62 protein-coding genes, 4 tRNA genes and 2 pseudogenes (1 of these 68 cut by a window edge) are annotated in these 55174 nt (G+C 64.9%); 34 read left to right on the top strand and 34 right to left on the bottom strand.

From position 1 onward, the window contains the following. Positions 1-213: 213 nt before the first annotated feature. From OXG30_04920 to OXG30_04950, 7 genes are all read right to left on the bottom strand, one after another. Entirely contained in the window at positions 214-927 is a 714-nt protein-coding gene (locus tag OXG30_04920; GenBank protein MCY4134242.1) for an ABC transporter ATP-binding protein, read from the bottom strand. Positions 928-1003: 76 nt separating this feature from the next. Then, entirely contained in the window at positions 1004-1795 is a 792-nt protein-coding gene (locus OXG30_04925) for an ABC transporter ATP-binding protein (protein MCY4134243.1), read from the bottom strand. Next, the gene (locus OXG30_04930) at positions 1792-3690 is read right to left on the bottom strand and encodes a branched-chain amino acid ABC transporter permease (protein MCY4134244.1); all 1899 of its coding nucleotides are present in this window, start codon (positions 3688-3690) and stop codon (positions 1792-1794) included. The genes OXG30_04925 and OXG30_04930 overlap by 4 nt, the downstream gene beginning before the upstream one ends. After that, positions 3687-4790 (bottom strand): branched-chain amino acid ABC transporter permease, encoded by a 1104-nt coding sequence (locus OXG30_04935; protein ID MCY4134245.1) that lies wholly within the window; start codon positions 4788-4790, stop codon positions 3687-3689. Before OXG30_04935 ends, OXG30_04930 begins: the two co-directional genes overlap by 4 nt. Before the next feature lie 31 nt (positions 4791-4821). Further along, complete coding sequence (locus tag OXG30_04940) at positions 4822-6093, bottom strand: branched-chain amino acid ABC transporter substrate-binding protein (protein MCY4134246.1); 1272 nt, start codon at positions 6091-6093, stop codon at positions 4822-4824. Positions 6094-6238: 145 nt separating this feature from the next. Beyond that, positions 6239-7423: an alpha-hydroxy acid oxidase gene (locus OXG30_04945; protein ID MCY4134247.1), complete on the bottom strand. Its 1185-nt coding sequence runs from the start codon at positions 7421-7423 to the stop codon at positions 6239-6241. Then, positions 7420-8379: a 2-dehydropantoate 2-reductase gene (locus tag OXG30_04950; protein MCY4134248.1), complete on the bottom strand. Its 960-nt coding sequence runs from the start codon at positions 8377-8379 to the stop codon at positions 7420-7422. The genes OXG30_04945 and OXG30_04950 overlap by 4 nt, the downstream gene beginning before the upstream one ends. Positions 8380-8458: 79 nt before the next feature. Between OXG30_04950 and OXG30_04955 the strand changes: the two genes are divergently transcribed. Further along, positions 8459-9145 carry a class II aldolase/adducin family protein gene (locus OXG30_04955; protein ID MCY4134249.1) on the top strand — a complete coding sequence of 229 codons (687 nt, stop codon included), beginning with the start codon at positions 8459-8461 and terminating at the stop codon, positions 9143-9145. 47 nt (positions 9146-9192) lie between these two features. Here OXG30_04955 and OXG30_04960 read toward each other — a convergent pair whose 3' ends face one another. Next, positions 9193-9534, bottom strand: a complete 342-nt coding sequence (locus OXG30_04960; protein ID MCY4134250.1) for a hypothetical protein — start codon at positions 9532-9534, stop codon at positions 9193-9195. 32 nt (positions 9535-9566) lie between these two features. Here OXG30_04960 and OXG30_04965 point away from each other — a divergent pair, with 32 nt between their 5' ends. The 5 genes from OXG30_04965 to OXG30_04985 are packed head-to-tail and all read left to right on the top strand — an operon-like array spanning position 9567 to position 12825. Beyond that, a complete protein-coding gene (locus OXG30_04965) occupies positions 9567-10457 on the top strand; it encodes a phytanoyl-CoA dioxygenase family protein (protein ID MCY4134251.1) in 891 nt (296 codons plus the stop codon). Between the two features lie 24 nt (positions 10458-10481). Beyond that, positions 10482-10949, top strand: coding sequence for a VOC family protein (locus OXG30_04970; GenBank protein MCY4134252.1), 468 nt, complete (start codon positions 10482-10484; stop codon positions 10947-10949). Between the two features lie 19 nt (positions 10950-10968). Then, the gene (locus OXG30_04975; protein ID MCY4134253.1) at positions 10969-12084 is read left to right on the top strand and encodes an isopenicillin N synthase family oxygenase; all 1116 of its coding nucleotides are present in this window, start codon (positions 10969-10971) and stop codon (positions 12082-12084) included. 40 nt (positions 12085-12124) lie between these two features. Beyond that, on the top strand, positions 12125-12412 hold the full coding sequence (locus OXG30_04980; GenBank protein MCY4134254.1) for a type II toxin-antitoxin system Phd/YefM family antitoxin: 288 nt from the start codon (positions 12125-12127) through the stop codon (positions 12410-12412). After that, a complete protein-coding gene (locus OXG30_04985; GenBank protein ID MCY4134255.1) occupies positions 12409-12825 on the top strand; it encodes a type II toxin-antitoxin system VapC family toxin in 417 nt (138 codons plus the stop codon). The genes OXG30_04980 and OXG30_04985 overlap by 4 nt, the downstream gene beginning before the upstream one ends. Positions 12826-12907: 82 nt before the next feature. Here the strand turns inward: OXG30_04985 and OXG30_04990 are convergent. The 3 genes from OXG30_04990 to OXG30_05000 form a co-directional block, all read right to left on the bottom strand. Further along, a tRNA-Phe gene (locus OXG30_04990) sits at positions 12908-12983 on the bottom strand. A gap of 13 nt (positions 12984-12996) precedes the next feature. Continuing rightward, positions 12997-13071, bottom strand: a tRNA-Asp gene (locus tag OXG30_04995). A gap of 65 nt (positions 13072-13136) precedes the next feature. Further along, positions 13137-13209: transfer RNA gene (locus OXG30_05000), tRNA-Glu, on the bottom strand. A gap of 98 nt (positions 13210-13307) precedes the next feature. Here OXG30_05000 and OXG30_05005 point away from each other — a divergent pair. Both OXG30_05005 and OXG30_05010 read left to right on the top strand, forming a co-directional pair. Next, positions 13308-13772 (top strand): NfeD family protein, encoded by a 465-nt coding sequence (locus tag OXG30_05005; GenBank protein MCY4134256.1) that lies wholly within the window; start codon positions 13308-13310, stop codon positions 13770-13772. Between the two features lie 9 nt (positions 13773-13781). Then, the gene (locus OXG30_05010; protein ID MCY4134257.1) at positions 13782-14720 is read left to right on the top strand and encodes an SPFH/Band 7/PHB domain protein; all 939 of its coding nucleotides are present in this window, start codon (positions 13782-13784) and stop codon (positions 14718-14720) included. Positions 14721-14724: 4 nt separating this feature from the next. Here OXG30_05010 and OXG30_05015 read toward each other — a convergent pair whose 3' ends face one another. The 3 genes from OXG30_05015 to OXG30_05025 form a co-directional block, all read right to left on the bottom strand. Continuing rightward, complete coding sequence (locus tag OXG30_05015; protein MCY4134258.1) at positions 14725-15201, bottom strand: DUF2017 family protein; 477 nt, start codon at positions 15199-15201, stop codon at positions 14725-14727. Between the two features lie 61 nt (positions 15202-15262). Further along, positions 15263-15571 carry an ATP-dependent Clp protease adapter ClpS gene (gene clpS, locus OXG30_05020; protein MCY4134259.1) on the bottom strand — a complete coding sequence of 103 codons (309 nt, stop codon included), beginning with the start codon at positions 15569-15571 and terminating at the stop codon, positions 15263-15265. Further along, entirely contained in the window at positions 15568-16479 is a 912-nt protein-coding gene (locus OXG30_05025; GenBank protein ID MCY4134260.1) for a COX15/CtaA family protein, read from the bottom strand. Before OXG30_05025 ends, clpS begins: the two co-directional genes overlap by 4 nt. 132 nt (positions 16480-16611) lie before the next feature. On the opposite strand from OXG30_05025, the gene OXG30_05030 reads away from it, so the two are divergent. The 10 genes from OXG30_05030 to serS all read left to right on the top strand — a co-directional run bounded on the left by OXG30_05030 (position 16612) and on the right by serS (position 27437). Next, positions 16612-17580 carry a heme o synthase gene (locus OXG30_05030; protein ID MCY4134261.1) on the top strand — a complete coding sequence of 323 codons (969 nt, stop codon included), beginning with the start codon at positions 16612-16614 and terminating at the stop codon, positions 17578-17580. A gap of 108 nt (positions 17581-17688) precedes the next feature. Beyond that, positions 17689-19332: a cbb3-type cytochrome c oxidase subunit I gene (locus tag OXG30_05035; GenBank protein ID MCY4134262.1), complete on the top strand. Its 1644-nt coding sequence runs from the start codon at positions 17689-17691 to the stop codon at positions 19330-19332. Beyond that, positions 19332-19928, top strand: a complete 597-nt coding sequence (locus OXG30_05040; GenBank protein ID MCY4134263.1) for a cytochrome c oxidase subunit 3 — start codon at positions 19332-19334, stop codon at positions 19926-19928. The genes OXG30_05035 and OXG30_05040 overlap by 1 nt, the downstream gene beginning before the upstream one ends. A 57-nt stretch (positions 19929-19985) precedes the next feature. After that, the gene (locus tag OXG30_05045) at positions 19986-20819 is read left to right on the top strand and encodes a hypothetical protein (GenBank protein ID MCY4134264.1); all 834 of its coding nucleotides are present in this window, start codon (positions 19986-19988) and stop codon (positions 20817-20819) included. Between the two features lie 34 nt (positions 20820-20853). Next, positions 20854-22116: a cytochrome c oxidase subunit II gene (coxB, locus tag OXG30_05050; GenBank protein MCY4134265.1), complete on the top strand. Its 1263-nt coding sequence runs from the start codon at positions 20854-20856 to the stop codon at positions 22114-22116. A gap of 58 nt (positions 22117-22174) precedes the next feature. After that, positions 22175-24259 (top strand): cytochrome c oxidase subunit I, encoded by a 2085-nt coding sequence (ctaD, locus tag OXG30_05055; protein ID MCY4134266.1) that lies wholly within the window; start codon positions 22175-22177, stop codon positions 24257-24259. Between the two features lie 4 nt (positions 24260-24263). Then, entirely contained in the window at positions 24264-24881 is a 618-nt protein-coding gene (locus OXG30_05060; GenBank protein ID MCY4134267.1) for a heme-copper oxidase subunit III, read from the top strand. 8 nt (positions 24882-24889) lie between these two features. Then, on the top strand, positions 24890-25240 hold the full coding sequence (locus tag OXG30_05065) for a cytochrome C oxidase subunit IV family protein (protein MCY4134268.1): 351 nt from the start codon (positions 24890-24892) through the stop codon (positions 25238-25240). Positions 25241-25254: 14 nt separating this feature from the next. Beyond that, complete coding sequence (locus OXG30_05070) at positions 25255-26166, top strand: cytochrome c oxidase assembly protein (GenBank protein MCY4134269.1); 912 nt, start codon at positions 25255-25257, stop codon at positions 26164-26166. Beyond that, positions 26163-27437, top strand: a complete 1275-nt coding sequence (gene serS / locus OXG30_05075) for a serine--tRNA ligase (GenBank protein MCY4134270.1) — start codon at positions 26163-26165, stop codon at positions 27435-27437. Before OXG30_05070 ends, serS begins: the two co-directional genes overlap by 4 nt. Positions 27438-27447: 10 nt before the next feature. Here the strand turns inward: serS and OXG30_05080 are convergent, their stop codons facing one another. The 8 genes from OXG30_05080 to orn form a co-directional block, all read right to left on the bottom strand. Continuing rightward, positions 27448-28599, bottom strand: coding sequence for a DUF4143 domain-containing protein (locus tag OXG30_05080; GenBank protein ID MCY4134271.1), 1152 nt, complete (start codon positions 28597-28599; stop codon positions 27448-27450). 75 nt (positions 28600-28674) lie between these two features. Then, positions 28675-28998, bottom strand: a complete 324-nt coding sequence (locus OXG30_05085; protein MCY4134272.1) for a CrcB family protein — start codon at positions 28996-28998, stop codon at positions 28675-28677. Further along, a complete protein-coding gene (locus OXG30_05090) occupies positions 28995-29387 on the bottom strand; it encodes a CrcB family protein (GenBank protein ID MCY4134273.1) in 393 nt (130 codons plus the stop codon). The genes OXG30_05085 and OXG30_05090 overlap by 4 nt, the downstream gene beginning before the upstream one ends. A gap of 1 nt (position 29388) precedes the next feature. Further along, positions 29389-30516 (bottom strand): cytochrome c biogenesis CcdA family protein, encoded by a 1128-nt coding sequence (locus OXG30_05095; GenBank protein MCY4134274.1) that lies wholly within the window; start codon positions 30514-30516, stop codon positions 29389-29391. A gap of 10 nt (positions 30517-30526) precedes the next feature. Further along, positions 30527-31033 (bottom strand): TlpA disulfide reductase family protein, encoded by a 507-nt coding sequence (locus OXG30_05100; GenBank protein MCY4134275.1) that lies wholly within the window; start codon positions 31031-31033, stop codon positions 30527-30529. A gap of 16 nt (positions 31034-31049) precedes the next feature. Beyond that, positions 31050-31388 (bottom strand): WhiB family transcriptional regulator, encoded by a 339-nt coding sequence (locus OXG30_05105; GenBank protein MCY4134276.1) that lies wholly within the window; start codon positions 31386-31388, stop codon positions 31050-31052. Positions 31389-31737: 349 nt separating this feature from the next. Continuing rightward, positions 31738-32814 (bottom strand): MBL fold metallo-hydrolase, encoded by a 1077-nt coding sequence (locus tag OXG30_05110; GenBank protein MCY4134277.1) that lies wholly within the window; start codon positions 32812-32814, stop codon positions 31738-31740. Beyond that, complete coding sequence (gene orn / locus OXG30_05115; protein ID MCY4134278.1) at positions 32811-33386, bottom strand: oligoribonuclease; 576 nt, start codon at positions 33384-33386, stop codon at positions 32811-32813. The genes OXG30_05110 and orn overlap by 4 nt, the downstream gene beginning before the upstream one ends. Before the next feature lie 101 nt (positions 33387-33487). On the opposite strand from orn, the gene dut reads away from it, so the two are divergent. Continuing rightward, complete coding sequence (dut, locus tag OXG30_05120) at positions 33488-33925, top strand: dUTP diphosphatase (protein MCY4134279.1); 438 nt, start codon at positions 33488-33490, stop codon at positions 33923-33925. On the opposite strand, the gene OXG30_05125 is transcribed toward dut, so the two are convergent. Beyond that, positions 33922-34245, bottom strand: a complete 324-nt coding sequence (locus OXG30_05125; GenBank protein ID MCY4134280.1) for a hypothetical protein — start codon at positions 34243-34245, stop codon at positions 33922-33924. The genes dut and OXG30_05125 overlap by 4 nt on opposite strands. A 148-nt stretch (positions 34246-34393) precedes the next feature. On the opposite strand from OXG30_05125, the gene OXG30_05130 reads away from it, so the two are divergent. Continuing rightward, positions 34394-35173 (top strand): aspartate dehydrogenase, encoded by a 780-nt coding sequence (locus tag OXG30_05130; protein MCY4134281.1) that lies wholly within the window; start codon positions 34394-34396, stop codon positions 35171-35173. 134 nt (positions 35174-35307) lie between these two features. Here OXG30_05130 and OXG30_05135 read toward each other — a convergent pair whose 3' ends face one another. Beyond that, entirely contained in the window at positions 35308-36057 is a 750-nt protein-coding gene (locus tag OXG30_05135) for a hypothetical protein (protein ID MCY4134282.1), read from the bottom strand. Between the two features lie 37 nt (positions 36058-36094). Next, a tRNA-Lys gene (locus OXG30_05140) sits at positions 36095-36167 on the bottom strand. A 52-nt stretch (positions 36168-36219) separates the two neighbouring features. Here OXG30_05140 and OXG30_05145 point away from each other — a divergent pair. Continuing rightward, on the top strand, positions 36220-36408 hold the full coding sequence (locus tag OXG30_05145; protein ID MCY4134283.1) for a hypothetical protein: 189 nt from the start codon (positions 36220-36222) through the stop codon (positions 36406-36408). Here OXG30_05145 and OXG30_05150 read toward each other — a convergent pair. Next, positions 36405-37001, bottom strand: a complete 597-nt coding sequence (locus tag OXG30_05150; protein MCY4134284.1) for a histidine phosphatase family protein — start codon at positions 36999-37001, stop codon at positions 36405-36407. The two genes, OXG30_05145 and OXG30_05150, sit on opposite strands and share 4 nt — an antisense overlap. A gap of 70 nt (positions 37002-37071) precedes the next feature. Here OXG30_05150 and OXG30_05155 point away from each other — a divergent pair, with 70 nt between their 5' ends. The 10 genes from OXG30_05155 to cobA all read left to right on the top strand — a co-directional run bounded on the left by OXG30_05155 (position 37072) and on the right by cobA (position 45633). After that, a complete protein-coding gene (locus OXG30_05155) occupies positions 37072-37308 on the top strand; it encodes a MoaD/ThiS family protein (protein MCY4134285.1) in 237 nt (78 codons plus the stop codon). A gap of 64 nt (positions 37309-37372) precedes the next feature. Continuing rightward, positions 37373-38587 (top strand): glycosyltransferase, encoded by a 1215-nt coding sequence (locus tag OXG30_05160; GenBank protein ID MCY4134286.1) that lies wholly within the window; start codon positions 37373-37375, stop codon positions 38585-38587. Between the two features lie 34 nt (positions 38588-38621). Next, positions 38622-39077, top strand: coding sequence for a YbjN domain-containing protein (locus tag OXG30_05165; GenBank protein MCY4134287.1), 456 nt, complete (start codon positions 38622-38624; stop codon positions 39075-39077). Between the two features lie 152 nt (positions 39078-39229). Continuing rightward, positions 39230-40024, top strand: coding sequence for a pyrroline-5-carboxylate reductase (proC, locus tag OXG30_05170; GenBank protein ID MCY4134288.1), 795 nt, complete (start codon positions 39230-39232; stop codon positions 40022-40024). Positions 40025-40162: 138 nt separating this feature from the next. Next, a complete protein-coding gene (locus OXG30_05175; protein ID MCY4134289.1) occupies positions 40163-40357 on the top strand; it encodes a helix-turn-helix domain-containing protein in 195 nt (64 codons plus the stop codon). Positions 40358-40394: 37 nt separating this feature from the next. Beyond that, positions 40395-41258, top strand: a complete 864-nt coding sequence (locus tag OXG30_05180) for an SAM-dependent chlorinase/fluorinase (protein MCY4134290.1) — start codon at positions 40395-40397, stop codon at positions 41256-41258. 98 nt (positions 41259-41356) lie between these two features. Then, entirely contained in the window at positions 41357-41992 is a 636-nt protein-coding gene (locus OXG30_05185) for a bifunctional precorrin-2 dehydrogenase/sirohydrochlorin ferrochelatase (GenBank protein ID MCY4134291.1), read from the top strand. Between the two features lie 18 nt (positions 41993-42010). Continuing rightward, positions 42011-43261: a glutamyl-tRNA reductase gene (gene hemA, locus OXG30_05190; GenBank protein ID MCY4134292.1), complete on the top strand. Its 1251-nt coding sequence runs from the start codon at positions 42011-42013 to the stop codon at positions 43259-43261. A 10-nt stretch (positions 43262-43271) separates the two neighbouring features. After that, positions 43272-44132 carry a hydroxymethylbilane synthase gene (hemC, locus tag OXG30_05195; protein MCY4134293.1) on the top strand — a complete coding sequence of 287 codons (861 nt, stop codon included), beginning with the start codon at positions 43272-43274 and terminating at the stop codon, positions 44130-44132. A gap of 31 nt (positions 44133-44163) precedes the next feature. Continuing rightward, entirely contained in the window at positions 44164-45633 is a 1470-nt protein-coding gene (gene cobA, locus OXG30_05200) for a uroporphyrinogen-III C-methyltransferase (protein ID MCY4134294.1), read from the top strand. A 213-nt stretch (positions 45634-45846) separates the two neighbouring features. On the opposite strand, the gene OXG30_05205 is transcribed toward cobA, so the two are convergent. From OXG30_05205 to OXG30_05225, 5 genes and pseudogenes are all read right to left on the bottom strand, one after another. Beyond that, positions 45847-47196, bottom strand: a complete 1350-nt coding sequence (locus OXG30_05205; protein ID MCY4134295.1) for a DUF4143 domain-containing protein — start codon at positions 47194-47196, stop codon at positions 45847-45849. A gap of 160 nt (positions 47197-47356) precedes the next feature. Then, entirely contained in the window at positions 47357-47851 is a 495-nt protein-coding gene (locus tag OXG30_05210) for a DUF4143 domain-containing protein (protein MCY4134296.1), read from the bottom strand. Between the two features lie 70 nt (positions 47852-47921). After that, a pseudogene (locus OXG30_05215) lies at positions 47922-48200 on the bottom strand (AAA family ATPase). Positions 48201-48664: 464 nt separating this feature from the next. Further along, on the bottom strand, positions 48665-49789 hold the full coding sequence (dcm, locus tag OXG30_05220; GenBank protein ID MCY4134297.1) for a DNA (cytosine-5-)-methyltransferase: 1125 nt from the start codon (positions 49787-49789) through the stop codon (positions 48665-48667). A 9-nt stretch (positions 49790-49798) separates the two neighbouring features. Then, the gene (locus OXG30_05225; GenBank protein MCY4134298.1) at positions 49799-50569 is read right to left on the bottom strand and encodes a hypothetical protein; all 771 of its coding nucleotides are present in this window, start codon (positions 50567-50569) and stop codon (positions 49799-49801) included. 707 nt (positions 50570-51276) lie between these two features. On the opposite strand from OXG30_05225, the pseudogene OXG30_05230 reads away from it, so the two are divergent. Together OXG30_05230 and OXG30_05235 are read left to right on the top strand one after the other, a co-directional pair. Next, positions 51277-51744, top strand: a pseudogene (locus OXG30_05230) (hypothetical protein). 365 nt (positions 51745-52109) lie between these two features. Then, the gene (locus tag OXG30_05235; GenBank protein MCY4134299.1) at positions 52110-52316 is read left to right on the top strand and encodes a hypothetical protein; all 207 of its coding nucleotides are present in this window, start codon (positions 52110-52112) and stop codon (positions 52314-52316) included. Positions 52317-52469: 153 nt separating this feature from the next. Here OXG30_05235 and OXG30_05240 read toward each other — a convergent pair whose 3' ends face one another. The 3 genes from OXG30_05240 to OXG30_05250 all read right to left on the bottom strand — a co-directional run bounded on the left by OXG30_05240 (position 52470) and on the right by OXG30_05250 (position 54852). Further along, complete coding sequence (locus tag OXG30_05240; GenBank protein MCY4134300.1) at positions 52470-53357, bottom strand: nucleotidyl transferase AbiEii/AbiGii toxin family protein; 888 nt, start codon at positions 53355-53357, stop codon at positions 52470-52472. Then, positions 53350-54339, bottom strand: coding sequence for a transposase (locus tag OXG30_05245; GenBank protein MCY4134301.1), 990 nt, complete (start codon positions 54337-54339; stop codon positions 53350-53352). The genes OXG30_05240 and OXG30_05245 overlap by 8 nt, the downstream gene beginning before the upstream one ends. 345 nt (positions 54340-54684) lie before the next feature. Continuing rightward, positions 54685-54852, bottom strand: coding sequence for a hypothetical protein (locus tag OXG30_05250; protein MCY4134302.1), 168 nt, complete (start codon positions 54850-54852; stop codon positions 54685-54687). Between OXG30_05250 and OXG30_05255 the strand changes: the two genes are divergently transcribed. Continuing rightward, positions 54827-55174, top strand: the 5' end (the start) of a protein-coding gene (locus OXG30_05255) for a protein kinase (protein ID MCY4134303.1). It continues 786 nt past the right edge of the window; the window shows 348 of its 1134 coding nt (coding positions 1-348); it begins with the start codon at positions 54827-54829; its stop codon lies off the right edge, out of view. The genes OXG30_05250 and OXG30_05255 overlap by 26 nt on opposite strands.

Below are 55174 nucleotides of genomic sequence, written 5' to 3' on the forward strand. Positions count from 1 at the left end.
GACCACATCAAATGAAAACCATCACGACCGGTTACACAAAAAAACTGACAGACCCTAATCAGCACAATGCGGAACAGCGTCTTGACTCGACTGAGTCCCGCTTCTGGATAATCCACATCCAGCCGTGCCGGGTAGCTGTCGCCGATACCGCTTGTAATTGCTTGGCTGTCAGACATGTCTTCCTCCTACTGCCTTCGCCGATTAGGAACAATCCTACTGCTCAGCAGTGCCTAGGTAGGAGGCTTGTAGGTCGGGGTGGGCTAGGAGGTTCTCTGCGGTGTCGTCGAGCACGACCCGTCCGGTTTGCAGCACCCACCCTCGGTCGGCGATGGACAGGGCCATGTTGGCGTTCTGCTCCACCATAAACACGGTCAGCCCGGCTTGGTGGATCTGCTGGATTAGCTCGAAGTTCTGCTGCACCAGGGCGGGGGCCAAGCCCATCGAGGGCTCGTCCATCAACAGCACCCTCGGATTGGCCATCAGGGCCCGTCCGATGGCCACCATCTGCTGCTCGCCCCCCGACAGCGTTCCCGACTTCTGGTTGAGCCGCTCCTTGACCCGGGGAAACAGCTCGAACACCCGTTCCAGGTCGGCCGCAATCTGATCGGAATCGGTGCGCAGGTAGGCGCCGAGATCGAGGTTCTCGCGCACGGTCAGGCGCTTGAACAGCCGGCGGTTCTCCGGGACCATCGTTACTCCCATCGCCACCCGCTCCCGAGTGGGCTGATGGGTCACCACCTGTCCGTTGACCTTCACGTCGCCGGTAGTGGGCTTCACCATGCCGAGGATGGTCCGCAATGTGGTCGACTTGCCGCTGGCGTTGCCGCCCAGCAGGCACACCAGCTCGCCGGAGTAGATGGCCAGATCCACATCCTTGAGGATGTGGACGGCCCCGTAATGGGTGTTCACTCTTCGGAGCTCAAGCACAGGCTCGGATTGGACGGATACAGGCTGACCCGGAGTCGGGGAGTTGGTGTCGGGCGTGTCGGAGCTCATCGACTGCTCAACTCCCATCGGCCGATTGGCCCAGATAGGCCTCGATCACCTGCGGGTTGGCCGACACCTCGGCGTAGGTGCCCCGGGCGATGGCCTCGCCGTGGTCCAGCACCACCACCCGGTCGGAGATGTCCCGCACCACCGACATGTCGTGCTCGATGAGCACGATTGTGTAGCCCATCTCGTCGCGGAGCTTGCCGATGAGCTGGGTCAGCTCGGCCGATTCCACCGGGTTCATGCCCGCCACTGGCTCGTCCAACAAGATCAGCTTGGGGCTGGTGGCCATGGCCCGGGCGATCTCCAGGCGGCGGCGGTTGGCATACGACAGAACCGAAGCCGGCTGGTCGAATCGGTAGCCGGTGAGCCGGGTGCCGAAGAAGCCCAGCACCTCTTTGCCCCGGGCCCTCACCTGCTCTTCCTCGGTGCGGAAACGGCGTGTTTGGAGTAGGGCGTCAAGCATCCGCTGGCGGGTGCGGCAATGCTGGGACACCATTACGTTCTCCAGCACCGTCATGTTGGCAAACAACCGCACGTTCTGGAAAGTGCGGGCGATGCCCCGGGAGGTGATCTTGTTGGGGTCGAGCCCCAGCAGCGACCGGCCTTCGAAAGCGATCTGCCCTTCGGTGGGCTTCACCATCCCGCTGATGGCGTTGAAGAAGGTGGTCTTGCCTGCCCCGTTGGGGCCAATCACCGCCACGATCTCGCCCTCATCCACGGTGAAGTCCAAATCGTTGATGGCGTGCAGGCCACCGAACACCACGTGCAGCCCGGTGATCTTCAGCATCGGCTGAGAGCTCATGGCTTCTCGCCTTCTGAGCGGTCTCCGCCACCGCCGCCGGTGGCATCGTCGGCTTCGGCTTGGGCCCGCAGCCAGGCATCCTGATTCATCTCGTCGATGTGCAGCCCCCGGGTCCTTCGAACGCTGGGTATCAGGCCCTCGGACCGTTGAAGCATCATCCACACCAGCAACGCGCCGTAGATCAAGATCTTGTACTCGGCGAACTCCTGAAGGAGCCCCGGTTGGTTGGGTCCGCCCAAGACGCCGATGAGCACAACAGCGCCAGCGATGACGCCGGGGATGTTGCCCATGCCCCCGAAGATCACCACCACCAGAATCACGATCGACACGATGATGGCGAAGCTGTGGGGGAAGACCGACCCCACTTTGGCCGACAAGATGGCACCGCTGAACGACCCCAGCACGGCGCCGGTGACGAACGCCATGAGCTTGGCGCTCACCGTGTCCACCCCCATGACCTCGGCCACGGTCTCGTCCTCCCGGACAGCCATCCAGGCTCGGCCGATGCGGGAGTTCTCCAGCCGCCACGAAACGTAAATGGCGATGGCGCAGAAGAACAGCACTAGATACAGCACCGACCGAGGTTCGAACCCCCGCACTGTGGTCAGTCCTAACACCTCCACACCGGGAATATTGGTGATCCCCTGGGCACCGTTGAATGTTCCCGATAGCCAGTCGGACAGGAGCAGAATTCGGATGATTTCGCCGAATCCCAGTGTGACCACGGCCAGATAGTCGCCCCGCATTCGGATCACCGGCGCGCCGATGAACAGCCCCACCAGCCCGGCCAACAGCATGGCGATGAACAGGGCGCCGAACCACGGCATCTCGGGGCTGAACCGGGGTGATCCGGGTGAGGTGAGCACGGCCACGCTGTAGCCGCCCACTGCGAAGAAGGCCACGTAGCCCAAATCGAGGATCCCGGCCAGCCCCACGATGATGTTGAGCCCCAGCGCCAACAGGATGAACAGTCCCACGTTGGCCAGCAGTTCATTGGTGAGCCGCCCCAAGAACAGCGGGAGCACCACGACAGCGGCGATGACGAGGGCATAGCCCAGCAGCCGTCTAGAAATCAACCGCCGCCATAGCGCTTGACTCCTGTCGGATTCACCGGATGCGGCTGGGCTCTGTCGCCTGCCAACCAACTCAGCCCGCATGAGGGAAGCCCGATAAGCCGAGATCCCGCTCACTACCGCGACGGCGGCCACGGCCACGACGATGGCTGCGGGGTAGGTGAGGCCGCGTTTGGGTCCATAAAGCCAGTCGGACACCGCCTCGATATGGAAGCCCTGGGACAAATCCGTGATCACGCTCTCCAGCACCGCCGCCCCGAACACCGTCAATCCCACGGTCACTGCCGTTCGGGCGATTCTGGTGCTGGCCCAGTGCATTCCCCCGCCCAGCGCCCCGGTGGCCGCCCCGATGAGGGGCCAGATGACCGCGCCCAGCCACACCGACTCCTCGAACAGCAAGATCGCCAGAAGCTGGGGACTCCAGTTCACCAGCGGGTCGCGGATGTCCAAGTGGGTGATCCCCACCACCAAGAGGGTGAGTCCGGCGTTGCCCAATAGCCCGGTGATCGCCCCGGCCAAAACGTCACGTCCACCCCTGGCGTACGCCGTCATCCCCTCCAGCACCTGCTCGCGGCCAACCCAGTAGCTCACCACCAGCGGCAGCCATATCAGCGACAGATAGCCGAGGCTCAGGATCGGGTCGATCAGCAGACGCCGGTCGAAGTTCACCGGCATGCCGCTGAGGGCGATGAACACCTGCCCCAGCGCCAATATGGCCCCCGCCCGCACCAGCTTCTGCCAGTCTTGGTCCAGCAGTCGCCGACGGCTGGCGGCATCCGTCGTTGCACCCTGGGTGGCGGGGAATTCCCCGGTCACGGTCATGTCCGCTCCTCAGAGGGGAGCCGCTCGCCGAAGATGCCGCTGGGCCGCACCAACAACACGATGATGAGCACGGCGAAGGCTACGGCGTCGCGCAGCTGTGAAGGCCCGCTCACCCCCAGAGGCTCCAGGATCATCAGCGGACCCAGTGATTCGGCCACCCCGATGGTGAGGCCCCCGGCCATCGACCCTCCGATGTTGCCGATCCCGCCTACCACTGCGGCGCTGAATGCCTTGATACCGGGCAAGAATCCCGCGGTATGGAGCACGCTGTTGAACAACAGCCCCCACAAAATGCCTGCCACCCCGGCCATGGCCCCGCCGACGGCAAACGTCTTCACGATGATGCGGTTCACGTCGATGCCCATGAGTGAGGCAATCTCAGCGTCTTCAGCCACCGCTCGCATGGCCTTGCCGGTTTTGGTCCGCTCCACCAAATACCACAGCCCGACCATGGTCACAGCAGCCACCGCCAGCACCAGGATCCGGGTGCCTTGGATCTCCAGAAACGTCCGCTTCTCGGTGAGCCACTCGGGCATCCTTGGATACGACTTCGTACCCGGCCCCAGCAAGACCAGGATGAAGTTCTGGAGGAAGAACGACACCCCGATCGACGTAATGAGCGGAATGAGCCGGGGTTTGCCCCGCAAGGGGCGGTAGGCCACCCGCTCCATGATCATCGCGGTGACCATGCAAACCACCATGGAGAGAAACACCACCAACAGCAGGCAGAGAACGAAGTTGCTCTCCCAGGCGCCTGCTTCAGCCAGTTTGCTGGAGGTGACCGCCCCGGTTACCGCACCGATCATGAAGACTTCGCCATGGGCGAAGTTGATGAACCCCAGCACCCCGTACACCATCGAATAGCCCAGCGCGATCAGCCCGTACATGGCCCCTTGGGCCAGTCCGGCCACCACCAGATCCCGAAACTGCCTACCGGTCAGGTTGAGGGCATCGGGGTTGACCCATCGGGCAAACGGGTTGTTGGCGTCGATGGCCTGGGCAATGAACGCCAGCAGGCCCGCGCCGATGAGTGCCAGAGCGGCAATTCGAAGGAAGGTGAGGAACCAGTCGACCCGAGTGCGTTGTTTGGCGGTGCTCATCGCGCAGAGCGTCGACTACGACGCCGTTTCGCTAGGGATACGCGTAGACGACGTTGTTTTTGCTGGCCTCGATGTTGGCTGCGCTCTGGTGGAAGATCACGGTGATCTTCTGAGAGGCGCAGTCTCCGAACTCGTCGCAGTTCAGGGTTCCGGTGACTCCGTTGTAGCCGCTCACCGCATTGAGGTACTGGCGGACACCGGCCCGGTCGATATGCAAGTCGCCGTCCTCCACCCAGGATGCGGCCGCGATGGCGTCCAACAGCAGCGTGGTGGCGTCGTAGGAATGGCCCCAGAATGCGGCTGACGGCAACTCACCGTAAGCCGACTCATAGGCGTCCAAGATCTGATCGGCGTTGCGCCCGGTGCCCTGGTTCACATTGGTGCCGAAGCGCAGGTCGGGACCGGAGAAGTACATGCCCTCGGAGTCGGCCAGTTCCAGGAAACCGTCCACCAACATGCCGTCGGCGGCGAGCAACTGGGTACCTTCCAGGCCCGAGACAGTGGGGGCTTGGGCGGCCACGTGGTCGCCTTCAGGCGGGAAGATGGGAAAGAACAGCGCACCGGGCGATCCGGTGGCCAACTCGGTCAGGGCGGGCACCATATCGGTGTCGCCCTTGTTGATGCCGACGATACCGGTGGTCGTTCCTCCGATTTCCTCATAGGCGTTGCTGAAGGCCTGGGCTAGTCCCTGGGTATAGGGGTCGCCATCGTGCATGGCCGCCGCGGCGGAAATGCCGAGCTCTGAATACACGAAGTTGGCCATGGCCGCGCCCTGCACCAAGTCATTGTGAGCGGTGCGGTAGTAGCCCGCGTTGTAGCTCTCACCGGCGTTGCCCTCGAAGTCGGAGGTGAGGGCGGGAGAGGTGTTGGACGGCGAGATCATGACCATGCCCGCCTGGGTGACCAGGGGGGAGGCGGCAACCGCAGCGCCGCTGCAAGAGGTGCCGATCACGCCGATCACCTGCTCGTCGGCCACAATCGTCTGGGCCGCAGCCTGACCGCCCTCGGCAGAGCAGAGGTCGTCGAGGGGGGTGCCAAGGTCGACGGAGAAGCCTTGGATGTCGCCGTAGTCGGCGATGGCCAGCTCGACGCCTCGCTGGTTGGGCAGGCCGAGGAAGGCAACGGGGCCGCTGATGGCGTTGAGCGAGCGAATCTGGATGGACTCGCCCTCGGGGACGGTGACGACGCCGAGAGAGCCGTCGCCGACTTCGGGGGCAGCATCGTCGTTGCCGCAGCTTGCTGCCAGCAGCGAGAACACGGCCAGCAGGGCGACCACCACGGTGAAGGCCCTGCGAGAACCCATAGTTTTTCCGAGAATTTTGAGCCGATCCATGACAGCCCCTCCTTGCCCTATGCCTTTTGACCTATAGCTACCACCAGCGTAAGCCCACCGCATACCTGAGGCAACAAAGGCATACAGAGCTGTATCCGACCGGCATCGCGCCCGGTCAGGTCACTAGATCGGGGCCGATGCCGTCGAAGCGGGGACGACCCACCAGCGCCAATGTGCGGTCGATGTCGGTGCGGTAGATGTCGAGCATGCGGGCCACTCCGGCCTCGCCGTCCACCGCCAGTCCCCAGAACCAGCTCCTTCCTCCCATCGCGGCCCGCGCGCCCAGGGCCCGGGCCTTCACCACATCGGCACCCCGCTGGCAGCCGCCGTCCACCAGCACCTCGGCCCGGTCGCCCACTGCTTCGGCGATCTGGGGAAGCACGGCGAAGGCCCCCGGTACCGAGTCCAATTGGCGACCGCCGTGGTTCGACACGATCACCCCGTCGGCCCCCCACCGCACGGCAGCCTCGGCGTCGGTCACAGTGGTCACCCCTTTGATGAGCAGCGGGCCGTCCCATTCCCGCCGCAACCAGGCCACGTCGTCCCAGGTGCGGGACGGGTCGGCCAGCTCCCGGTCCACGTAGGCCCCGATGGCGCTGGCGTCGTCACCGATGCCCAACTCCACCAGGCTGCCGAAGGTGATGTCGGGGCCGGTCACCAACTGGCGCAACCACCGCAGGCGGCGGGCGGTGTCCAGCGCGCTGTTCCAGCGGATGCGAGGGGGCAGCGACATGCCATTGCGCAGGTCGCGCTCCCGCTTGCCCACCACCGGCACGTCCACGGTCAGCACCAGTGCCTCGTAACCGGCGTCTCGGGCTCGGTTCACCAGCGATCGCACCACCTCGGGGCTCTTCCATAGGTAGAGCTGGAACCACCGCCGGCCGTTGGGGGCGGCAGCGGCGATGTCCTCCAGGGGGTAGCCCGATCCGGTACTCACCGCGTACACGGTGCCCGCGGCCGCCGCCGCACGGGCCGCGGCCAGCTCGCCCTCGCGGTGTACCAGCGTGGCCAAACCGGCGGGGGCCAGCAGAAACGGCAGCGACACCGGCTGGCCCAACACGGTGGTGGACAAATCCCGCTCGGCCACGTCCACCAGATAGCGCGGAGCCAGCTCCACCTTGTCAATGGCCGCCCGGTTGGCGGCGATGGTCAGCTCGCCCTCCGCGCCGCCCTCCACGAAGTCGAACACCATCTTGGGGAGCCGCCGACGGGACTCCTCTCGGAAGTCGTCGTAGGTGTGCCACCGACTGGCCCCCTTGGGGGTTCGGGCCAGCATCCCGGGCAGGGAGCGCAGCTTCACGAGTTTGCTGACTCCCCGGGCATGGCCGCGGCCAGCAGCCGGGTTACGGCCAGCAGCGTGGGAACCTCAAGTCCGTGGCCGTCGGCGGTCTCCACCAGGTCGCCGAACACCGCCTGCACCTCGAAGGGCCGTCCCCGGTCGATGCTCTGCAAGATGGACACCCGCACCTCGGTCTCCCCGGCCGCCTCCATGTCCTCGCCCACGGCTTGGAGCCTCTGATGGGCTTTCGCCCGGCTCTCCTGGGTGAGCGCCCGAATCTGAAACGGGCCGTGGCCATCGATCAGCTCTACTCCCTCCGCCGCGGCGATGGACGCCCCTTCGCAGGCCAGGTCATAGAACACGTCCCGGGTCTCGGGCATAAGGAAAATCCGGTGATACACCAGCCGGGTCAGCCCCACCACCCCCATGGCGGCAGCGGCCAGCACCCCCTTGGACCACAGCGCCGGGGCGATGTCGTCGTGTACCTCCAGCTTGCGCCCGGGCAGGGCTTGGGCGATGGTCGCCGCCGTGCCCGGTTCTGTGGTGGGCAGGTCGCCCAGCAGGGTGGGGCCGTCAAAGGAGTGGAAGGCGTGGCCGGGCTCGCCCAGTGTGCCGCCCACCAGCGACACGCATCCCACCGCGGCAGAACCGAAGCGGGCCACCATCGGCTCCGCTTGGCGCACCCCGTTCTGTACCGAGAAGGCGGCTTGCGCGCTGCCCCGGTAGCCGCCCAGGAGATCTGCGTTGTTAAACGCCTTGCTGGCCAACAGCAGGATGTCGCAGTCGCCGGCATCGGTGGGATCGGAGACGGCCTTGACCGCCACCGGCGGCCGGCTGTCGATGCGCAGGCCGCTCCGGTTCACGGCATCGGCATGGGCCGGGCGGGCCACCAGGGTCACCTCGGCCCCGGCCTCGGCGAACCACGCCCCGTACACCGATCCCAGCGCTCCGGCGCCCAGCACGACGACATTCGTCATGGGCACACTTGTCATGGGCACATTCGACGTTGGCAGACTCGTCGTTGGCTAGCTCTCATCTGTGCCATACCCTAGAGCCATGACTGCTCCGGAGATTGTTCACGACATTGTGTTGGCCTGTCGAGCTCTCACCGTTCGAGGGTGCGACACCGGCATCGGCGGCCATGTCAGCGTGCGGGCCGACGGGGAGGACGCCTTTTGGATCAACGCCTTCGACCGGACCCTGGGCGAGATCACCGCCGACGACGTGATGAAGCTCGACTACGACGGCAATCTGCTGGAGGGCAACCGGGAGGTGAGCCTGGGATTCGAGTTCCACGCCGGTGTGTACCAGAACCGCCGCGACGTCAATGCCATCGTCCACAGTCACGGCCGGTGGATCACCGCGTTGGCTTCGCTGGCCCGGCCGCTCAAGATGCGTCACAACCTGTGCTGCATCTTCCACGACGACCAGGTGTTGAGCCCCGACGACCGCTTCGAGTCCATCGGGCCGGCTATCGAGACCAACCACACCGTGATCATTCCCTGGCACGGGGCCATCACCGTCGGGGCCACCCTGGCCCGGGCCGCGGCACTGCACGCTACCCTGGAAGACCAGGCCCAGCTCGACGTGACCCTCGAGCCCACCGACGCCCCCGAGATCCCCGAGCACCTGCGGCTCGGTCTGAAAAAGCTGGTGGACGACCAGGCCGGCTACCTGGAGCAGACCTGGACCCTCATGCGCCGCCAAGGCCGGCGCCACCTGGCTGCGCATCCCCAGGGTTGAAGAAGGGTGCTGGCCAAAGTCCCCACCGGCTAGGGGACTAGGCGCAGCTAGGCCAGATCAGCCATGGAGGCCAGTTCGTAGGGTTGGCTCACCAACCATTCCTTCCAACCGGCAGTGCCGAACAACTCGTATTCGTCGGTGCGGACGTGGAAGGAGTCGGGCTCGATCACCTCGATCTCGGCCCCTCCCGGCGAGTTGGGATGAAAGGCGCAGAAGACAAGGCTGTCGTCGAGATCGCCGAGCATCCTCTGGTAGTCGGGCGGCTCCTGCGGTGGTCGGGAGAAGTCGGTTTCCAGCACCAAATCGAACACTGGCATTCCCGCCGCCCGAGCGGAGGCCGCCGCGGCCTTGATGCCCTCGTCGTCGGCGTGTATCACCAGTCGAGTCACAGTTTGGAAATTAGCCCGCTTACCATCTTGTCGTGGCCCTGAGTCATTTCCCGCCCACTGCCGACCCGGCCGAGGTAAGCGATCACTTGAGCCGCTTCGGCTATGCCATTGTCGACGACGTGGCCGACGCGGCCACCATGGACCGGCTCCAAGCCGAGGCCATGCCCTACATCGAGACCTCCGACGCTGGCCGCGATGAGTACGACGGCCGGTTCACCCGTCGCACCGGCGCCCTAGTAGCCCGCTGTCCCACGGCCCGCGAATTGATCATGCACCCCGTGATGGTCGGCACCATCAGCCACTTCCTCAGCCACGTGAGCGCGGTGCAGCTGCACCTCACCCAGATCATCTCGGTGGAGCCGGGGGAGACCCGCCAGAAGCTGCACCGTGATGAGATGGCCTTCGACTTCTTCCCCTTTGGCGCCGACTACCACGTGCAGTGCAACACCATGTGGGCGCTCACCGACTTCACCGCGGCCAACGGCGCCACTCACATCCTGGCCGGCTCCTCGGGACTCTCTGATGCCGAGTCCTTCGAGCTAACCGATGCCCAGGCTGAAATGGGCCGGGGCAGCGTGCTGTTCTACGACGGCAAGGTGCTGCACGGCGCCGGGGCCAACACCAGCGGCAGCGTGCGCCGGGGGGTGAATATCACCTACGCCGTGGGCTGGGTGCGCCAAGAGGAGAACCAGTACCTGGCCTGCCCACCGGAGATCGCCCGCACCCTCGACGACGACCTGCTGCGAATGATGGGCTACACCCAAGGAGCGTTCGCCCTCGGCTACGTCGGCGACCAGACCGACCCCTTGTCAGCCCTTCGCGGCGGCACCGCCAAGGCCAAGACCATCGGGGCAGTGGCCCAGTTCAACGAAAACGCCCGCGAATTCGTCACCGACATCGACGACCTCGAGGAGTCGGGCTAGTCCTTACCGGGCTACCGTGCTGGCATGGCTTTGATCACTGATCCCTTTCATAGCGGCATTGTTGTGGCCGATGTCGAGGAGGCCATGGCCGAGATTGCGGCCTCTACCGGGATGACCTGGCACTCGTTGCAGTCCCTCGATCTGAGTTTGCTGGTGGACGGTGAAGTGGTGTCCACCAGCGTGCGCTTCACCTACTCGGTGGAGGGCCCGGTGCAGCTTGAGCTGGCCGACGGCCCCAAGGGTTCGTTCTGGGATGTCGAGCTCTACGGCGGGCTCAACCATCTTGGCTATTGGACCGAGGACCTTCACGGCGACATCGCCGCCTTGCAGTCCGGGGGGTGCGAGCTGATCTACGGCGGCGCCGCCGAGGGCGGCGGCCTAGAGGGGTTTGCCTTTCTGGTGCCGCCCGCCGCGGGGATGAGGATCGAGCTGATCGACGTGGCCATGCGCCCTGCCTTCGACCGCTGGTTCGCAGGCGGGGAGTTCGGCTGAGCTCTGAGGGTTTGCTGCGATGACCGCTACCTTGGGCCAGGTGAGCGCACCGGCGGCGTTCGATCAGATCCCGGTGGTGGATCTCGGCCCTTTGTCGGGGTCGCGGGTCGAGCGGGAGGCCATCGCAGAGGAGCTGTGCCGGATCTGCCACGAGGTCGGCTTCCTGCTGGTGGTGAACCACGGGGTGTCCAGCGGGTTGAGCGCCGGAATCTTCGACATGATGCACCGGTTCTTTGCCCTTACCGAAGAGCAGAAGAAGCTGATCGACAAGCGCTGCTCCCGGCATTTCCGGGGCTGGGAGCCGGTGGGGGCGGAGTACACCAACTACCGCCCCGACATACGAGAGCAGATCGACTGGTGGACCGAGTGGCCCGCCTACCCCGTTGACATCGAGCCCTACTATCTGCGCCTGCTGGGTCCCAATCAGTGGCTGCCCGAAGACGTTCTGCCCGGCCACCGGGAGCTCACCAATCAGTGGTTCGACGAATTGGGCACCCTGGCCAATCGCCTCATGGGGGCGCTCTCGCTGGGGCTGGGGCTGGGAGAGCACTACCTGGAGCAGTATTTCGGTAGCCAGACCATGTCGCTGGCCAAGCTCATCCACTATCCCCCCACCCCTGAGGGCGAGGCCGGGGTCAACGCCCACCACGACACCGGATTCTTGACCGTGCTCGACCCCGGCCCTACCGCCGGTTTGCAAGTGCAGAACCAGGATGCCCAGTGGATCGACGTGCCCTCGATTGAGGGGTCGTACGTGATCAATTTGGGCGAGACGCTCCAGGCCATGACCGGCAACTACCTGGTGGCCACCGCCCACCGGGTGATCACCACCGAAGAGCGCTACTCGGCGGGCTACTTCCACGGCCCCTCGCTAGACGTCGCCCTGGCCCCGCTGCCCCTCGACGAGAAGTTCGCCGCCGCGGTGGCCGCCAGCCCGCACCACACCACAGCCGGATTCATGGCCAGTATCGCCGAGACCGAGGCCGGCGTGGCCGATATGTCCAGCTCCTATCGCCCCTCTACCTACGGCGAGCAGCTCTGGAACTACTTCTCCCGCAGCTACCCCGAAAACGTCGCCGCCCACTACGGCGGAGAGCCGTCGGATCCGGTAAATAAATATGGCTATAGCTACTAGCTATGGCTATATTTGAACATAGCTACTTGGAGGTTGTGGCATGGCAGCGAAGCAGCGCACGATTGCAGCCGGAGAGTTCAAGAATCGGTGCCTGGCACTGATGGACGAGGTGAACGAGACCGGCGAGGAGCTCGTGATCACCAAGCACGGCAAGCCGGTGTCGCGACTGGTTCCGGCGGAAAACCCGAAACCGCAAATGTGGGGTCGGTACAAGGATCAGATTCGCATTGTGGGGGACATCATGTCACCTGCCGTCCCTCTCGAAGACTGGGAGGTCATCAGCAATCCCGACCGGGTGCTAAACCCTGATCTTCCACTTAAAGAGTGATTCTTCTCGATACCCACATCCTCCTGTGGCTTGTCACAGCGACGACCCGCCTTGGGACGGTGGCTCGGAATGAGATCCAGGGGGCCTGGGATCGGGGTGAGGCAGCGGTATCTTCGTTCACGTTTTGGGAACTTGCGCTGCACTACAGCAAAGGTCGCCTCGAATTGGACACTCCTCCCCGTATTCTCTATCGAAACTGGATAGCCGACGGGCTGAGGACCGTTCCCGTGGATGACGAAATTGCTATGCGGTCGGTGGAACTCGGCGCGGATGGATTCCATCCCGACCCCGCCGATCGCGTCATCACCGCCACCGCAATCCTGGGCGGTTACAGATTGGCCACCGCCGACCGCGCCATCACCGAATGGGCCGAGCGAACCAGGCTCGTCTCGATCCTCGAGCCCGAGACTTGAGAGGACACAGAATTGGACTCCCACAAAGAAGACGGCCCGGAGCGGGGTTGGGCTTCGCTCCGGGCCGTGGTGGGGGGGTGGGTGGTGGTCGGGACCGGCGTCGATCCGGTGACCTTCCGCTTTTCAGGCGGACGCTCTGCCAACTGAGCTACCCGACCATGTTCTGTTGTGCGGTCCCGACGGGATTTGAACCCGCGACCTCCGGCTTGACAGGCCGGCGTGCACTCCAAACTGCACCACGGGACCCTGATGTCGCTGCCCCGGAGGGCAGTGTTGTCGCCGCCCGCTATAAAACGATGCGCCGAACCTTGCACCCCCAACGGGATTCGAACCCGTGTTACCGCCTTGAAAGGGCGGCGTCCTAGGCCGCTGGACGATGGGGGCTCTCGACCTGCGAAGGCCGATTTACGTTAGCAGCCCTCTCTGGCGGAACCGCATCGAAAAACAGATACCATGATCCCGAACCGCGAAAGGAGCACAAGGTGGAGAACGAGGTCTGGCGCTGGCTCTGGACGTGCTCCGCGGTGGTTTTCTCGCTGGCCGAGGTGTTCACCGCCGGATTCTTCCTGCTCCCCTTCGCCATCGGCGCGGCGGCGGCGGCGGTGCTGGCTTGGGTGGACGCCCACATCCTCTGGCAGTGGCTGGTCTTTTTTGTGGGCAGCGCAGTCAGCTTCGTGTACTTGCGCCGGTTCGTCCGCCGCCTCGACGACGATGAGCAGCCCCGAGTGGGCGCCAACCGGCTTATTGACGCCCACGGCAAGGTGATCGAACGGGTCGACGACGACGAGCAGACGGGCATGGTCAGAATTGGGGGCGAAGAGTGGCGGGCGGTTGCCGCCGAACCCATTGAAGTCGAAACTCGGGTCATGGTTACCGAGATTGACGGCACCCGCCTGGTGGTCGTCCCCGTCCCTCAAGAACAAGCAACTGAGAGCACAGAAAGCTAGGTATCAGCCATGGAAGCTGTAGTCGCCCTATTCATCGTCATCGCGTTGGCGCTCATCCTCATAGCCGCGCTGGGAATTCGCATCATCCGCCCGTATGAGCGGGGCCTCATCGAGATGCTGGGCCGCTACCAGCGCACGGTGGACTCCGGCTTGCGCTGGATCCTCCCGTTCGTGCAGCGCATCAGCAAGGTGGACATGCGAGAGCGGGTCATCGACGTGCCGCCCCAGGAGGTGATCACCAAAGACAACGTGGTGGTCACCGTCGACGCGGTGATCTTCTTCGAGGCCACCGACCCGGTGAAGCTCAAGTACAACGTGGGCAACTTCCAGCTGGCAGTTACCAAGCTGGCCCAGACCAACTTGAGAAACGTGATCGGCGATCTGGACCTCGATGCCGCCCTCACCTCCCGGGAGCTGATCAACGGCAAACTGCGCCAGATCCTCGACGACGCCACCGACAAGTGGGGCACCCGAGTGGTGCGGGTAGAGATCCAGCGCATCGAGCCGCCGCCCGATGTCACCGAGGCCATGCACCGCCAGATGAAGGCCGAGCGCGACCGCCGGGCCATCGTCACCGAGGCCGAGGGAGAGAAACGCTCAGCCATCTTGCGGGCTGAGGGCCAAAAGGAAAGCCAGATTCTGGAGGCCGAAGGCGAGGCCGAGGCCATCAAGCGGGTGGCCGACGCCGAGCGCTATCAGTTCGAGACGGTGGCCCAGGGCGAGTCCAGCGCCATCGAGCAGGTATTCGGCGCCATCCACACTGGCGACCCAACCCCCGATCTGATCGCCATCCGCTACCTGGAGGCACTGAAGAGCGTGGCCGACGGCAACGCCACCAAGATCTTCCTGCCCCTCGACACCAGCGGCCTCACCAACGCCATGGCCTCCCTCTCGGAGATCGCCCGTGCCGGCCAGGGAGAACCGGCGGCTCTGGCTGTGGAGGAGTAAGCGCCTACAGCTCGGAGATCGATGCCTCCACCAAGTGCTCCAGTAGCCAGCCCAGGTACCAGTAGGCCGACCGAGCCACCGACTCCGGATCATCCTCGTCGGCTTCGTCAAACTCGTCGTCCTCGGTGACCCCCAGGCGGGTGCCCAGCACCAGCCGGATGTCGTTGACGGCTCCCATCCAGGCGGCGAGCTGTTCCTGATCCAAGACGGTGGCTTCGGCGAGTTCGGCCACGATGTCCAATCGGGACAGCCTCTTCATCACCAGTTCGTCTCGCACCATTCCCTGAAACTCGGCCTCGGCGTCGGGATCGTCGGGCCGAGCAGTGGGGAACAACCGGGCCAGCATCTCGTCGGCGGGATCGTCGGCCAACAGCCCCCGCAGATCGGGGACGATGGCGGCGATGAGTGCCCTCTCCTCGTCCCGCAGGTCCAGGCGGTAGGTCCCGTCCTCGTTGGGCTCTATCGGCCGCCGCGGGGCCATCAGATTCTCGTCCTCGAATCGTGCCCAGATGTTGAGGCGGGCCAGATTAGTCGGGCAAACATCAGCCGTCGTGCTCCATGGTGGCCCACAAGCCGTGCTCGTGCAGGCGAAAGACATCCATCTCCGCCTTCTCCTTGGGGCCGTCCGACACCACGGCCCGGCCCTTGTAGTGAACGTCCAGCATCAACTGGGTGGCCTTCTCCTTGCTGTAGCCGAACAGCTTCTGGAACACGAAGGTCACATACGACATCAAGTTGATGGGGTCGTTCCACACGATCACCTTCCAGGGCCGGTTGGGCCGCACGTCGGTGTCATCGGTGGTCTCTCTCACCTCCGAGGGCGCAATCTCGACGGGCGCGGCGGGGGTCATGCCGGCACGGCCTGGGCGAGGTCGGCCTCTGCCCGCACGAGCGGGCCTCTCACGTTGAGCCAGAAGAACACGGTGACTATCCACAGTAGGGCAGCACCGGCGATGTGGGCGCCCACCAGCAGCACCGGCACACCGGTGAAGTACTGCACGTACCCGATAAGCCCCTGGGCCAGAGCCACCCCCAGCACGGTCCGACCCCAGAGCTGAGCCCGCTCGGGTGCGCCCCGGTGACGCAGCCACCACACCAGCCCGGCCAACACCACCAGCAGCACCACCACTGTGGTCCCGTGTATCTGGGCCACATCTCTCACGGCCACGTCGATGCGCTCGGCGTCCTCATCGCCGCTGTGCGGCCCGGCCCCGGTGACGATGGTGCCGGTAACGATCACCACCGAGGTGATGGCCACGACCGCATTTCCCATCCAATGGGGCCGGGGTCGGGGCTCGCTTTGACGCTCGTAGTCCTCCGATGACCGCCAGAGCAGGACCACCGCATTCCACAACAGCACCATCGACAACAGGAAGTGGCCTATAACCAGCGCCGGAGGCAGCTCGTAGAGCACGACCAATCCACCCAGTACAATCTGGGCCAGCACCCCAGCCACCAAGCCCCACGACAGCCACACCAGATCAGCCCGCCGCGGCGCCCGCCAGTGGGAGCCCAGCACCGCAGCAATCACGATGGCCGAGACCAGCCCGGTGATGAGCCGGTTGATGAACTCGATCATGGCGTGGGTTTCCAACGGAGCCACCAGCTGGTCGTTGTCGCACGCTGGCCAATCAGGGCAGCCCAGCCCTGATCCGGTGAGCCGGACCGCGCCCCCGCTCACGATGATCAAGGCCAAAAGGGCCAGCGCCCAAATGGTGATCTTGCGATAGGTAGCGGGAGAAACCCGGGGTTGGATCACGCTCCGAATTGTACGGGTCGCCTGTGACAGTCGGTCATCCCAAGCTGGGGGTTTTCAGGTCGATTGTCGCGGGCAAAGGGCATCCCCGATACCTTGGCCTGCCCTGCGCCGAAACCGTACTCTTGGCTGGTCATGGGTGTTGCCCGCTTGTCTCCCCGCAGCCGCACGCGCGTTGCCGAACCGAACACAAGCCCCGGTATCAGCCCTGCCCGCCCTTCCTCCCGCAATCCCCTGCGCTCGGTGCGGGCCTATGTATCACTCACCAAGCCCCGCATAATCGAGCTGCTGCTGGTCACCACGGTTCCCACCATGGTGGTAGCCGATCGGGGAATTCCTTCGGTGTGGCTGATGGTGGCCACCGTTGTCGGCGGGACACTAGCCGCCGGCGGGGCCAACGCCATCAACATGTACGCAGATCGCGACATCGACCGCCTCATGGAGCGCACCAAGAACCGACCCCTGGTAACCGGCGAGATCGCCCCCGTTCGAGCACTGGTTTTCGCCATTGTGCTCGAAGCGCTGGCCTTCGCCTGGCTGTGGGGATTTGTGAACCTGCTCAGCGCGGTTCTGGCAGTGTCAGCCACCGCGTTCTATGTGTTCGTTTACACGCTGTGGCTGAAGCGCACCTCCTCTCGCAACATCATCATCGGCGGGGCCGCCGGGGCCGTGCCCGTGCTGGTGGGCTGGGCGGCGGTCACCAACAGCCTCGACTGGGCGCCGCTGGTGCTGTTCGGCGTCATCTTCTATTGGACTCCACCCCATTTCTGGGCCCTGGCTATCCGCTACCGAGACGACTACCGGGCGGCCAACGTTCCCATGCTGCCCGCCGTGGCCAGCACTCGCACCACCGCAGTGCGGATGATTGGCTACACCGTGGTTCTGTGGGGGCTGTCGGTGCTGTTCAGCACGGTGGGCAAGATGGGCCTGGTGTACTTGGTGAGCGCCGTGGTGCTGGGAGCCGTCTTTTTGTACTACGCCGTCCAAGTGCTGCGGACCCAGGAAACCGCGTCGGCGATGCGGTTGTTCTCCTACTCCATTACCTACATCACGCTGCTGTTCGCAGCGATGGTTGTCGACCAGGTGGTTCGCACCGGTGTTTAAGGCAGATTTCCGCCAACCCCTGTCACCCATTGGGCAGAGTTGTCTGATGCGAGATACAGCCAGGTCGCTGTATAAAGTTCCGACCCAAATCCGCCTTCGTGGAACACGATGACCCTCACCGAGACTAGGCCAGAAGCAGAAGCGGTCGCGGCAGGCGACGACTCAAGGCCGGCGACCCAGTCGTCGGCCCCCCAGTGGACCCCTCCGACCGGCTTGGCTCGAATCCTGAGCACCGGCGACCACCTGACCATCGGCCAGATGTATGTGGTCTTCTCGCTGATCCTGTCGGGGCTGGCCCTCACCCTGGGCATGCTGATGGGCATCGAGCAGGCTGACATCGACGGTGGCTTCGGTGTTTTCAGCAACGCCAACGAGGTCTTCCAGGTATTCGGCCTCTACCGGACCACGCTGATTCTGTGCGGTCTGGTGCCGCTGTTCTTGGGCCTGGCCACCGCGATTGTGCCCCGCCAACTCGGCGCCTCTTCGGTGGCATTCCCCCGCGCCGCGGCGGCAGCGTTCTGGACCTGGCTGGTGGGCGCTGTTGCCCACATCGTGGCCACCTTCTCCTACGGCGGGTTGGGCTCGGTGCAAGCCGGTGCGGCCCGCGAGCAATCAGTGGAGCTCACCGTCCTCTCGCTGGGCTTGATCGGCGTAGGCCTTCTGGTGGGGTCAGGGGTGGTGTTCACCTCCCTGGTCACCCAGCGCCCGGCGGGGATGGACCTGCTCCAGATGCCCGCTTTCTCGTGGTCGATGCTGGTGGCCACCGGGGTGTGGCTGTTCTCGCTGCCGGTTCTGTTGGCCAATTTGATGGTCTCATGGGTGGACATGCGAGGGGCCGACGCCCTGCCCTTCGGCGGGGGAGAAGCACCGTTCGATTTGGTGGCCTGGGCGTTTGACGCTCCCCAGATATTCGCCTGGACGATCCCGCTGCTCGGCATCACCGCCGAGGTGTTCACCTCCGCCCACCGCAGCAGCCCCAAGATGTTCGAGCCCATGGCCTTCATCGTGGGGGCCTTCGGCTTCTTCTCATTCGGCGCCTGGGCCCAGAGCTTCTTCGACAGCTCCGACCCCACCGCCACCGATGCCCACGTCGTGACCAACGAGGTGCTGTTCACCGCGTTCGCCCTGGCTATCGCCCTGATGGTGGTGGCCTACGGCGGTTGGCTGGCGTTCAACGCCTATTCGGCCGGACAGCGCCCGCAGATCACTCCGCAGTTCGCCCTGGTCACCGTGTCCGGCGCACTGCTGACCGCCGCGGCTGTGACCGGTGTGCTGCGGGTGGCCGAACCCGCTCTGGGCGTGCTGCGAGAGGCCGACGGCGACATCTGGCGGGGTTTCTTCGACGCCATGGACGACCTCGAAACCTCCAGCCTGGTCAACGGGTTGATGAATTTCGCGGTTCTGGCCGGGCTGCTGGCCGCAGTGGCCGGGCTCTTCCACTGGGCCCCCAAGATGCTGGGCCGCTCTCTCAACGCACCACTGGGGTTCTTGGCCGTGCTGCCGCTGGCCGGGGGCGCGATCCTCGTCGGGGCCACCGATGTGCTGAGCGGATTCTTCGACCAGCCAAACCGGCCCTTCGAAACCGGCAGCATTGGCGACATCGACGCGCTCGGCTTCGTGGAAGCCCTCAATGTGATCGGGTTGATCGGCTACATCGCCGTGCTGGGCGGTTTGGCGCTGGTGGCGCTGAACGTGGTCCGCAGCCTCGGCGCAGCCCCGACGGCCGAGGTCGAAAGTGAGGGGGCGGCCTGATGGCTGACATCCCCGTTGGAACTCCCCTGGCCGCTCCGCTGCCCCGCCAGCGCACCCTGCTGGTGGGCACCGTGTTCGGCACCGCCGCCACGCTCATGTACTTTGCCGGCCTGCTGGGTGTGTACTTGCGGAAGCGGTCCGATGTCCTCTCCGGGGGCGAGGAGTGGATCCCCTCTGGCGCAAACATCCAGTTGGCCCCGCCCACCGTTGCGGCGTGGACCATGCTCATGTCGGTGGTCACCATGCAGTGGGCGGTGTATTCCATTGCCCGCGACGACCGCGCCCACGCCATCATGGCCACTGCGCTGACCACCCTGTTCGGCCTCTCCGTGGTGGTCACAACCTCGTTCCAGTACACCGAGATGGGCTTGGTGGCCGACGAGTCGATCGCGGCTGTATTGATCTACACCATTTCGGGGTCGCACCTGGCCATGATCGCTGTCGGCTTGGTGTTCCTGCTCCTGATGGCCTTTCGGGCCCTGGGCGGCCAATACAGCAGCCGCCAAACCGACGGCTTCGTGGCCGCGTCCATCTACTGGTACGCCGTCGTATTCGTCTATGTCGTCATCTGGACGGCGATCTTCGTGCTGAAGTAGGCGCTCCGTGTTCACTGTTGAGTTGACTCCCCGCTATCGAAGCCAAGCAGGTTTCTAGTGTTCACCCCCGGCTTCCGTCTGTTCTTCGGCTTCACCCTCGCCGCGGTGGCCGCCGCCGCCGTGTACGGCGTGGCCAGCGGCAGCGCGGGAGAAACCGAGTACTTCGCGGTGCTCAACGTGGAGACCTGGGTGGGCGTGCTCAGCCTGGGCTACAAGGGCGGCATCGGCGACCATGTGGGCTATGTGGTGCTGATGGGCTTCGCCGTGCTGTCGGCGCTGGTGGCCCTGTTCTTGGTGGCCTTCCGCGACGCCGACGCCGAGTCGGTGGGCGAGCTGATGGAAGACGGCCGGACCCCCGAGCCGCAAGTCGATCTGGAGGCCAACTACTGGCCAGCCGTGGCCGCCTTCGGAGCGGGGGCGATGATCGTGGGGCTGGCCACCCACGCCACCATCTTCGTGATCGGACTGGTGATCGTGGGAGCGGCCCTGTTCGAGTGGATGCTCACGGCGTGGGCCGACCGGGCCACCGCCGACCCCGAGGTCAACCGCAATCTCCGAAACCGCATCATGCGGCCGGTGGAGTACCCGGTCACCGCGGCGCTGGGCGTGGCGGTGCTGGTGCTGGCCCTGTCGCGGGTGTTCTTGACCGTGTCGCAGTTCAGCGCAGTAATTGTGGCCGGGGTCGTGGCCACCGTGATCTTCTTGATCGCGGTGGTGTTCGCGGTCGGCCCCAAGATCAGCCGGTCGGTGATCGCCGGCACGGTGGCACTGGTATGCGTCGGTGTTCTGATCGCCGGCGTGGTAACCGCGGCGATTGGCTCGCGCGACTTCCACCACAAGGTGCCGGCGGGCGAACACGGCGAACCCGCGGCCGAAAACGGAGGCCACTAGTTATGGCGCCGAGGTCGATGAGGGGCGGTGCTCGATGAGCAAGCGAGCCAGGGGCCTGGTCTGGCTGTCGAGCCTGTTGGTGATCTTCGGCGCCATTGCCTTGATCGTGGTCGCCATCGTGGTCGACAAAGACCATCCGCTGTCCACGCTGTCGCCCGTGGGCCGCCAAGGCCGCGACATCGCCGAGCTCATCAACCCCATCTTCATCGTGGCCGGGGTGGTGTTCTTCTTGGTCCAAGGGGCGGTGCTGGCCCTGTGGTGGCGCTATCGGGTATCGGGCTCTGAAACCGGCGACGGCGAGTACGGCTACTACGAAGACGAGGAGTTCCCCGAGCAGGTCCACGGCAACAACCGCCTCGAAATCGCCTGGACCATCGTGCCGACGGTGCTGTTGGCTGTTATATCGGTGTTCACCCTGGTGGCGCTGTTCGCCCTCGACGACGTGAAGGCCTCCGACGACGACCTGGTTGTCACCGTGATCGGCCAGCAGTGGTGGTGGGAGTACCAGTACCACCTCGATGGCGACACCGACTCGGCGCCTGATTTCGTGACCGCCAACGAACTGGTGATCCCCGTCGGGCAGGACGTGGCCCTCGACATCAAGTCGCGTGACGTGATCCACTCCTTCTGGATTCCCAAGCTGAACGGCAAGCGCGACGCCGTGCCCGGCCGCTCCCACGATTGGGTGATCCAAGCCGACGAGCCCGGCCGCTTCCGGGGCCAATGCACCGAGTTCTGCGGCCTGTCCCACGGCTACATGAAGATGGTTGCCGTGGCCCTCCCCACCGCAGAATTCGCCCAATGGAGAGACAATCAGATCACCCCGGCCGAAATGCCCGAGGAAGGCACCCCGGCGGGAGAGGGTTGGGACACCTTCAGACAACAGTGCGCCAATTGCCACGTGATCAACGGGGTCACCGAAGCAGCCAACCGCGGCGGCGACCCTGAATCGGCCCCCGACAGCTGGGACATCTACGGCGAATTCAATGGCCCCCACGCTGGCACTTACACCGACGAATTGGTGGCCGGCGCGGCCCCCAACCTCACCCACCTGATGACCCGGGGCACATTTGCCGGGTCGGCGTTCGATCTCTATCTGAACGCCGGAGACCACATTCCCTATTTGGAGTTGGCCAACAATGGGACGCTCAACCGGGGTGAACTTGAGGCCTGGATCTACAACGCTCCCGAGCGCAAGCCGGCCGACGCCGAAGATCTCCGGGGCATGCCGGCCCGCACCGGATTGAGCCCTGCCGACATCGACAATGTCGTTGCCTTCCTGGAAACTCTCGACTGATTGTGATTGCGTTGATGACTGCCTCCAGCCCACCGCGGACCGTTGATCGGGAGAGCCGATGACCGTCACCGAACGCACGATCACCGCCCCCGAGGAGACTCTGGCGCTACCGGCGGGCCCGGCCATCGCCCATCGCCCCCTGGGTGTCTTCACCCGACCCCAAGGCAGCGAGGGCTGGAAGAGCTGGCTGTTCACCGTCGACCACAAGCGCATCGGCATCATGTACGGTGCCGCTGCCCTGTTCTTCTTCCTAGTGGGTGGGGCCGAGGCCCTGTTCATCCGCCTCCAGTTGGCCACCCCCAACGGCTCGGTGATCGGGGCTGGCACTTACAACGGCGTGTTCACCATGCACGGCGTGACCATGGTGTTCCTGGTGATCATGCCCATGGCCGCCGCCTTCGCCAACTACCTATTGCCCTTGCAAGTGGGCGCCCGAGACGTGGCCTTTCCGCGCCTCAACGCCTTCAGCTTCTGGTGCTTCCTAGCCGGCGGCATGCTGCTCACCTCCTCGATCCTCGTCGGCGGCTGGTTCCAAAACGCCCCCGACGGCGGCTGGTTCGCCTACGCCCCCAACACCGGTCTGCTGTTCTCACCGTCCAAGGGCATCGACTTCTACGCCGTCGGCTTGCAGATACTCGGCATCGCGTCGCTGGTCAGCGCCATAAATCTGATCGTGACCGTGTTGAACATGCGAACGCCGGGTATGAGCTTCTTCCGAATGCCGGTGCTCACCTGGATGCTGCTCATCACCCAGTTCCTGTTGCTGTTCGCCCTGCCGGTGATCACCGTGGCGCTGTTCCTGTTGATGTTCGACCGGCTGTGGGACGCCAACTTCTTCAACGTGGAGGCCGGGGCCGATCCGCTGCTGTGGCAGCACCTGTTCTGGATATTCGGCCATCCCGAGGTGTACATCCTGATATTGCCCGCCTTCGGGATCGTGTCGGAGATCATCCCCACGTTCTCCCGCAAGCCCCTGTTCGGCTACCACTTCATGGTCGCCTCCGGCATCGCCATCGGCTTCATGGGCTGGGGGGTGTGGGCCCACCACATGTTCACCTCCGGCGTGGGGCCGCTGTCGGTGGCGGCGTTCTCGGTGTCCACCATGTTCATCGCCGTGCCCACCGGGGTGAAGATCCTCAACTGGCTGGCCACCATGTACCGGGGTCGATTGCGATTTACCACCCCCATGCTCTACGCCGTGGGCGTGGTGTCGATGTTCACCATCGGCGGCCTGTCCGGGGTGACCCACTCCATCGCGCCCTCTGACACCCAGCAAACCGACACCTATTACATCGTGGCCCACTTCCACTATGTGATCTTCGGCGGGGCGCTGCTGGGGCTGTTCGGCGGCTTCTACTACTGGTGGCCCAAGGCGTTCGGCTACAAGCTGAACGAGGCGTGGGGCAAGGCCAGCTTCTGGGTGATGCTCATCGGGTTCAACTTCACGTTCGGCCCCATGCACATCCTCGGCTTGCAGGGCATGTCCCGGCGCATCGCCACCTATCGGGCCGACGAGGGCTTTGCCTTCTGGAACATGGTGGCCACGATCGGGGCGTTCGTCATTGCCATCGGGGTGGCCATGTTCTTCTGGAACGTGTACGTGAGCACCCGGAACTGGCGGCGGGCCGGTCGGCCCGATGTGGGCCCCGACCCCTGGGACGCCCGAGGGCTGGAGTGGATGACCGCCTCCCCGGTGCCCGAGCACAATTTTGACGAAGACATCCAGGTGGACCGCCTCGATCATTTCTGGCACCGCAAGTACGGCGTCGACGAGAACCACCGGGTGGTCAGGGCCGCCCCCACCTCGGAGATCGCCCACGACGGCAGCAACACCAACGTGCATTTGCCGTCGCCGTCGTACTGGCCCATTGTGCTCGGCGGCGGCATCCTGCTGGTGGGCTACGGCCTCATCTACAACTTGTGGCTGGCCGCTGCCGGGCTGGTGTTCTTGGTGGCCTCCATCTACGGCTGGATTCTGGAGCCGGCCGACGACCCCGACGCTGCCGGCCACCACGACGACGGCCACGATCACGGCGACCCCGACAGCAACGGCGGGCCCAGCGGCAATGGCGATTCCGCCTCGGCGGAGGCGCCCGCCGGCGATTCGGCAGAAGCCGAGGAGGAGGCAGCGACCGTTGGCTGACACCATGACTGCCGAAACCACGGCCAGCGAGGCCGCCGCCCACGCCGAGGGCCACCACACCAGCACCGGCATCTCCAACGAGAAGCTGGCCATGTGGGTGTTCCTGGGCTCGGAGTGCCTGCTGTTCGGCGGGCTCATCTCCGTATACATGTTCAACAAGGGTCGCATCGGTCCCAACGATGTCGGACCCGAAGACGTGTTCGACATCCCCTTCACGTCGGTCAGCTCGTTCGTGTTGCTGATGAGTTCGCTCACCATGGTGTTCGCGGTGTCGGCCATCGCCCGGGGCGATCTGCGGGGCAACCGCATCTGGTTGGCCGCCACTGCCGCCCTGGGGGCCACATTCGTGGCTGGACAGGTGTACGAGTTCACCGCCTTCTACAGCGAGGGCCTCGGGTTCACCACCAACCTGTTCGGCTCCGCCTTCTACGCCCTCACCGGATTCCACGGTGCTCACGTCACCTTAGGCATCATCATGCTCATGTCGCTGCTGGTGATGTCGCTGCGGGGCAACCTCACCCAAGAGCGGGCCGAGACCGTGGAGATCATCGGCCTGTACTGGCACTTCGTCGACATCGTCTGGATCGTGATCTTCACGATCGTGTACCTCTTCCCACAGTAGGGTTCGCCATGGCCACCGTCACCCCTGATTCCCAAGACACGGCCCACGCCGCCGACGAGCACGCGTCGGGCAACGGCCATACCCACCCCACCGATTGGCTCTATGTCAAAGTGGCCATCGCCCTTGCGCTGCTCACTGCATTCGAGGTGTTCACCTACTTCGAGTCGGTCCACGGCTGGGGCGACACCGCCATCATCGTGATGCTCATCCTCATGATGCTGGTGAAGTTCTTCTTGGTGGTGGCCTTCTTCATGCACCTGAAGTTCGACTCTCCGATCTTCTGGCGACTATTTGTGTTCGGCCTGATATTGGCCATGGCGGTGTACATGGTCATGCTCACCGCGTTCCGCTTCTGGTAGACGGGCTGGCTCTCGTGGTGTTCGCCGCTGACACCGACATCTGGCGGTACCAGCCCCACGCCGAAGTCTGGATCATCCTGCTGGCTGGGATCATGATGGCCTGGTACGCGGCCCGGATCATTGCCCCCAAAGCCTTCCCGGGCGGCGAAGCCCCGTTCGCCCGCTACCACAAGCTGGCCTTCATCGGAGCAATGGTGCTGCTTTGGGTGGCCAGCGACTGGCCCATGCACGACATCTCCGAGGAGTACCTGTACTCGGTCCACATGATCCAGCACTTGCTCATCACCCTGGTGGTGCCCCCGCTGTTGTGGGCCGCGATTCCCGAATGGCTGGCCCGGTTGGCGCTCAGCGGCGATGGCAGCGTCGGCGTCTGGGTGCGGCGGCTAGCCCGCCCGGTGGCCGCCGGGTTGCTGTTCAACTTCATGGTGGCGGTGAGCCACATTCCCTGGGTGGTCAACACGTCGGTGGAGAGCGGCGCCCTGCACTACTTCGTCCACCTGCTGCTGTTTGCCACTGCCATGTTGATGTGGCTGCCGGTGTGCGGCCCGATACCCGAATTGCATATGCGGGAGCCGGGCAAGATGGTCTACCTGTTCTTGATGTCGGTGGTGCCCACCGTGCCCGGCGGGTTCTTGACCTTCGCCCAAGGGGCGCTATACAGCGCCTACGACCACGACGTGCGCTTGTGGGGCATCGGCATTCAGGCCGACCAGCAGGCCGCCGGGCTCATCATGAAGGTGGTGGGCGGCATGTATTTGTGGACGTGGATCGGCGTACTCTTCTTCCGCTGGGCCGGCAAACAGCAGCAGGCCAACACCCAGATGCGGGTGGTGACCACCGTTCCGACCGGGCCCATCGCCGCTGACACCCGGGTCTCGGTCACTTCCGGTTCCAACGTCTCTCACTCCACCAACGGTTCTCGATGATCGATCTGCGCCTGGTGCGCACCGACTACGACGCGGTTGCGGCTGCGATGGCCCGCCGGAGGATCGACCTATCGGAACTTGAGCAGGTGGCCGCCCTGGATGAGCGCCATCGCCATCTCACTACCGAGCGCGATGCGATGCGCCATGAGGTCAAGGAGCTGTCCCAGCAAGTCGGCCAGCTCAAGCGCGATGGCCGCGACGCCGAGGCCGACGAGGCCGCGGCCGAGAGCCGCAAGCTAGGCGAGCAGGGTAAGGCCCTGGCCGCTGAGGCCGACACGGTGGCTGCCGAGATCCACGACCTGCTGCTGCACATCCCCAACTTGCCTGCCGCCGATGCCCCCGAAGGCGAAGATGAGAGCGACAACCCAGTGCTCCGGGTGGAGAACTTCGACCCCGATTCCTACGGCGAGCACCAGCGGGTGCCCCACTGGGAGTTCGCGATGGAGGCCGGGTGGCTGGATATGGAGCGGGCGGCCAAGTTGTCGGGGTCAATGTTCGCCATGCTCCGGGGACCGGGGGCGGCGCTGGCCCGGGCCATGGTCCAGTTCGGCCTCGACCGCAACGCCGACCGCTACGAGGAGATCCGCCCGCCCACCCTGGTCCACAGCCAGGTGATGGTGAGCACCGGCCAGCTTCCCAAGTTCGCCGACGACGCCTACTGGTTGGAGCGCGACGACTTGTGGGCTATCCCCACTGCCGAGGTTCCCCTCACTTCGCTGGCTTCCGGCGAGATTCTCGACGAGGCCGACCTGCCCATGAGGATGATGGCCTACACCCCCTGCTACCGCCGGGAGGCCGGGGCCGCGGGCCGCGACACCCGGGGCCTGCTGCGGGTCCACGAGTTCGACAAGGTGGAGATCTTGGCCTACGCCACTCCCGAGCAGGCCCCCGCCATCCACGCCGAGATCCTGGAGCGGGCCGAGGCCGCAGTGGCCGAGTTGGGCTTGGCCTACCGCATCGTGGACATCTGCACCGGCGATTTGGGCCAGGCCCACCACCGGTCGTGGGACGTGGAGGTGTACGCCCCCGGCGCCGACCAGTGGCTGGAAGTGTCGTCGGTGTCCTGGTACTCCGACTACCAGGCCCGCCGGGCCAACCTGCGCTACCGGCCCGCGGGGGAGAAGGGCACCCGCATCCTCCACACCCTCAACGGCTCCGCCCTCGCCGTCCCCCGAGTGTGGGCCGCCCTAGTGGAGACTCACCGCCGGCCCGACGGCTCCGTGGTCATCCCCGAACCCCTCCGCCCCTATCTGGGCCGCGACGTTCTCTGATTCTGTCTAGCTAGGCAAGCTCGCCTAGCCACAGTTGGGAGGCGAAATCGGTGGCGGGCAAGATGTCGATTCCATCGTCAGTGCGCCGCGCCCGAGGTTCGAGGCATACCACCAATCTGCGGACACCGGGATGCTCTTCGGCCAGGGTTCGGAGGCCTTTGAGGTGCTTGCGGGTGATATTGGCGGTTGCTTTCGCCTCGATGGCCAGGCGCATGTCTCCGATCACGAAGTCGACCTCGATGCCGCTGGGGAGCCGCCAGTATGTGAGGGGCTCGTCGAGGTCGCGGTAGGAGGCGAAGGCGGAGAGTTCGTGGAAGACCCAGTTCTCGAATGCCTTGCCGTACACATCTGAGCCGCGTTCGAGTTCGCCTCGGCGGGCTAGGCGGTTCACGACGCCCACGTCGTCGAAGTAGAGCTTGGGCGCCCCCGAGAGGCGGCGCTTGGCCCGCCGTTGCCAGCGCGGCAGCCACCGGGCCAACAGCGTGTCCGTGAGGATGTCGAAGTAGGACTTAGCGGTGGGGCCCGACACGCCGCAATCGCGGGCGATGTTTGAGTAGTTGACGGGATCGCCGTCGCTTAGGGCGGCCGCGTCGAGGAAGCTCGAGAACGCAGGCAGGTTTCGCACCAGGCCCTCGGCGGCTACCTCTTCCCGCAAATAGTCGGCGATGTAGGAATCGAGCAGCTGTCGTGGCCTTGCCGACTCGTAGATTCTGGGCAGGTAGCCGTGGTTGAGCGCCCGGTCGAGGTTGAACGCATCCCCGATCTCACCGGCGGTCAAGCCCCGCATCTCATAGCGGATGGCGCGTCCGCCGAGCAGATTCGCCCCGCCTCGGCGCACCTTTCTGGCACTCGACCCGCAGAGCGCGAAGCACAGCCCGCGGTTCTCCATCAGCCAGTGCACCTCGTCGAGCAGCGCGGGGACCTTCTGGATCTCGTCGATCACCACCTGCCGGGACGGGTCGGGGCCCGATGCCTCGAGTTCCTCCCGCAGCAGTTCGGGACGCACCACATAGCGGCGGAACTCGTCTGCCTTCAGCAGATCAACCCACACGCCGTCGGGATAGTGCTGCTTGAGCAGGGTGCTCTTACCCGCCTGCCGCGGCCCCCACAGAAAGAAGGTCTCCGCCCCCGATTCGGGCAGCGAAAGCTCTCGTTCAAACATCAACTTTAGAATATCATGATGGTCTAAAAGGTAGCTTCAGCAAATGGAGAATCGACAGGCTCTGGCGCAAAGAAGCTAGTCCGAAATAATGAGCCCGGCGACGGCGGCGGCGAGGCCGAAGAAGAGGCTGACAAATGTGTAGGCGACGGCGCGGGGGCGGGTTAGGGCGGTCAGCTCTGCGACGAAGGTGGACAATGTGGTGAGTGATCCCAGGCCGCCGACGCCCACTGCGGTCATTACCGGATTGCCAGTACCGACTAAGAGGCCCAGCGCGAAGCTGCCGAGCACATTCACTCCCAGGGTGCCCCACGGCCACGTCGGCGAGTTGAATTGCTGAGCGGTGGTGGCCCGAAGCAGGGTTCCGGCCACGGCCAGCACCGCGAATCCGAGCGCGGTCACTGGGCCCCCTGGGTGTTCGTCGGCCGTAGTGCAGCCCCGACCAAGGCCAGTGCCACTCCGCCCAATACGGACACAGCCAGATAACCGGCGGCATATCCCCAGCTGCCGTCACGGGCCATCTCCGCCACATCCACAGTCAGGGCTGAGAACGTGGTCAGGCTGCCGCAGAAACCGGTGCCCAGTCCGAGGCTCATCGGAAGCTGGGCCCGGGCTGACCAGGCGGCCGCCGCCAGATAGCCGAGCACGAGGCAGCCGAACAGGTTGACGGCCAGCACCCCCCACGGCCAGATATCGGTGGCGGGCAAGACCTCGACCAGCCCCCAGCGCGCCCCTGCTCCGGCCAGCCCGCCTATCCCGACAGCAATTGCGGCCTGAGGTGAGAGAGACAAGCTATGCGCTACCGCTCTCGGCCAAGGGCGGGCCAGGATCGCTCCGAGGCCGAAATCGAATCCACAGCACGATGCCCACGATCACCGCGAGCAGCACCTCCCACAGCACCGGCCAGCGATCGGGGTCGGTGAACCAGTGGCCCACCCGCTCCGGAATGTTGGCGATGGTCCGCACGATGGGCAGCACCAGCAAATCGCCCTGGTACTGGATTGCCTCTGACAGGGCGTATCCCACCGCAACCACCAAAGAGGCCGCGAGGAGCCAGGGTCGGGGGATGCTGCGGCGGAATGCCCACAGCAGCACAGCCAGCACCATGAAGGCGGTGGCCAGGCCGAAGCGGTTGCCGCCCACGTCGATGATCCAGTTCTCCAGGCGGACCGATACCCGATTGGAAGCCTCCACGAACGGGTTGTTGGCGTCGAAGTCGTCGCGCAGCAGCACTTGGACTTCCCACCAGCCGTAGAACCCGAGCACCACACCGGCCACCACCAGGAAGCCGCCCGAGATCTTGTTTATATGAGGCAGCAGGCGCCGCATGTGGGCGGTGACCCCCGAGCGGCCCATGGCCACCGCCAGAGTCAAGAAGGTGATGACCAAGCCCATTCCCAGCGCGTAGGCCAAGAACCGCACGGTGCCCTCCCACACCCCGTCGGTGCTGAACGAGCCGCTGACCGATCCGAAGAACACCGGGCTGGCGCATCCCAGGGACACCACCGCATAAGACACCCCGAACAAGAAAATGGAGATCAGCCCTTGGCTATCGCCCCCCTTGGAAAGTCGGGGCACGGAGATCTTGGGTTCGAAGCCGGCCAGCATGGCGATGCCCAGCACCACCATGAGCCCGCTGATCACCAGCGTGATCCACGGACCTCGGTCGGCGATGGTGGATGTGGAGATGAGCGACGAGGTAAGCGCGCCGATGATGCCGAAGAAGGCCACAAAGCCGGCAGTGAGGGTGAGTCCGACCAGCAATCCCCGAAGGACATTTCGCCCGGTATCGGTGGATTGGTCTTGGCTTCCGATACCCAGGAAGTAGGCCAGGTACGCCGGCAACATGGCGAACCCGCATGGGTTGACGGCGGCCACCAGACCGGCTCCGAACGGAACCGCCAATTCGAGGTCGAACACAATCTGAAGGTTACGGCGTGAGATGCGTATTCAGGTGGTCAGCGATCTGGTCGGCGGTGAGGCCGCCGGTGTGCTGGTAGACGACTTCGCCGTCGGGGGCGATGAACAGGGTGGTGGGCATGCCCAGAATCTCGTGGGCGTTGCCGATGGCGGAGTTTGGGTCTATTCCGGTGGCATAGGTCACCCCGGTGTCGGCCACGATCTCCCGGGCCCTGGTGGGAGTGTCGTTGACGGCGAGGCCGACGAATGCGATGTCGGGGCGCTGTTGGTGGATGGATTCCAGGGCCGGCATCTCTGTTACGCACGGCGTACACCACGAGGCGAAAAAGTTGAGCACCACCGGACGGTTGAGGAAGGCGCCCACTGTGGTTGTGCCGCCGTCCAACAGTTCGAACTCGATGTCGGTGGCTTGGACGTCGTCGCCGGCGCCCGATCCACAGGAGCCGGCGACGACGGCGATCAGCGCCGAGGCGACGATCAGAGCGGCCGTGGCCAGCAGCCGACGCCGCCCGGCCATCAGGCCAAATCGGCCATCAGGCCGAGCGGAGCCGCTCACGCAGGTGTACGGGCACCGGCACCTGGACGAACTCGTCCTCAGGACGGGGCACCTTGGCCGGACGACCCCGGCGACGCTTGCTGGTCAGCACCTTGCCGTTGCGGAACAACTGGCCGCCCCACACTCCCCACGGCTCGCGGCGAGCGATGGCGCCCTCTAGGCACTCGGCCATTACCGGGCACTCGGCGCAGATGGCCTTGGCCCGGGAGATGTTCTGGAGCTCGTCGGAGAAGAAGATCTCCCCAAGCGAGGCGTCGATGGTGCGGCACGCGGCCTCCAAGCGCCACGGTGCGTTTTCAAAGAGCAGGGCCTCCATTGTTCTCTCCTTTCGGGGGTCTTCGGTTAGGTGCTTCCTGATGGTTGGTTGGGTGGTGGTTGCAAACTGAAAAGGCCGCCGGATTTTTCCGGCGGCCTCGGTAGATATTTGATCCTTGTAGGTGCTCTACGTGGACCCTCCCCGAGACCTTCCGGTGGCGGTCTTGTGACCAAACACGCATGGTGTCGGCCAATAGCCCTGATTAATCCGGGCAGTTTCGGCCATCGCTACACGCGCGGCACGGCCTTGATGGCCGAATGCGAGATAGCTCTGGGCGAACATGACCACTACTCAACAGTGTATTGAGCGCGATGTCAATTTATTTCCCGATCAATTTGTGGGCGGGCAGCTAGAGCCCTGGCTTGATCTCAAACGTCACCAGTCCCTCGGAGGTGACGTCTTGGTTAGCTTCGCCGATTACCTTGAGGTGTACGAGGTGGGCGAAGGTCTCACTGGCGGCCATGTTGCCCCAGGCCCGCTCGCTGAACAGCACCCGCATGAAGTCCTCCACGGTGGCGCAACCCAGCCTTCCGCTGGCGTGCCGCAATACGTTCAGCCGCTCGTGGTGGTGATCGCAGATGTCGTCGGCTCGGGCCCCGATGTCGGAGAACGGGTGTCCGTGAGCCGGTAGGGCCATGGTGGCACCCTCCAGAGTCTTCATGCGCTCCAGCGAGTCGAAGAACTCGGCCAGCGAGTCGTCGGTGTCGCTGCGCCCGGCGATGTGGGGAGTGATGGTGGGCAGCACGTGGTCGCCCGAGAACACCGCGCCGTGCTCGGGGTCGTAGAGGCAAAGGTGGTCGCCGGTGTGGCCGGGGGTGTGGAGCGCCACCCAGTCCCGTCGGGCGAAGCGGACAACCTGGCTGTCCACCACCTTTACCGTTGGCTTGGGAGTCTGGAACCAGCGGGCATGGAAGTTGTCCCTGGCCCGGAACCGCTCGATGTACTCCCGGCTGGGGGGAGTTCGCTCGGTTCCCCACGGGGTGAGATCGCGGAAGCTGTCCTCGATCCGCTCCAGAACCTCATCCTCGGAGGCGTTGCCCTCGGCGTCGTGATCTTCCCTCGTCTCGTTGTGTTCCCAGATCGGGCGAAAGCTCTCGTGGGTCAAAATGTCGGCGCCGGCCTCCTCTCGCAGCCGCTCGGCACCGCCGAAGTGGTCGAAGTGGGAGTGGGTGATGATGGCGGTGTGAACGTCGCCCACCTTGTAGCCGGCCCGGTCGAGCCGGTCGACCAGGGTGTTCCAGGAATCGGGGCCGGGCAGGCCGGGGTCGACCACCGCCACCCCCCGCTCATCCTCCATCACGTAGCAGTTCACATGGCCGAGTCCGGGCAGGTTCACCGGCAACATTGTGCGAAGCACTCCGGGGACCACCTCGGTGATCTCGGTGGTGGCCTCCTCCTGCTCCTGTTTGCGGGGCCGCTCGGTCATTGGCCCGCCTTTGGTGGAGCGGAGAAACCTGCCTCCGTGGGAACGGCAAAAAACGTGTCCCGGTAGTGGCGCAGTTCGTTGAGACTCTCGCAGATGTCGTCAAGGGCGCGGTGGCCTTTGGCTTTTTGAGGGGCTTTGCGGAAGACGCTGTGATTCCACCGCCGAGCCAGTTCTTTCACGGTGGAGACGTCGATGGAGCGATAGTGAAGAAAGTTCTCCACCTCGGGGAGCTGGGCGGCCAGGAAACGGCGGTCTACCCCGATGGAGTTGCCGCAGAGCGGCACGCTGCGGGGCTTGTCGATGTGGGTCTTGAGAAACTCCAGGGTCATCTCGCCGGCGGCCTCCAGGCTGAGCGTGGATGCTTTGATCTGATCCAGCAGCCCGCTCTTGGTGTGCATCTCCACCACCACCTGCTGCATGGAGGCCAATGCCTCCGGTGGTGCCGAAACCACCAGATCAGGGCCCTCGGCAATCATCTCCAAGTTGTCGTCGGTGATGAGAGTGGCGATTTCCACGATCACGTCAGTGGCCGGGTCCAACCCCGTCATCTCCAAGTCCATCCACGCCAGCATGCTGATCTGACCCTAGAGCTTTGCATCGGCCGAACCCGCACCGGCGAGTAATCGGCGCGGATCAGGAGAAGTCTCTGTTCAGGCCAGGTAGTGTCACCGCCGTGTTGGAGATTCCCATTGTTCGCAGCCGCCCTGACCTGCCATTTCCCCGCTACGCCACCGAGGGCGATGCGGGTGCCGACCTCGTAGCCAGCGAAGACATCGAGTTGGCCCCGGGCGGCGGACGGGGCCTTGTGCCTACCGGCACGTTCATTGCCATTCCCGAGGGTTATGCCGGATTCGTGCAGCCCCGTAGCGGCTTGGCGCTGCGCCACGGGGTCACCTGTCTGAACACACCTGGCCTGATCGACTCCGGCTATCGGGGCGAGCTGAAGGTGCTGTTGGTGAACACCGATCCGGCCGAGCCGTTCACCGTGCGCCGGGGCGACCGGATCGCCCAACTTGTGCTGCAAAAGGTGGAGCAGGCCGATTTCGTGGAGGTGGAGGAGTTGCCCCCGTCGTCACGGGGATCAGGAGGATTTGGCTCTACTGGCGCCTAGCCCACGCCCTTGGCCGACTTCTGGAGCCAAAGGCGGCGCTCGTCGGGGTCAAGCTTCCACGAGTCCACCAGCGACCCCGCGGAAGACTCGAACCGGTCGATCCGACTGTGGGGGATGGGATTGCATCCTTGGTCGTGCCGCTGGGCCTCGATGGTCACGATCCCTGCCTTGCTCTGATAGTCGAACGAGATTGCGCCGTCGGGCTGCTCTGGCTCCAAGAGCAGCAGCACGGCTTCCTTGATGGCCTGGCCGAGTTCGGCGACTTCCTCAGAGGGGAAACCCTGATGGGTGGCGGCGTGTACGGCCGCGATCTCTGCCATGCGGCCATACCGCTTGAGTGCTGGCACCTTGACTCTCACGTCGCCGCCCCCGGTGCTCAGCCTTCCATGACCGCCGGTCCCATGTCTTGAGGGTACCAACAAGAGCAACAGAACACTGAAAAAGGAGTGCAGCCGATATTCTTGCTCGATGCTTCGAGTCGGTTTGATCGGTTGCGGGGCCATCGGTTCAGTGGTGGCCCGCGAGCTGTCGCAAGGTGCCGTCAAGGGGGCAGAGCTGACTGCGGTCTTCGATCTCGTGGTCGACCATCCGCTGAAGGTGGGGGAGCGGGACTCGCTGCTATCCCGATCTGATGTGGTGGTGGAGGCGGCCGGCCATGGGGCCCTCCGAGAACACGGTGTGGCAATCCGGGAATCGGGGGCCGATCTGTTGGTGGTGAGCATTGGCGCCCTGGCCGACGATGACCTTGAGGTCCGATTGCGACGGGCCGAAGGCGGACGACTCTATCTATGTACCGGTGCCATCGGCGGATTCGACATACTGCGGGCGGCCATGCTCTTCGGACCGTTGGAGGAGGTGGCCATCACCAGCACCAAGCCCGCGGTGGCGCTGAGCCGCCCATGGATGGAGCAGACGGTGCAGGATGCTCTGGCCGGTGGGTCCGAGCCGGTGAAAGTTTTCGATGGTCCGGCTCGAGAAGCGTGTGCCTTGTTCCCAGAATCAGCCAACGTGACCGCCACCTTGTCGTTGGCCACCCTCGGGTTCGACCGTGTGCGGGTGCAAATGGTGGGCGACCCGGCAGTTACCCGGGTGCGGCACGTTGTGACCGCTTCGGGAGCGGCAGGCGCCTACGAGCTGTCATTCGAGAATGCCGCCTCCCCCGACAACCCCCGTACCAGCGCGGTCACCGCCTATTCGGTGCTCCGGGCTGTCGGTGACATTCGCCGTCCCCCGGTTTCTTTTCTTTAGGCAAGGTGCTGGACATGGTGATGGGGCTGCGGGTGTCGGCCGAAGTCGAGCGCATGGCCAAGACGGCGGCGAACTCGGGCTCGAGGCGTACCCCGAGTTCGTGCTGATGCCCGAGCCGAACGACTTGGACTAGATCAGGTGCAGGGCTCCCCGGGGGCGACCGCGGGGAGGCGTCCGGCCCGCATTGAGGTCACCGATGTACCGTCGGTCTCCCAGATCACCCGGTAGTCGGCGTCGGCTTCGTCAACGGGGACGTACTGGATGGAGTTTCCGGTGCCGTCGGCATAGGGGGACACCACGAGTCGTTCCCCGAACAACTCGTGAAGCTGGGCTTCGGTGCTGCCCACACTGGCTCCCGAGCGGGTGGTGATGCTCGGATTGGTGATATCGATCCGCTCGATGCTGCTGTTGTAAATCGTGAGCACCACACCCGATGGCCCGCCCGCCGGGGCCAGCAGATAGCACCGGGGGGTGCCTTCTCCGGGGCCGCCGGTCCACAGGGTGGTGACCGCGTCGCCTGCCTCCTCCGGGGTCATGCCGAAGTAAACCGAGCCGAGTCCCACGGTGGTGAGCTTGTCGTCGCTGGTGAACGCCGGATCGTTGAGGTCCTCGGGCTCGGGCCGCTCCAGGGGCTCAGATGTCAGCACGGGCACCGGTGTGGACTCCTCAACCGGAGCGGGCGTGGACTCAACCTCTGGTGCCGGATCGGGCTCCTCTTCGACAGGTTCCTCTTCGACGGGCTCCTCGATGGGCGCCGGTGTGGAGATGGGTGCCGGCTCTTCGGCTGCTGGTTCCGGCGTTGCCTCATCGGCGGACTCGTCGTCGTTCCCGCAGGCCGCGAAGAGCAGAGCCAAGATGGCGATCAATGCTATAGAGCGTCGCATGGCCCTCAGCGTAGTAGGAAGATCGGTTCGAGTCTTGTAGGCCGCCTGGGACTCGAACCCAGCACCTTGAGATTAAAAGTCTCCTGCTCTACCTGATGAGCTAGCGGCCCGCCGTCACTGTATCGCCCCCAGTCGGCGGCTTGGTCGGTAATATGCCCCACGGTGGAAGCCTGGGAAGCCCTGCTGGGCGATGTGGAGAGCGAGTTGATCGACGTGGAGGCGGTGCTCGCCGATCTCGACGACCTCGATGCCTTGCGCCATCGGGTTCACGCCGCCCAAGCCGACGGAAGCATTCACCAGCGCCCGGTGCTCCAGCGCTGCGCCGAGCTGTTTCAGAGCAACGCCGGCTAGAGCAGGTCCGCCGCGGGCACCTGGATATCCACGCCCTCGAGGGGGTGGATCCGCTCTCCGGCAACCAGTTGGCCGTTGTCCACCGTTACCCAGCGGCCGCTCATGTTTGTGACCCGGCTGGGCGGGCAGCCCAAGTGGGCTTCCAGCGAGTAGATGACCCCTCCGTGGGTTACCACAACGGCCGATCGGTCGCCCACCACATCGGCCAACCGGTGGAGACCGGCCAACACCCGGGCCAATAAGGCGTCGTCTTGCTCCCAGCCCGGCGGCCGTCGACCGTCCTCCAAGAATCCGGGGTAGCGCTCTTCAATCTGCGCCCGGGTCAATCCGGAGAACTCCCGCACATCCCGCTCGATCAGCTCGGGAGCCGGGATCGGCGGATTGCAGCCCAGTGCTTCGGCAATGATCTCCGCGCTGACCCAGGATCGTTTCAGGGTGGACGAGGCCACCACAGCAGTTGGCTCGAGCCGGGCCGCCGCCTCTTCCGCCTGCTGGCGTCCCAGCTCTGACAGCGGGGGATCGGCTTGGCCTTGCCAGCGCCGGGACGCATTCCATTCCGACTGCCCGTGTCGGATCAGCAGCAAACGAGCCACGGCTGTCACGGTAATGGGCGGGGCTTTTCAGACTGAGGCAGTGGCTGAGTATTCCCGTACAATTCTGTTTATGGCCACGCTGCGCCTGTTCGCGCACGTCAGGGAGGCGGCTGGCACCGGCAAAGACGAAGTGCCCGGCGCCACTGTCGATCAGGTACTGGCTGCCGCCGCTGATCGCTACGGAACGGCGTTTGCCGAGCAGCTTCAGATTTGCCGGGTGTGGTTGAACGGCGAGCCGGCCACCGGGGCTGAGCCTGTGGCCGACGGCGACGAGGTGGCCGTGCTGCCTCCCGTCTCCGGGGGTTAGTGTCTCTTGGCCATGCCAGTTCCTTGTTTGGCGGGCAACGTCGCCCGAAGCAGAGTGTGATGCCATGACGCACAACGTGGCGATCTTGTCGCTGCACACGTCGCCGTTGATGCAGCCCGGTGCAGGCGACAGCGGCGGCATGAACGTTTACGTCCGGGAGATGGCCGCCGCCTTGGCCCACGCGGGCTGCGAGTGCCGGGTTTACGTGCGTCGGTCCCACCACGGGCTGCCCGATGAGGTGGCCATCGAGCCGGGGGTGACCGTAGTTCACATTGATGCCGGATCCCCCGACCTGCGCAAAGAGGAGCTGTTCGGGGTGCTAGACCAGTTCGCCGATGGCGTGCTGTCCGACTTCCGGCGCCACCGGCACCCCGACGTTATCCACGCCAACTACTGGCTGTCCGGGGTGGCTGGCCACCGGGTCAAGCATGTGGTGGAGGTGCCGCTAGCGGTGACCTTTCACACGCTGGCCCGAGTGAAGGCGGCCACTGGCGACCCTGAGTCAGAACACCGGGCCCAGGCCGAAACCGAGGTGATCGGCTGCGCCGATGCGGTCATTGCGTCCTGCGAACCGGAAGCCCAGCAACTGCGAGAGTTCTACGATGCTCCGCCTGAGCGGATTGAGCTCGCTCCGCCGGGAGTGGAACACGCGCTGTTCTCCCCCGGAGATCGCGAAGGCGCCCGCACTGCCCTGGGATTGGGCCGGGGCCCGGTCCTGCTCTTTGTGGGCCGGATTCAGCCGTTGAAACGGCCCCTGGTTGCGGTCGAGACGCTGGCCCGTCTGGCTCGCGAGGATGCCCGCCTCCTGGTGGTTGGCGGGCCCAGCGGCACCGAGGGCGAGGACGAGTATCAGCGCCTCCAAGACCGCATTCACACCTTGGGCCTCGAGGAGCAGGTGACATTGGTTCCCCCCCGGCCTCACCACTGGCTGTCCACCTACTACCGGGCCGCCGACGTGGTTCTGGTTCCGAGCCGCAGCGAGTCCTTCGGACTGGTGGCCCTGGAGGCGGCGGCCAGTGGTACCCCGGTGGTGGCCGCGCCCGTGGGCGGTTTGCGCTCGATCGTGGACCATGGCCGAACCGGATTCTTGGTGGACGATCCCACCGCCGAGGCGTTCGCCGCTCACACGGCCACCCTTATCGACAACCCGCTGCTGGCCGCCGAGACGGCCATGAATGCGGCCGAGCGAGCTCGTTCGTATTCCTGGGCGGCCATGGCCCGCTCGTTGCGAGCCACGTACCGAAGGGTCCAGTCCCGAGTGCCTGTCTATTGCACATGACGCCGCCGATGGCCTGTAACCCTGTCTATTGCACATGATTCTGCGGCCTGAGGAGTTGGCCGCCTTGGAGTCGGACATCGACGCCTGGTTGGACGATCAACTCCACACCAATCCGACAGTGTTGACGGTGGACCGAGGGGAGCCTGGCCAGCGCCGCTGGTACGTGCGGATGGTGGGGGAGGAGAAGACGGTGTCCACCGTTTGGTTCACCCTCGGCCAACGGCAACTGCACTGCGAGTGCCACTTCATGCCCGCGCCCGAGGAGAACGAGGCCCGGCTGTACGAGTATCTGTTGCGGCGCAACCGCGAGCTGGTCGGGTTGCGCTTCGCCATCGGGGTGGAGGATGCCGTGTTCCTGGTGGCCGAACGGCCGGCCCACACGGTTACCGAAGCGGAGATAGACCAGCTTTTGGGATCGTTCTATGCCCACTCGGAGCGGTGGTTCAGGCCCTGCATGCGTATCGGCTATGCCACTCGATTCAAGAATTAGAGCTTTTAATATATTCTAGTTGATATCAGTATATTTAATGTATAGATTCCTCGTGTGGTGCTCCTGGTCGGTGGGGGTGATCGGGGAAGTCCTCCCACCGGCCAGTGCTTTTTTGTCCGACGGCACCGCCTCTGGCCTGCTATAGCAGGGAGGTGGCATTTCGACTGCAACTCATCGGCGGGGGTCGTATGGGTGAAGCCTTGCTCGGCGGCCTTCTGGCCGGCGGATGGGCTCAACCCGGCGAGCTGGCTGTCGTGGAAATGATCGCTGATCGCCGAGCAAAGTTGGCCGATCGCTTCAGCGGGGTGACGGTGACCGACCACCCTGTCGAGCGGGCCGATGCGGTGCTGGCGGTCAAGCCTGACGATGCCGCCTCCGCCGGGGACAGCCTCAACAAGGCCGGGGTGAGCCGGGTTCTCAGCATTGCGGCCGGGGTCACCACCACGTCGTTGGAGTCGGTTCTGGGTGAAGAGGCCCGAGTGGTTCGAGCCATGCCCAACACTCCTGCGTTGGTAGGGGCTGGTGCGGCGGCTATCGCCCCGGGCCGTCATGCCGCCGAGGAGGATCTCGTTTGGGCTACGGGAATCCTCGAAGCAGTGGGCACGGTGGTGGTGTGCGAGGAGCAAATGCTCGACGCGGTCACCGGGCTGTCCGGCTCCGGGCCTGCCTATGTGTTTTGGCTGGCGGAGACATTGACGGCCGCGGGCGTAGGGGTTGGCCTTTCCCCTGACATGGCTGGTGCCCTCACCCGGCAAACTCTCCTCGGGGCGGCCCGGCTGTTGACCGAGTCGGGGGAGCCTCCCGCCGATCTGCGGGCCGCGGTTACGTCGCCGGGGGGTACCACTGCCCGGGGGATCGCCGAGCTGGAAGCCCGCGGGGCGGCCGCCGCGTTCATCGCCGCAGTTGCCGCCGCCACCGAGCGCAGCCGCGAACTGGGTGCTTCCTGAGCCCGCGAGAAGCACACTCGAAGCCGGTTACGACAAGGTGAATCCACGATTTCCTAGTTCTTTCGGAAGCGGGGTGGCACTCGGCGGGCAGTGCCGCGTAAGGTGAGCGGCGCACAGCGGAGTGAGGGGTGTGTTGGCATGGCAAAGCCAGAAGGGCGGGACAAACTCATGACTGTGGCAGAGGTTGCTGCCCTCATGAGAGTCTCAACAATGACGGTGTATCGGCTGATTAAAGCCCGAGACCTTCCTGCTGTGAGGATCGGCAAGTCGTACCGATTGCGCGAGGGCGACGTCGACAGCTATCTGGCCAGTCGCTATACCCAGGCGGGTTGACGCTGCCCCAAGAATTCTCCGCTGCGTTAGGCAAGCAATGACGCTGCGGTACGACACCATCTCGTTCCTGTCGGACTACGGGTTGGGCGATGAATTCGTCGGCGTGGTGAAGTCGGTGATCCGCTCGATTGCTCCGGAGGTTGCGGTGGTGGACATCACCCACGACATCGCCCCCCACGATGTGCGGGCCGGAGGCCTGGCCTTGGCCCGCAGTGCCCAGTATCTGGTGCCCGGCGTCGTGCTGGCCGTTGTCGACCCCGGTGTGGGCGGCACTCGGCGAGCGGTGGCGGTAGAGGTGGGCGAGGGAACCTCGGTGCTGGTCGGCCCCGACAACGGACTGCTGGCCCCGGCCGTGGCCATGGTGGGAGGTGCCTCTCGTGCGGTGGAGCTCACCGCCGAGGGCTATCACCTCGCTTCTCCTGGTCCCACCTTTGCCGGGCGAGATGTGTTCGCCCCCACTGCTGCCCACCTTTGTCTGGGCATCGACCTCGAAGATGTGGGGACCCCAATCCCGGTGCATTCCCTGGTGCCCGGCGTGGTACCGGTAAGCCGGACCGATGGCGACCAGATCCACGCCGAGGTGCTGTGGATTGACCGGTTCGGCAACTTGCAGCTCAATCTGGATCCCACCGAGCTGGAGCCGCTGGGGGCCGCCCTCCGGCTCACTGCTGGCGACATAGGCCGCAACGCGATCCGAGTCAACAGCTACAGCGACCTGGAGAGTGGTGAATTGGGGGTGCTGGTAGACTCCTATGGCTTGGTGGCCATCGCCGTCAACCGGGGATCAGCGGCAATGGAGTTGAGCTGCGTAGAGGGAGACTCCATCACCATTGAGTCCGGTGGACCTGCTCCGGCCACCCCGGTCCAACTGCAACCCAAACGATCGGACGAACTGGCATGAGACCCGGAACAACCATCGCCATCGCCATCTTGTTGTTGGCCATTCTCATCGCGGCGGTCATTCAGCTGTTTGTGCTGGCTCGTTAGCGGAGCACGGCCATGCCTATCGACGAAGTGCTCTATCCGGTGAACCTCCGGGTTCGCGGCCACCGCTGCCTGGTGGTGGGCGGAGGAAAGGTGGCGCTGGCCAAGGTTGACGGGCTGCTGGAAGCGGGGGCGGTGGTTGAGGTGATCGCCCCGGAAGTGGTTGTCGAATTGGATGACCGTTCCGACATTGCCGTGCATCGCCGGGCCTACCGGTCTGGCGACGTGGAAGGCTACCGGCTGGTGGTGGCGGCCACGGGCCGAGCCGAAGTGGATGCCGAGGTTTACCGCGACGGTGAAGCAGCCGGGGTGTGGGTGAACAGCGCCGACGACCCCGACCACTGCTCGTTCACCCTGCCCAGCAGACTGCGCCGAGGACCGCTGTTGGTGACCTGCTCTACGGGAGGGCACAGTCCGGCCCTGTCACGCTGGCTCCGCCAACGATTGGAACACGAGATCGGCCCCGAATACCAGACCCTGTTGTGCCTGCTCAGCGAAGCGCGGGAAAGGATTCGGGCCGAGGGGATGCACACCGAGGGCCTGGCTTGGCAAGATGTATTGGATTCGGGGATGCTGGAGTTGATCCGCTCCGGTGAAACCGGACAAGCGCAAGCAAAGATCGACCGCTTGGTCGACAACACCTTGATGTAGGCGAAAGTCTGGCAAAACGTGTCTGTACTGGCGATAGGCATCAACCACCGATCAGCACCGCTCGGACTGTTGGAGCGGATGACCATCGATGAGTCTGCCCTGCCCAAGGCACTGACCGATCTGATCGGTCGAGCGAATGTTTCTGAGGCGGTGGTGCTGTCCACCTGCAACCGCATCGAGGTCTACGTGTTCGCTGAGACCTTCCACGGGGCCTTCCAGAATGTGCGCGACTTCCTTTCTGAGACCGCCCATGTGGCTCCTGAGCAGTTCAGCGATTCCCTCTACGCCCACTACGAGGCCGATGCCGTTTCTCACCTGTTCTCGGTGGCCTGTGGCTTGGACTCAGCCGTGCTCGGCGAGAACGAGATTCAAGGGCAGGTCAAGAGCGCATGGGAGACGGCCCGGCTGGAGGGCACCTGCGGCTCGTCGCTGAACAACCTTTTCCGCCACGCCACGGAGGTAGGCAAGCGGGCCCGTACCGAGACCGGCATTTCCCGTCATATCACCTCTGTCTCCCAGGCGGCAGTGGCCCTGGCCACCGAGCGGCTGGACGGCTTGGCCGGCCGCCGGCTGATGGTGTTGGGTGCTGGCGACATGGGCGAGGGTATGGCGGCCAGCCTGGCCAAGAGCGAGGCCGCCGAAGTTGTGGTGGCCAATCGCACCACTGGTCGGGGCGAGGAATTGGCCCAGCGGATCGGAGGCCGGGCAGTGGGCCTCCGCGAGATGTCCGCCGAGCTGGCCGTGGTGGACGTGCTGCTCACATCCACTGGTGCGTCGTCGATGATTCTGGAGCATTGCGACGTGGCCGAGATCATGGCTGAGCGAGCCAATCGCCCGCTTTTGATCGTGGACGTTGCGGTGCCCCGCGATGTGGATCCCGCAGCGGGCGATCTGGACGGAGTGACCCTGCTGGACATGGACGATCTGCGGGCCTTCGCTGATCGGGGCCTGCGAGAGCGCCGGGCCGAGTTGGACCGGGTGCGGGGCATCATCGACGACGAACTGAACCGCTATCTGGACCGCAGCTCGGCCCGTGAGGCGGCGCCCTTGATTGCCGCCTTCCGGACTCGAGCGGAGATTCTGCGCAAAGAGGAGCTGGACCGTCATGCGAGCGGTCTGTCCCCGGCCGAGCGGGAAGCGGTGGAAGCGGCCACTCGGGGTTTGGTGGGCAAGCTCCTGCACGAGCCCACCGTCAGGCTGAAGGACGCGGCCGGATCGCCGCGGGGCGATCGCCTGGCCGAAGCGCTCCGGGACCTGTTCGATCTCTAGGGACAACCCCATGCTGCGCGCCGCCACCCGAGGCAGCGCCCTGGCCCGCTGGCAGACCGCCCACATCGCTGAACTGCTGGGCCGCGCCGCCGACGTCGAGCCGATTCTGGTCACCACCACCGGCGACCGGTTGGCCGACGAGCCCATCTCGGCCATCGGCGGCAAGGGGGTGTTCGTCAAAGAGGTACAGGCCGCGGTGCTCGACGGCCGAGCCGACATCGCCGTCCACTCGGCCAAAGACCTGCCCGCGGCCACTCCCGACGGTCTGGTGATTGCCGCGGTGTCCCGCAGGGCTGATCCTCGAGATGCATTGGTGGGCTGTCGCTTATCCGATCTTGTCCAAGGCGCCCTGGTGGCCACCGGTTCGGCTCGCCGCCGGGTGCAGCTCCGGGAGCTTCGTCCCGACCTGCGGTTCGTCGAGCTGCGGGGCAACATCGGTACCCGGCTGAAAAAAGCCACCGACTACGACGCGGTGATAATGGCCAAGGCCGCATTGGACCGCTTGGGCGAACAACCGGCGGTGGTCGACGTGTTGGGCTGTGAGGTCATGGTGCCCCAGGTGGGCCAAGGCGCCCTGGCGGTGGAGTGCCGTGTCGACGACCACCGAGTGCGCTCGTTGTTGGCCTTCATTGAAGACCCTGTTACCCGCCGAGAGGTGGATGCCGAGCGGACTTTTCTGGCCACCCTGGGGGGTGATTGCACATTGCCCGCCGGAGCCCATGCCCACGTTCGAGATGGCACGTTGGCCATGCGAGCCGTGCTGGCCGACGGCCTCGACGGCCGGTGCCACACTGCGGCAGGCGAAAGCGATGACGGGGAGGCGTTGGGACAGGACTTGGCCCGCCAACTGCTCAAGGCGGTGGCCTCATGACCATGTACCTCGAGCTGGCTTGGACAGCCCGATGACCGTGTATTTGGTGGGTGCGGGGCCGGGAGATCCCGACCTTTTGACCCTGAGGGGGGCTGAGGTTCTGGCTGGTGCCGATGTGGTGGTGTACGACCGGCTGTCGGTGGCCACACTGCTCGATTTGGCCCCGGCGGACGCCGAGCGCATCTCGGTGGGCAAACAGCCCGGCGGGCCTCGCACCTCCCAAGACGACATCAATGCCTTGCTGGTGGAGCGGGGCCGGGCCGGACAGGAGGTGGTAAGGCTCAAGGGCGGCGATCCGTTCGTGTTCGCCCGGGGCGGTGAGGAGGCCGCCGCGCTGGCCGCCGCCGGCGTGGCTTTCGAGGTCGTCCCCGGCATCACCTCGGCGGTGGCGGTTCCCGCCTATGCCGGAATTCCGGTGACCATGAGGTATTCCTCCACTTCGTTCACGGTGGTAACCGGCCATGAGGACCCGGCCAAGGGCGAGGGGTCGGTCAACTGGGAGGCGGTTGCCGCGCTGGGAGGCACGCTGGTGGTGCTCATGGGTGCGGCCCGGTGCCGCCCCATCTGCGAGCGGCTGATGGCGGCGGGCATGGACCCCGACACCCCGGCGGCCGCGGTGCAATGGGGCACCCGGCCCAACCAGTACACGCTGCGGGCCACCCTGGCCACCCTGGCCGACTTCGATCCTCAACCGCCTGCCACCATTGTGATAGGCGAGGTGGCTGCTGCTGATCTGGCTTGGTTTGAGAACCGGCCCCTGTTCGGCCGCCGCATTGTGGTGACCCGGGCTCGGCCCCAAGCCGCCGCGCTGGCCGCCGACCTCCGCCGACGGGGGGCAGAGGCTGTCGAATTGCCCGCCATCGAGTTCGAGCCTCCAGAAGACCTCGATCGCCTGGTGAGGGCTGCCGACGAGGTTGGCATCTATGACTGGGTGGTGTTCACTTCGCCCACCGGAGTAGCCCAGTTCTTCGAGCACCTGCGGGACGCCCGCGTCCTAGGGGGAGTGCAGGTAGCGGCCATCGGCCCGGGTACCGCCGCCGCGCTGGCCGACCGCAACGTGGTCGCCGACCTGGTGCCCGAGCAGTACGTGGCCGAGGCCCTGCTTGAGGCTCTGTCCGAAGAGGTCGGGCCCGATGGCCCCGGCCGGGTGCTCATCCCCCGGGCCGAAACCGCCCGCGACGTGCTGCCCGACGGTCTGGCCGCCGCTGGCTGGGACGTGGATGTGGTTCCCGCCTATCGCACCGTCGCTCCGGCCCCCGCCCCCGATACGGCGGCCGTGCTGGCCGAAGCCGAGGTCATCACCTTCACCTCGTCGTCCACCGTGACCAATTTCGTGGATGCCTACGGTATCGACGCGGTGCCCAAGGTGGTGGCCACCATTGGCCCCATCACCACCGCCACCGCCCGCAACCAGGGCCTAGAGGTGACCGTAGAGGCTACCGACCACACCGTGCCCGGCCTGGTCGCCGCCCTAGAGGACTTCTTCACCCGCACAAGTTGACTTGAAAAATGTGTCCGGATTTCCGGCCCGCAGCACACGGCCGCGGTCCAACGCCGCCGATCATGGCCAGCCGTTTTCTCGCTGATGCTCCAAGGCGGCGTTGGTGACTTGTCGGGATAGGCCGGAGACCGATGCCGGCAGCTGCGCGACCTCGGGCCACTCGTGTGCCTGGCGAAGCAGGAGATCTATGCGCTCGGCGGGGTGTTCGGCACCTCAGGGGCCGAGGGTGAACAGGGGCACCACGCTCACGCCGTCGCGGCGCTGGTAGGCGTATCCGTCGGCGGCGGTGATCACCACCAGTGCCGAGGGCGTGCCCATCCGGCGCTCGTCCACCTTTTTGCTGGCCGCCAGCAGCGATCGGGCCGCGCTGTCGATCTGCTCGTCGCCGCCGAGCTTGGCCTCGACGGCGATCCAGCGGCCGTCTCGTGCATCGACGATTGCGTCGGCTTCGGCCCCGGCGGCATCGGTGAACGAGTAGACCTCGGCGTCGGCGGCCTGGGCGTAGATGCGCAACTCTCGGATCACCAACGACTCGAACAGGAATCCGAGCGTTTTGAGGTCGGCCAGCAGCCCGCGGGGGGTGGCTCGCAGGGCTGCGGCGGCCAGCGACGGGTCGCAGAAGTGGTGTTTGGGGCTCGTCAGCAGCGGCGCCCGGGAGCGCAGGTGGGTCGGCCACGCCCGAAGCGGCTCTGTGATATGCAGCCGTTCGAGGGCGTCAAGGTAGGAGCGGACGGTGTGGCGGCTGAGCGGCGCGTCGGCGCTGGCTTCGCCGGCCAGCTTGTTCAGGCTCGCCGCTGTGGCGACATTGCGTGCCAGCGACCTCAGCAGGGCCGACACCCGTATCGGGTCGCGTTCGACGCCGTCGACTTGGCGGATGTCGGCGCGGGCGATGTCGTCGAGATAGCTGCGCAGGGCCCGAGCGGCATCCGCGGGCGGCAGCTGCGCGCCGAAAGCGGGCCAGCCGCCCCGGCACAGCGCGTCCACCGTTTCGGGCAGGTGCTGGCCGGTCGGGGGCCCCTCTGCGGGGACACCGTCGAGCAGGCCGGCCAGCGAGACTGCTTCTGAGGAGAGCCCCTGCTCAAACAGCGACATGGTGCGCAGCGCCAGCCGCTGCACTCTCAGCGCGCCCGAGTGCCTCGTGAGGTCGTCGGCCGGAACGGCTGACCCGGTGAGAATGAACTGGCCGGCGGCGCCCCGGGCATCACAGGCACCGCGCACCGCGGCCCACAGCCCCGGTGCCCGCTGCCACTCGTCGAGCAGCCGCGGAACGGCGCCGTCGAGCAGCCTGCTGGGAGCGGCCTGGGCCAGCGTCCGCGCTGCCCGGTCTTGCTCGAGCAGCGCTTCGCTGCGAGCGAAGCGCTTGGCGAACCACGTCTTGCCGCACCCTTTCGGGCCCTCCACCAGCAGCGCTCGGGCAGTTCGCAAGACAGCCGCGGCTTCAGCCTCGGCGGCGCGTTCTCGATAGCCCGCAGGGGTCAGCGTCGGCTGGTCCGCCGGTGCCGGCTGGCGGCCGTCATCGGTGCGGGGCCCAGTGTGTGCTTCTTCCGCGGCTGCCTCTTCCATGCCATCAATCTACCAAATCTGGTAATACCGATATACCGAATTTGGTAGAGCGAGCCCGCCGACACCCTCCTCACCAGAGACGACCAGCGCCGCTGAGGTGTTGTCGACTCTTCGCGACGGGTCGGTCCCGCGGGCGCTTTTTCCAGGTTCAGCGGCTGGGCTAGGGGCCTAGGGATGTGATGGGGGCCACGCATACTCCGTCGGGGCGTTCATAGGCGTACCCTCCGGCGGTGATGACCATGAGTTTGGCGGGGTTGCCCGTCCTGTCTTGGTCTAGCTTGTCGCACAGGCGCCGCAACGCTCGGGCACCCTTTTCGATTGCGGCAGCGCCGCCGAGCTTGACCTCGGCGGCGATCCATCTCCCGTCGGGATGGGTGACGATCAGATCGACCTCAAGGCTGTCGCTGTCTCGATAGTGCGACACTGAGCAGCGGTTGGCCTGGGCGTACACGAGGAGATCGCGCGTCACCATCGACTCGAACAGTCGGCCCGCGAATGCCAAATCCCGCAGCAATCCGCTGACTTCAACCTCTTGGGCTGCTGCAACAAGCGATGGATCGGCCAGATGGATCTTCGGACTCCGGCGCGCCTGGGTCCGAGAAGCGATGTGGGGGCGCCAGGCTGGCACCTCCTCCAACACGAACAGCCGTGACAACGCCTCCAGTCTCGTGCAGGCTCATCGGACGCATCCTGACCCGCATGATCCTGCCCGCCCCCGAATGCCGGGTGATGTCGTCGGGGGGGTCGGCAGAGCCCGTCAGGATGAACTGGCCCCTCGCGCCCCGACGGTCGCAAGCCCGCCGCATCGGATTCCACACCTCCGGGGCAAGCTGCCATTCATCCAGCAGCCTGGGTGCCTCCCCGTCGAGAATCGACGCCGGATCCATGCCCGCTTCCAACGCGGCGCTCGCCCTGTCGTCCAGGTAGGCAGCGCTCTTGGCAAACTGGCGCCCTGTCCACGTCTTGCCGCAAGCACGAGGACCCTCGATCAACACTGCGGGCATTGTGCCCAGCGCCCGTTGCATCTCCTCGTCGACAACGCGCGGCAAGTACTCATCGGGTGCGATGCCCTCGGTTGCCATGAAACCCCCAATCAAGTTACAGGCATATAATATGCCATTAAAGTGGCGATTATGAAGCCAATAATCTGGCAGTCTGTCAATCTAAGGCCATCCAACCAACTCCTGCCCAACCCCCGGACGCGGAGGCCGTTGAGGACGGCACCCGGGAGGGACCAGTATTCCCCGCCCAAGCGGAGGCCGTGGGGCAAGCCTGCGGTGAATCGTCTATTGATGCGCCGAATCGTGGGTTTGTGCGGTGAATCGTCTATTGATGTGGGCCTCGGCTGGGGTCGTTTTGTTCGGGGTGGGGGGCTGGGAGCTCTTGTTGGATTTGATCGATCCGGTTGAATGCCTGTGGGGCGGCGGGGGGAGGTGTTCGCCGGCGGCGTCGAGCAGCCAGCACCCCGCTAGAAGAGTCGGAGGGGGGTGTCTTCCAATTGTGGGAATGCTCGACCTGTGTTGAGGGCTCGGAGTGCCTCTCTGATGTTGTGGCCTAGCCGTTCGGCAAATTGGACGGGGACGGCGTTGCCGATTTGGAGGTGGACGTCTCGTTTGTTGCCGCCTACGAACTCCCAGGAGTCTGGGAAGGTCTGGAGACGGGCATATTCCCGGTGGGTGAGCGATCGGAGGCGGTCGGCCTGGACACGCCATAAGGTGACATCGGTGTCTGGATTGCGGACGAATTTTGCCTCTCTGCTTCGATCCCTTGGCTCGCGGCGGGCAGAGACGTGCCCGTGGGCGAGGCCCCATATCGTCGCGGTATCTACTGCCGGGAATGAGCGATCCCAGTCCCGAATCGGGTTTCCGTCGGAAGCCGTCCGGGAGAACCTTACAACGCTCATGGGCGCATCTTGGCCGGGGTCCATCCCGCGATCAACATGCACCTGCGACTTGAAGCCCCATGAGGGATCGTGATTGGGCAAGGAGATCTTGTCGTTGTGAGCGAGATCCCATAGCCATGGGCGGATCGGCTCGTAGCCGGAGGGGGCTGGGAGGTGCCATCTGTCAGGCGCCTTGTCTCGGAATGCCACGAATACGAACCGGCGGCGAGTCTGAGGCACGCCGTGAGCATCCATCTTGAACACGTCCCAAGCAATGTCCCCATATCCAGCCTCAGCCAGCGACACAGCGATCTCCTTGATGAATGGCCGTCCGGTGTCCGGATGCAACATCGTGCGCAAGTTCAAGACGTTCTCGATAATGACAACGCGAGGACGCACTTGTTGGGCAACCCGGCACACTTCTCGGAACAGCCCGTTTCTATCGTCCGCTGCCTGGCGGTTCCCGCCGAGGCTGAACCCTTGGCATGGCGGTCCGGCCACCAGCACATCCGGGGTGTCGGGCAGACTGTCAGGCGTCCAATCCCGCACATCAGCCTCGACTGGATTCCATTCGGGCCGGTTCTTGCGGAGCGTGTCGACAGCGTTCGGGTCATGATCGACAGCAGCGACGGTGGTGAATCCCGCGGCCTCGAATCCAAGGTCAAGACCCCCCGCACCGGAAAACATGCTGAGTGCGGTCAGTTCGCCCACAAACCCACTCTAGGCACTTGGAGTGACACTGTTGCTCATGGTCACCTCGGCACCCGGACCTTCAGACCGGGCAATCCGCCATGCCCGGAAGTGGTGCTGTCGTCCAGCCGTTGGATTCTCGCGGTACGTGGCACTCAACTGGTTTGTGGCGAAATCAAACGAATAGCCGGTCATCACATCTTCAACCTCAACCCGAGCGACCTCGCCGACTTGCACGAATCCGCCGCCGGGATCATCGCCAGCGGGGAGCAGCAGGGTGCGAGTACCCTCAACCCCTTCAAGCAGGGCTACCGGGGTCGGCATCACGTACATCTTGCGGTCGCGGAGCAAGATATCGCCATAGCTGCCGAAACCCCGAGTGCTTGTGTTCTTGTGCTCGTAAGCGTCGTCGGCATTGAGGAAGGAGCCGGGGACAATTACAAGGTCCACAACCGGAAAGTTGTTGCCCTCCGGGGACGCCGGATACCTGCCGAACGCGTAGTAGATCGTCCGCCCATTGTGTGTCGGTCGCGCCACCTGGCTATTCCCATCAAAAGAAGCATCGCGCCCCGGTGTGGCCAGCCCCTTCACTTCGATGCCTTCGGGGGCGTTTACCAACGTCAAATCCGGGTAGCTGTTCCGACCGGGATCGTCGTGATTGATGCCAGCCTCGCCGAGACGGGCCTGCACCCAACGCTGAAAGTGAAACTCCTTATCGTCGCGCCCCTCACGAACTATCAGCTCACCACGAACAATGGCAGCATCCATCGACCGAAAAGCAGCAGGGATCAGCGAGGACACTTTGCGATTTTCGCATCCCCAGCCATCAAGTACGAGGATCCCAGGGGGTGAGCTCTACCGGTGGTTGCTGCTGGTCGGCCATGGTGGCCGGTGTCGTGGCAGCGACCGACGGGTGGAGGTTTCCGGTGTGGCACGGCGGCTTTGTTTTGAGGTGCGCGTCCGGATCGAGGTGATGGTGGGGGCGGGGGGCGGCGCTGGGGGGGGGCGAGGCGGTTGGGCCGCCATCCCGCGACGGTGCAGCGCGAGCTCGGGCGGGCGGGGCCTGGGCCTATTGCGCGAGGCGGGCGCAGGCTGCTGCCGACGGACGCGCCGCGCGGCCCAGGTTGCCGAAGCTGGCTGGCGGCCCCGTTTTGGCTTGCGAGGCGCAGCGGCGCCCGGCCCAGCGGTGGTCGCCGCGTGCGGTCTCAGCTGAACTCGCAGAGCTGGGCCACAAGGCGCGCGCGGAGTCGATATGCCGGGGGCGCTATGACCGCAGCGGCAGCAGCGGGCTGGACCCGGATTCGCGGGAGCTGCTGCCCCGCCGGCGCAGGCACCGCAAACCGCGAAGCCGCTGCGGGCGGGCCGAGCGCTCTGTTCTGGGCGGATACAAGCCCACAGCAGACCGGCCCCCTCCGCCGAGGACCGCCAAGAGCCCGGCCGCTGGGAGGGCGACCTGGTCAAGGGCAAGAACAACCGCTCAGCGGTGACCACCCCCCGTCGAGCGCTCCAGCCGCCACACGCTATTGGCGGGCCTGCCCGACGGCTACGGCGCCAAAAGCACCGCCGAAGCCGCCGCCGCGCCGGCCCGCCAGCCCGAGGCCATGGCCCGCACCCTCGCCCGGGACCAGGGAACAGAGACGGCCCGATGGGCCGACATCGAAAAAACCCTGGACACCGAGGTGTACTCCTGCGACCCCCACTCCCCCCGGCAACGACCCGCCAACGAGCAGAACAACGGCCTACTCCGACGCCGGCAGCCCAAAAGCACCGACCCCCACATCCCAGCAGCGCGCCCGCCCACAATCGAGGACAACCTCAACACCATGCCCCGCAAACTCCACCACCGGCAATCAGCCCAAACCATCCACACTGCCCTCAACAGCAACCACCGACAGAGCTTGCCGCCCAGAGGGCTGGGGCAAGGCGCAAGAGCCAGGTGCTGTCACACCCCAGCCCTATCAGAACGTGGGGATTGATCGTTCAAAAAGTCGGAGGAATGAGGCATTGGCGACAGACGTTCGGCTTGCCCTAGCCCAGCAACTTGTCGGGCAGCAAGGGGGCTTACCCGACAACGACATCGCAGCCTCCGTCGGCTCCCGAGGCGACGGCTGTGTCATCGGCGATAGCCTCCAAAATCAAGGCCAGCAACCCTCCCACATGCTGTTTGAAAAAACCGGCAAACCGTCGCGCGGAGTCAGACGCAACACATGCGTCTGATTTCGCTGTCGGTCCCAGGACGCATATATTGCACCCAGCTCCGACGGAGGGCAGCGATTCGTGTAGCAGCGAAGGTCGTTCAAATTATGAACAATGTGTCGCTGCCATGCCTACACTCTTGTGCATGAAGACCGCGCACACCCCCCAACTTCAGGAAGCGGCGAGTTCTGTTGAGGACGGCGTGTACTGCCCCACCCCTGAGCAGATCCAAGCAGCCGAAGAGCGACTGCTGGAGAAGTGTGGTTTCTCCAGGGAAGAGTTGGAAGAGCAGGCAAGGCAGGGCAAATTCAAGACGGAGTCAGCGAAGCGCGCTTGGTTCTGCCTCCCCTGACATGACCCCATCGCTTTCCAAGCAGGCGAAGCAATTCGCCGACGACTTGTCGCGTCTTCTCAACAACTCTGCCATCTGCTCTTGCGTCATTTGAGCTTGCTGCCGTGGGGCGAAGACTCTTGCCAGAGTGCTCTCCGCTGAACTTCGACAGATTCAGTATCTGTGGTTGTCGTCGGAGTGAGGGGGCCTCTTGCACTGCTTCTTGGTCCGTTTGCCAATGTGCTGGCAACGTCCTGTGTTCCGCTTGGCGGCAGTGCCTTCGGAAGTGGGGCTGGACCCTGCGATTAGTTCGTCGAAGTCTGGGGTGAGCCCAGCCTGGCCTTTTCTGTCGGGCGGTTCGGGACGGTTCTCGCCGACTTGAGCGCGGCGCATTTGGTGCAGGCGTTGTTCTAGATCGGGCGCGCGGCTCGCGAGGTATCGGAGCACGTCGTCTTTCCGGTCTTCGAATATCGGGTCGATGTCGAGCTCTCCGGGTGTCTCGAGGAGTTGGACGATTCGGGCGGCGTCATTGGAAGCCGGCGTGATCCCGTAGCGCCGCATGTGGAAGCGGAGCCCGTCTTCGAGGGTGTAGGGGCCTGCCATATCCATCGCCATCAGGTCGATGTAGTCACGCAGCTTCGGCCGATACATGATGACATCGAGCTTGGAGGCGAGCAGGTCCGGGAGGGACGCGACCGGGAGGCCGTCAATTCCGAAGGGTTGTTTGAGGGTCTTCACGTGGCCGGGGGTGGCTCCCCTGTGCGGGGTGCGGAACACCTGGATCAGGACTCCCTTGACCCTGGCGTGCATCTGATCGGGGCCACTGGCGTCCACTTCGATATCGCCGGTGCTGTCTCTGAGTCTCCGGGCGAGGCGGTCCCCGGAGAAACCCTTGTGGGCCATGTAGTCGAGGTCGTAGGAGATGCGATGGCGCATGTGTATGGCGAGTGCGGTGCCGCCCATCAGGCACCCGTCGATGCGCTTCGTGGCCTTTTGCAGGATGGGCCACACTTCGCGCGTTTCTGGCGAGAGGATGTCGCTCCAGGCGTCGATCTCAGCCATGGGCGCGTTGGGCAAGGGCCTTGTCGATGCGAGCAGCTATTTCCCCCGTGTCGTAGCCGCGCATCGTCCGGCACTTTCGCAGCGCCTCTTCCGGCAAGCACCTCAGTGCCCATGTCTGGGCTACGGGGTCTGGGCCGTCGAGGATGGTGGTGGCCACGAAAAAGGCGTCTTCGGGAAGCCTGAGGTCTTTGGCACTCGACCCGTTCCAGAACAAGCTCCAGAATTCGGGCGGTATTCGATCGGGACAAGTGCGGTCCACCTGCTCTGGTCGGGGGGGCAGGTATGCCATAGCGGTAATGCACTCCTCGTTGAGGTCGAGCGACCACAGCGGCAACGTTTGCGACCCATACCCCCACGGCACGCTGGATTCCTCGCATCGGGCGTAGCCCAGTTCGGCAAGCGACTTCAAGCACCGTCGTGCGTGGTCGTCGGACAGGCCGGCTTCGCTGGCAACCTGGTCAAGGGCGGTGCCCCTGATTCTGTTCCGCAGCACCGCCATTACGGCGCGCTGCCCCCTGCTCAGGTCGGCAACCGGATTGTTGCCGGGGTCGAATGACGCGGGAAGCCGGTTCCGCAGCGCTTGTGCAGGATCGTGATGCTGGTGCAAGAGCGCCACCAAGCGGCTCTCCCCCGGCGGTTTCCCTGTCACTTCCAAAGCGGCAGCGATACGACGAGCAGCAGGAGCGGATATCTCCAACTCGCGAACCAGCGCAGCAGGGCGAATGTCAGCACACTGTGCAGCCGCTACCCACTTGGAGACTCCGACCTTGGAGCCGTGCATGGCCGTGTGGGTCGTGACGGTGAAATCCCCCCGGCACACTCGGCATCGCCACTGCTTCACGGGCCGCTCAGCTCGAATCGCCGGCTCGCCGGCCCCGCACTTTGGACATTCCGCGCCATTGGGCCACCTGAGCCTCTCCAGGTATGTCTCTGTAGAGAGCCCAGAGGGCTGGGGCAAGGCGCAAGAGCCAGGTGCTGTCACACCCCAACCCTATCAGAACGTGGGGATTGATCGTTCAAAAAGTCGGAGGAATGAGGCATTGGCGACAGACGTTCGGCTTGCCCTAGCCCAGCAACTTGTCGGGCAGCAAGGGGGCTTAGCCCCGCGTGGGCGGGTGAGGTTCCCCGCTTCGACGCGAAGAGCCCCAAAACGGTGTTGCCAAGATTGGCAACACCGTTGTACGGTAGAGGCATGGCAGGCAGACGAATAGCCGACATGCTTCGCAATGCCAGACAGGCCAAAGGCCAGTCTTTGAGGAACGCTGCGAAGGACCTCGGCGTGGACGCGTCGTACCTTTCCCGAGTGGAAACAGGGGAGCGGCAACCATCAGCCGAACTGCGCGATCGTGCGGTAAGCCACTATGCGCTCGACGGCGAACACGTTGCGTTGGCCGCTGGCGACATCCCACCCGACATTGCGGAAATCCTCCTGCAACACCCCGAGCTTCTCGTTGAAATCCGAGCCAGATATGGCCAGCTTCGCTAATGCCTGCATCGGCCAGACCCTCAGCGGGCGCTACCGGCTCGCAGCCCATATCGGCGACGGTTACTTCTCCCATGTGTTCAAAGCCAGCGATCAACAGACCGCAACGCTGGCCGCTGTGAAGATGCTCGCTCCGAGCGCTACCAGTGACCCTGGCGCAGTGATGGAGTTTGACGAGGAGGGGATGCTCCTGGAGAAGTCAGAAAAGGTCCGCAATGTCGTCTCGCTGATCGAATCGGGACAGTCGGAATTGTTCATTGACATTGGAGGCTCGCCTACGAGGATGCGTGTGCGCTTTCATGTGTTGGAGTTGGGTGACGGGTCGCTTGACGAA

Source organism: bacterium, from assembly GCA_026708015.1.
GTDB lineage: Bacteria > Actinomycetota > Acidimicrobiia > Acidimicrobiales > Bin134 > Poriferisocius.

Excerpts from the sequence above, each read along its gene's own strand:
- OXG30_05080 (MCY4134271.1), bottom strand. The coding sequence starts at position 28,599 with ATGTTTGAACGAGAGCTTTCGCTGCCCGAATCGGGGGCGGAGACCTTC.
- OXG30_04925 (MCY4134243.1), bottom strand. The coding sequence starts at position 1,795 with ATGAGCTCTCAGCCGATGCTGAAGATCACCGGGCTGCACGTGGTGTTC.
- OXG30_04955 (MCY4134249.1), top strand. The coding sequence starts at position 8,459 with ATGACTGCTCCGGAGATTGTTCACGACATTGTGTTGGCCTGTCGAGCT.
- coxB (MCY4134265.1), top strand. The coding sequence starts at position 20,854 with ATGAGCAAGCGAGCCAGGGGCCTGGTCTGGCTGTCGAGCCTGTTGGTG.
- OXG30_05125 (MCY4134280.1), bottom strand. The coding sequence starts at position 34,245 with ATGGCAGAGATCGCGGCCGTACACGCCGCCACCCATCAGGGTTTCCCC.
- OXG30_05100 (MCY4134275.1), bottom strand. The coding sequence starts at position 31,033 with ATGGCCGGGCGGCGTCGGCTGCTGGCCACGGCCGCTCTGATCGTCGCC.
- OXG30_04935 (MCY4134245.1), bottom strand. The coding sequence starts at position 4,790 with ATGAGCACCGCCAAACAACGCACTCGGGTCGACTGGTTCCTCACCTTC.
- OXG30_05015 (MCY4134258.1), bottom strand. The coding sequence starts at position 15,201 with ATGGCCCCGCGGCGGCCGATAGAGCCCAACGAGGACGGGACCTACCGC.
- OXG30_05105 (MCY4134276.1), bottom strand. The coding sequence starts at position 31,388 with ATGGAGGCCCTGCTCTTTGAAAACGCACCGTGGCGCTTGGAGGCCGCG.
- serS (MCY4134270.1), top strand. The coding sequence starts at position 26,163 with ATGATCGATCTGCGCCTGGTGCGCACCGACTACGACGCGGTTGCGGCT.
- OXG30_05135 (MCY4134282.1), bottom strand. The coding sequence starts at position 36,057 with ATGCGACGCTCTATAGCATTGATCGCCATCTTGGCTCTGCTCTTCGCG.
- cobA (MCY4134294.1), top strand. The coding sequence starts at position 44,164 with ATGACCGTGTATTTGGTGGGTGCGGGGCCGGGAGATCCCGACCTTTTG.
- OXG30_05185 (MCY4134291.1), top strand. The coding sequence starts at position 41,357 with ATGCCTATCGACGAAGTGCTCTATCCGGTGAACCTCCGGGTTCGCGGC.
- clpS (MCY4134259.1), bottom strand. The coding sequence starts at position 15,571 with ATGACCCCCGCCGCGCCCGTCGAGATTGCGCCCTCGGAGGTGAGAGAG.
- OXG30_05180 (MCY4134290.1), top strand. The coding sequence starts at position 40,395 with ATGACGCTGCGGTACGACACCATCTCGTTCCTGTCGGACTACGGGTTG.
- OXG30_04980 (MCY4134254.1), top strand. The coding sequence starts at position 12,125 with ATGGCAGCGAAGCAGCGCACGATTGCAGCCGGAGAGTTCAAGAATCGG.
- OXG30_04970 (MCY4134252.1), top strand. The coding sequence starts at position 10,482 with ATGGCTTTGATCACTGATCCCTTTCATAGCGGCATTGTTGTGGCCGAT.
- OXG30_05065 (MCY4134268.1), top strand. The coding sequence starts at position 24,890 with ATGGCCACCGTCACCCCTGATTCCCAAGACACGGCCCACGCCGCCGAC.
- OXG30_05235 (MCY4134299.1), top strand. The coding sequence starts at position 52,110 with ATGAAGACCGCGCACACCCCCCAACTTCAGGAAGCGGCGAGTTCTGTT.
- OXG30_05130 (MCY4134281.1), top strand. The coding sequence starts at position 34,394 with ATGCTTCGAGTCGGTTTGATCGGTTGCGGGGCCATCGGTTCAGTGGTG.
- OXG30_05030 (MCY4134261.1), top strand. The coding sequence starts at position 16,612 with ATGGGTGTTGCCCGCTTGTCTCCCCGCAGCCGCACGCGCGTTGCCGAA.
- OXG30_05010 (MCY4134257.1), top strand. The coding sequence starts at position 13,782 with ATGGAAGCTGTAGTCGCCCTATTCATCGTCATCGCGTTGGCGCTCATC.
- OXG30_05160 (MCY4134286.1), top strand. The coding sequence starts at position 37,373 with ATGACGCACAACGTGGCGATCTTGTCGCTGCACACGTCGCCGTTGATG.
- OXG30_04930 (MCY4134244.1), bottom strand. The coding sequence starts at position 3,690 with ATGACCGTGACCGGGGAATTCCCCGCCACCCAGGGTGCAACGACGGAT.
- OXG30_05155 (MCY4134285.1), top strand. The coding sequence starts at position 37,072 with ATGGCCACGCTGCGCCTGTTCGCGCACGTCAGGGAGGCGGCTGGCACC.
- orn (MCY4134278.1), bottom strand. The coding sequence starts at position 33,386 with ATGCTGGCGTGGATGGACTTGGAGATGACGGGGTTGGACCCGGCCACT.
- OXG30_05110 (MCY4134277.1), bottom strand. The coding sequence starts at position 32,814 with ATGACCGAGCGGCCCCGCAAACAGGAGCAGGAGGAGGCCACCACCGAG.
- ctaD (MCY4134266.1), top strand. The coding sequence starts at position 22,175 with ATGACCGTCACCGAACGCACGATCACCGCCCCCGAGGAGACTCTGGCG.
- OXG30_05035 (MCY4134262.1), top strand. The coding sequence starts at position 17,689 with ATGACCCTCACCGAGACTAGGCCAGAAGCAGAAGCGGTCGCGGCAGGC.
- OXG30_05165 (MCY4134287.1), top strand. The coding sequence starts at position 38,622 with ATGATTCTGCGGCCTGAGGAGTTGGCCGCCTTGGAGTCGGACATCGAC.
- OXG30_04950 (MCY4134248.1), bottom strand. The coding sequence starts at position 8,379 with ATGACGAATGTCGTCGTGCTGGGCGCCGGAGCGCTGGGATCGGTGTAC.
- OXG30_05060 (MCY4134267.1), top strand. The coding sequence starts at position 24,264 with ATGACTGCCGAAACCACGGCCAGCGAGGCCGCCGCCCACGCCGAGGGC.
- OXG30_04940 (MCY4134246.1), bottom strand. The coding sequence starts at position 6,093 with ATGGGTTCTCGCAGGGCCTTCACCGTGGTGGTCGCCCTGCTGGCCGTG.
- OXG30_05040 (MCY4134263.1), top strand. The coding sequence starts at position 19,332 with ATGGCTGACATCCCCGTTGGAACTCCCCTGGCCGCTCCGCTGCCCCGC.
- OXG30_05240 (MCY4134300.1), bottom strand. The coding sequence starts at position 53,357 with ATGGCTGAGATCGACGCCTGGAGCGACATCCTCTCGCCAGAAACGCGC.
- OXG30_04975 (MCY4134253.1), top strand. The coding sequence starts at position 10,969 with ATGACCGCTACCTTGGGCCAGGTGAGCGCACCGGCGGCGTTCGATCAG.
- OXG30_05205 (MCY4134295.1), bottom strand. The coding sequence starts at position 47,196 with ATGGAAGAGGCAGCCGCGGAAGAAGCACACACTGGGCCCCGCACCGAT.
- hemC (MCY4134293.1), top strand. The coding sequence starts at position 43,272 with ATGCTGCGCGCCGCCACCCGAGGCAGCGCCCTGGCCCGCTGGCAGACC.
- OXG30_05175 (MCY4134289.1), top strand. The coding sequence starts at position 40,163 with ATGGCAAAGCCAGAAGGGCGGGACAAACTCATGACTGTGGCAGAGGTT.
- OXG30_05250 (MCY4134302.1), bottom strand. The coding sequence starts at position 54,852 with ATGCAGGCATTAGCGAAGCTGGCCATATCTGGCTCGGATTTCAACGAG.